Below are 55807 nucleotides of genomic sequence, written 5' to 3'. Positions count from 1 at the left end.
CCGCCTGCGAGTAGCGCCCCAGGTGCCGCTCCATGACGGCGCACAGCACGACGGCCGAGACGCGCGAGGCCGTCCCGTCTCCCGGGCCGGGCATCGCGATCACCTGGTGCAGCAGGTCGCGGCTGGCCCGGAGCCGGCCACAGGAGCCCAGCGCGCGGGCCCGCGTCAGCATCAGCTCGCGACGCCGGCCGGCGTGTTCCGGAGTGTGCGGGAGCTGCCGGAGCACCACCGTGTCTGCCGACCAGTGGTGTCTGTTCCGTGATCATGCCCCGTGCCCCCCGTGGATGGTGCTGGAGAGAATCTTGTCCTACGCCACTGACAATCCCCCACCGTCCCTACCGCCGCCGAGGGGTTTCCTCGCCCCCGCCGCCCCTACCCGTCCCCTCCTCAGGGGCGCTGCCCCTTCGACCCCGGCCAAGGGGGCTGCGCCCCCTGGGCCCCCGTCCCTTTCGGGGCTCCGCCCCGGACCCCGTTTCGGGAGCGGCCCCCGGAGCCCGCTCCTCAAACGCCGGAGGAGCTGAATCTTTCAGCCCGTCCGGCGTTTGAGGACGAGGCCGGCAGGCCGACAAGCGGGGGTCTGGGGGCGCAGCCCCCAGGCATGGGACGGGTAGGGGCGGCGGGGGCGAGGAGAGCGCCGGCCACCGCGGCCGGGCACGTCGGTGGGGCGCAACCTGCCGGAGGCGCCCGGCGGCCTCACCCCTCCGACTCCCGGTACGCCGCCGCCTCCTCCAGGTCCAGTCGGCGCAGCAGGGTCCGGAGCATCTCGTCGTCGATGTACCGGCCGTCCCGCAGCTTCACGAAGACGGCTCGCTCGGCGCCGATCACCTCCCGGGAGAGGCGGCTGTAGGTGTCGTCGACGGTCTCGCCGGTCACCGGGTTCACCGAGCCCAGCCGCTCCCACACCGCGTTGCGGCGCCGTTCCAGGACCGAGCGGAGCCGCTCGGCCAGGGGCGGCGGCAGGGCGTTGCGTTCGTCCGCGAGCAGCTCGTCGAGGCGCTCCTCGGCGATCCGGGACGCCTGCGCCTGGGCGTTGGCCTCGGCGAGGGTCTCGGCCTGGGGATCACGTCCGGGCAGACGCAGGGCGCGGATCAGCGGGGGCAGGGTCAGGCCCTGGACGACGAGGGTTCCGATGACCGTGGTGAAGGTCAGGAAGAGCAGCAGGTTGCGCTCGGGGAAGGGCTCCCCGCCGTGCACGGTCATCGGGATCGAGAAGGCGATGGCCAGCGACACCACGCCCCGCATTCCCGCCCACGCGGTGATGAAGGAGCCCTTCCAGGTGGGGTTGTCCTCCCGCTCCCTGATCCGCCGCGAGAGCAGCCGCGGCAGGAAGGTCGCCGGGTACACCCACAGGAAGCGGGTGACGACCACCACGAGGAAGACGGCGATCGCGTACCAGGCCGCGGCCGTCCCCTGGTACGCCCCGAGCCCTTCGATGACTATCTTCAGTTGCAGTCCGATGAGTGCGAACACCGCCGACTCCAGCAGGAAGCCGACCATCCTCCAGACCGCCTCCTCCTGGAGCCGGGTCGCGAAGTCGACCTGCCAGTTGCGGAACCCCAGGTAGAGGCCGACGACGACCACGGCGAGCACTCCGGAGGCGTGCACCCACTCCGCGAGCCCGTACGCGACGAACGGGATCAGCAAGGAGAGGGTGTTTTGCAGAAGCGCCTCTTTCAGGTGGGTGCGCAGCCAGTGGATCGGCATCATCAGCAACAGCCCCACCGCGATCCCGCCGACCGCCGCCATCGCGAACTCGCCCATCGCGCCGCCCCAGGTCGCCCCCTCGCCGACCGTGGCCGCCAGGGCCACCCGGTACGCGGTGATCGCGGTGGCGTCGTTCACCAGGGACTCGCCCTGCAGGATCGTGGTGATCCGCGACGGCAGCCCCACCCGGCGCGCGACCGCCGTCGCCGCGACGGCGTCCGGCGGCGCCACCACCGCCCCGAGCACGAGTGCCGCGGTCAGGGGCAGCCCGGGCACGAGCAGATAGGCGGCCCAGCCGACCACGAGGGTCGCGAACAGTACGTAGCCGACCGACAACAGCGCCACCGGTCGCAGTTGGGCCCGCAGGTCGAGGTAGGAGCTCTCGGTGGCCGCCGTGTACAGCAGTGGCGGCAGGATCAGCGGCAGCACGATGTCCGGGTCGAGCTCGTACGCGGGCACCCCGGGCACGTACGAGGCGGCCAGGCCCACCGCGACGAGCAGGAGGGGCGCCGGTACCGGCGTACGACGGGCGGCGCCGGCGACGGCGGCACTGCCGGCGACCAGCATCAGCAGTGGCAACACGTGCATGGATCTCGCCCACCCTTGTTTTCCGCGCGGTGTTCCGCGCGGCCGTCGTAACCTGGCAATCATGAAACAGTGCACGCACGTGGACGCGCTGCCGAACCCGGAGCCGGCGCCGCTCAGCGACACCTGCCCCGAGTGCCTTGCCGCCGGTTCACACCCGGTGCAGCTGCGGATGTGTCTGTCGTGCGGCCACGTCGGCTGCTGCGACACGTCGCCGGGCCGGCACGCGACCGAGCACTCCAAGGAGAGCGGCCACCCCATCATGCGGACCTTCGAACCCGGCGAGAAGTGGCGCTGGTGCTTCGTCGACCACGTCCTCGTATGACGCGCGTCCACCGGGCACGCAACCATAGAACAGAAATGCGCATGACACAGGCGACGCGAGCGCGTACTGATGTGACACGGTTCGGCGGTCTGACGTGTGGGTACGTCAATCCGGCGCGCGCTCTTCCTATTTGAGGCCCGCAGACCCCTAGCCACCGAGCGTGTTCATGTGCTTACTATGAGTGACAGCACGGGGCGGGGTCTCCAGGACAGGGACCTTGGGAGCGCGATAGCGTCACCGCTGAACCACATAGCGCGTTACCCCGAGGGGCGACCCTCGGACCCCGAAACAGTTTGTACCACCTTGGAGGTGAGGGTGTCCCAGATCGCAGGCGAGCCCGCGACCCAGGACTTCGTGGAAGTCCGGCTGCCGGCCGCGGGTGCCTACCTGTCGGTGCTGCGTACGGCCACCGCCGGCCTCGCGGCCCGTTTGGACTTCACCCTCGACGAGATCGAGGACCTGCGCATCGCGGTCGACGAGGCCTGCGCGATCCTGCTCCAGCAGGCCGTGCCCGGCTCGGTGCTCAGCTGTGTCTTCCGTCTCGTCGACGACTCGCTCGAGGTGACGGTCTCCGCCCCCACCACGGACGGCCACGCCCCCTCGCGCGACACCTTCGCCTGGACCGTCCTGTCGGCCCTCGCGGGCAAGGTGTCGTCCGCCGTCGACGACGACAAAACCGTTTCGATCAGCCTCTACAAACAGCGCGGCGCGGGACCCGGGCCGGCGTGAGGAACGGGGAAGGGCCGGTGCGGGACGAAGAGCGCGGCACACGGGAACTTCCCGCCGAGGGCACGAACGGCCCGGGCGGGCCGCAGCACTGGGCGGACGGCGTCGACGGCATCCCCGAACAGGCCCGGCCGCATCCGGAGGACGACTCCTCGGCCGCGGCCGGGGCGTCCCAGTGGGCAGAGCCGATCGGCGACGAGGAGCACGGGGAGCTCTCCGACGGGCGACGGGATCCGGAGGGTGCCGTACGGAGCACCACGTCCTCGGAAGGGCGGCGTCGGGTGACGGCGGGCGGGACTATGAGCGAGCACGAGCGGAACGGTGAGCAGAGCGTGCAGGGCACGCAGCACGACCCCCAGGACCGCAGTGGCGCGCGGGCGATGTTCGTCGAGTTGCGCGCGCTGAAGGACGGGAGCGCCGAGTACGCGGAGCTGCGCAACCGGCTCGTCCGGATGCATCTGCCGCTCGTCGAGCATCTCGCGCGCCGCTTCCGCAACCGCGGTGAGCCGCTGGACGACCTCACCCAGGTCGCCACCATCGGCCTGATCAAGTCGGTCGACCGCTTCGACCCGGACCGCGGAGTCGAGTTCTCGACGTACGCCACGCCCACGGTGGTCGGCGAGATCAAGCGTCACTTCCGCGACAAGGGCTGGGCGGTCCGCGTCCCCCGCCGGCTCCAGGAGCTGCGCCTGGCGCTGACCACGGCCACGGCGGAGCTCTCCCAGCAGCACGGCCGCTCCCCCACCGTCCACGAGCTGGCCGAGAAGCTGTCCATCTCGGAGGAGGAGGTCCTGGAGGGCCTGGAGTCGGCGAACGCCTACTCGACCCTCTCCCTGGACGTCCCCGACACGGACGACGAGTCACCCGCGGTGGCGGACACCCTCGGCGCGGAGGACGAGGCGCTGGAGGGCGTGGAGTACCGCGAATCCCTCAAGCCGCTGCTGGAGGACCTCCCCCCGCGGGAGAAGCGCATTCTCCTCCTCCGCTTCTTCGGCAACATGACGCAGTCGCAGATCGCCCAGGAAGTCGGCATCTCCCAGATGCACGTCTCCCGCCTGCTGGCCCGCACCCTGGCCCAGCTCCGGGAGAAGCTCCTGGTCGAGGAGTAGTTCCTCGGGGAGTAGTTCCTCGGGGACTGGATCATCGAGGACTGGTCCGGCGAGGACCAGCTCTTCGCCCTCGCGGCGCCTTCCGCTCCGCGAGGGCACGCCTCACTTCTGGTCCTGCACGTCCCCGGCCCCCGGGCCCCTGATGCCGAGCGCCCGAGTCGTCGCCGGGTTCACGAGGAGCACCAGCGCGGTGACGGCGACGGCCGCGAGGACGATGCCACCCGGGATGGCCACACTGTCGGCCTGGAGCAGGTTGTACGCCACCGGGAGCGCCATGATCTGAGTGATGACCGCCGGCCCCCGGCTCCAGCCGCGCCGCAGGAACAGCCCTCGCGCGGCGAGCAGGGGCAGCAGCGCGAGGACGAGCAGGGTGACGCCACCGGTCACGGCCTGCTGACGGTCGTCCGGGTCGCCCGCCAGTCCCAGTACGAGCATGGCGCCGCCGCCCACGGCAAGGGCCAGCCCTTCCAGCGCGGCCAGCGCGGCGGCGGCTGTCAGCCGTGCGGGGCGGGGGGCTGCGTCGGGGCTCTCGGGGGTGGAGTTCTGCTCAGGGCTCACGCCTGAAGCGTATCCCTCCGGGGTGTGGGGGGCGTCGGTCGCGACTGCCGGGTACATGACGGTGGTCGGCTGCGGGTTCGTTGGTGGTTGCTCGCGCAGTTCCCCGCGCCCCTGAACTGGGCCGAGCGCGCCCGTGCTGGGACACGGGGAACAGCGCGACCAGCCACACACAACCGGACAGCCGCCGACGCACCGGACCACCGGAAGCCATGGGCGCCCAAAACGCCCATGCGCTCTCTTACCCAACCGTTCCTGGACAGTGAGCGAGAGTGAGTCCGCTCACTGGCACGCCCCGAACGGTCTTGGACGCTCCCCCACTGCCTTGAGGGCGTGGGAGGTACCCCCAGGTCGTCCGCTTTCGCATCCCGGGCGGCGACACGGATCCTGTCCGTGGTCCGAGCCGGGCGGGCGGGTCCCTCACGACCTGGTCATGTGGATGCGGCCAGAGGCGACGGGGAGGCCCTGAACCATCTCGCTGGTGGAGCAGGGGCCCCGCACTCCCCCAGCTACCGCTGGGGGTGCCCCCAGGCACCGCACCCGGCGTCCCAGATCGCGCTGCCCGCGCTATCCCGGCCCGCACGAGGCACCGCAAGCCCGAAAGCCGACCATCACACGATCGAGCTAACTCACCCTTATATGCGCTCCCGACGTAGCAGTTGCCAACCCCTACCTCGGACTGGGCCGAGTACCACCCAGTAGGTACCCTGCATCGCATGCGTGCACTTCTCGTGGTCAATCCGGCGGCAACCACCACAAGCGCACGTACGCGCGATGTCCTGATCCATGCGCTGGCGAGCGAGATGAAGCTCGACGCGGTCACGACGGAGTATCGCGGGCACGCGCGTGACCTCGGCCGCCAGGCGGCGGAGAGCGACGAGGTCGACCTGGTCATCACGCTCGGCGGCGACGGCACGATCAACGAGGTCGTGAACGGTCTCCTCCACGAGGGCCCCGACCCCGACCGGCTCCCGCGCCTCGCCGTGGTCCCCGGCGGCTCCACCAACGTCTTCGCCCGCGCCCTGGGCCTCCCCAACGACGCGGTGGAAGCGACCGGCGCTCTGCTGGACGCCCTGCGCGAGGGCAGCGAGCGCACGGTCGGCCTGGGCCTCGCCGCCGGCACACCGGGCAGCGAGGACGAAGGCGTCCCCGCCCGCTGGTTCACCTTCAACGCCGGCCTCGGCTTCGACGCCGGCGTGGTCGGCCGCGTCGAACAGCACCGCGAACGCGGCAAGCGCTCGACCCACTCCCTCTACATGCGGCAGGCGTTCCGCCAGTTCCTCGGAGAGAGCCACCGCCGCCACGGCACCATCACCCTTGAGCGACCCGGCGCCGACCCGGTGACCGATTTGGTGCTGTCCATAGTCTGCAACACCTCTCCGTGGACCTATCTGGGCAATCGCCCGGTGTACGCCTCGCCTAAGGCCTCGTTCGATAAAGGCCTCGACGTACTCGGTCTCAGCCGTATGTCGACGGGCGCGGTTGCCCGGTATGGCACCCAGTTGCTCACTTCGTCCCCCGAGCGGGGACCCCATGGCAAGCATGCGGTGTCCCTGCATGACCTGACCGACTTCACCTTGCATTCGAAGGTGCCGCTCCCGCTTCAGATGGACGGAGACCACCTCGGACTGCGTACGAGCGTGACGTTCACAGGCGTACGCCGTGCACTGCGTGTGATTGTGTGAGCGGAACGGGCAAAAGTCCTTCCACTCGAACGTTTAGGCCAGGATCCACCCCATGGAATTACGGCTGTGACCTAGTCGACACCGAGGAATCAAAAAAAACTTTCCGGAAGGGGTTGTATCCGCCGCTGAGGTTTGCGAGTCTCTACGTGGCGCTCGGGACAGCCCGCAACATCGGCACCACAGAGCGCCGGAACCCCTCCTCAAAATCTCTGGACCACACCAGTCCGCCTGGTGATCGGCCCTTCACTTGTTGAGGGATTCGTGAAAGCGTTCACATTCACAAGCAACGTGCAAGCAACACCAAGAGAGGTAGCAGCCATGGACTGGCGTCACAACGCCGTTTGCCGCGAGGAAGACCCCGAGCTGTTCTTCCCCATCGGCAACACCGGTCCTGCGCTGCTGCAGATCGAGGAAGCCAAGGCTGTCTGCCGTCGCTGCCCGGTGATCGAGCAGTGTCTGCAGTGGGCGCTTGAGTCCGGCCAGGACTCCGGCGTCTGGGGTGGTCTCAGCGAGGACGAGCGCCGCGCCATGAAGCGCCGCGCCGCCCGCAACCGGGCCCGTCAGGCCTCCGCCTGACATCCCACCCAGCAACAGCCTGAGCTTGGCGGCGCGTACAGCGAGTACGCTTCTCCCGCCCCCGAGCCGCAGCGCGCAGTGCCCCCGATGCGCAGAATCGCAAGCATCTGAGCCTCGGACCAGTTCACTTGGTCCGGGGCTCATCGCTTTCTCCGTGACTTCCCCGCCCAGTCCCATCTCTGTTCCATACGTACGCGCGCAGCGTTCGCGTACGCGACGGGTGTGAACGTCTTGTGCAGGTCTGCGGGTCTGCGGGTCTACTTCTGGGCCCGCACCGGCACGTCGAGGATCACCCGCGTCCCCCGCTCCGGCGCCGGCACCATGTCGAACGTGCCGCCCAGCTCCCCCTCCACCAGCGTCCGTACGATCTGCAGGCCGAGGTTGCCCGAGCGGTGCGGGTCGAAGCCCTCCGGGAGGCCGACGCCGTCGTCCTGGACGGTGACGAGAAGGCGCTCCTCCTTGGTCGTACCGCCGCGCACCGCCGAGACCTCCACCGTGCCGGTCTCGCCCTGACGGAAGCCGTGTTCGAGGGCGTTCTGCAGGATTTCCGTGAGGACCATGGAGAGCGGGGTCGCCACCTCCGCGTCCAGGATTCCGAACCGGCCCGTACGCCGGCCCGCGACCTTGCCCGGGGAGATCTCCGCGACCATGGCGAGGACGCGGTCCGCGATCTCGTCGAACTCGACGCGCTCGTCCAGGTTCTGCGACAGCGTCTCGTGCACGATCGCGATGGACCCGACGCGCCGCACGGCCTCTTCGAGGGCTTCACGGCCGCGCTCCGACTCTATGCGCCGGGCCTGGAGGCGCAGGAGCGCCGCGACCGTCTGGAGGTTGTTCTTTACCCGGTGGTGGATCTCCCGGATCGTCGCGTCCTTGGTGATCAACTCGCGCTCGCGGCGGCGCAGTTCCGTGACGTCCCGCAGGAGGACCAGGGAGCCGATGCGGGTGCCCTTGGGCTTGAGCGGGATCGCGCGGACCTGGATGACCCCGTCGTGGGCCTCGATCTCGAACTCACGGGGCGCCCAGCCGCTGGCCACCTTGGCGAGCGCCTCGTCCACCGGGCCCCGGGACGGGGCGAGTTCGGCGGTCGTCCTGCCGAGGTGGTGGCCGACCAGGTCGGCGGCGAGGCCGAGGCGGTGGTACGCGGACAGCGCGTTCGGGGAGGCGTACTGGACGAGGCCGTCGGCGTCGAGCCGGATCAGTCCGTCGCCGACGCGCGGCGAGGCGTCCATGTCGACCTGCTGGTTCGGGAACGGAAAGGCCCCGGCGGCGATCATCTGGGCGAGGTCGGAGGCGCTCTGGAGATACGTCAGCTCCAGGCGGCTCGGGGTGCGCACGGTCAGCAGGTTGGTGTTGCGCGCGATGACGCCGAGGACGCGGCCCTCCCTGCGTACGGGGATGGACTCGACCCGTACGGGCACCTCCTCGCGCCATTCGGGATCGCCCTCGCGCACGATCCGGCCCTCGTCCAGGGCCGCGTCCAGGAGGGGCCTGCGGCCGCGTGGGACGAGGTGGCCGACCATGTCGTCCTGGTACGACGTCGGGCCCGTGTTGGGGCGCATCTGGGCCACCGAGACGTAGCGCGTGCCGTCGCTGGTGGGGACCCACAGGACGAGGTCGGCGAAGGAGAGGTCCGAGAGCAGCTGCCACTCCGACACCAGCAGGTGCAGCCACTCCAGGTCGGAGTCGCTGAGGGCGGTGTGCTGGCGTACGAGCTCGTTCATGGAGGGCACGTGTGCGAGCGTACCTGGCGGTTCGGACACGGCCGGAAACCGCGGGCGCGTCATCGGGTACGGCGCCGCCGCGGCCCTGGAAACACCCGCGGGCCGCGGCGCCTGAGAGGGACCCTCAACCCTCCCGGCACCGCAGCCCGGAGCAACATCGGCCGCGGGGTGTGCGGTCCCGGTCGGCCGAAGGATGAGGAGCCGGAGCAGTCAGGGCAGAGAGCGCCGGTTCCTCGGTCCGCCTTCCTGTGCGGGGAAGACGGAGGCTTGTGGTGGGCATGCTCGGTGGTTCACACGCCCTGTTGGCATTGTGGACTAGACCACATGCGTGTGTCCATGCGTTGACGGATGTCTGCTGTTGTCACATTGTCCAACATCTGCCGACGCGTCACACGCAGAGTAGCCCGCTTCGGTTCACCTGGGGGGCCGGATCGAGACACTCACGAGAAGGCCCTTCTGCTAGATTGGTCTAAACCACATCGTGCCCCTCCGGGTCCCAGTTGAGTCCCTCTCCAGATCGGCAGGCCCAGCGTGGAAGTTGTCATCGTCCCGGACGCGCAGGCGGGCGGCGAACTCATCGCCGAGGCCATGGCCCGGCTGCTCCGGCGCAAGCCCGACGCCCTGCTCGGCGTGGCCACCGGCTCCACCCCGCTGCCCGTCTACCAGGCGCTGGCGGCGCGGGTGGCCTCCGGCGCGGTGGACACGTCACGGGCCCGCATAGCGCAGCTCGACGAGTACGTGGGGCTGCCGGCCGAGCATCCCGAGTCGTACCGCTCCGTGCTCCGGCGTGAGGTTCTCGAACCGCTGGGCTTCGGCATGGACGCGTTCATGGGCCCCGACGGCACCGCCGAGGACGTGCAGGGCGCCTGTGAGGCGTACGACAAGGCCCTGGCCGACGCCGGGGGTGTGGACCTGCAGTTGCTCGGGATCGGGACCGACGGGCACATCGGGTTCAACGAGCCGTGCTCCTCGCTGGCCTCGCGGACGCGGATCAAGACGCTCACCGAGCAGACCCGCATCGACAACGCGCGGTTCTTCGACGGCGACATCGAGCAGGTCCCGCACCACGTCATCACGCAGGGCATCGGGACGATCCTCGACGCGCGGCACCTGGTGCTGCTCGCGACGGGTGAGGGCAAGGCGGACGCGGTGGCGGCGACCGTGGAGGGGCCGCTTGCCGCGGTGTGCCCGGCGTCGGCGCTGCAGCTTCACCGGCACGCGACGGTTGTGGTGGACGAGGGGGCGGCGTCCAAGTTGAAGCTTGGGGACTATTTTCGGCACACGTATGCCAATAAGCCGGGGTGGCAGGGGATCTGAGCGTCTCGGCTCCGCCGGGGTGCCCTTGGCATGCCGGATGGAGCTCGGGACTGAACGCGTGTTGCGGACTGCGGTTTGATCGTGGCTTGTCGCGCAGTTCCCCGCGCCCCTGTCGGGGCGCCCCCAAAGCCGAGAAGCCGAAGGTGCCGGTGCCCCGAGCGGGGGCACCGGCACCTTCGTCCGTTCTGTTCTCCGTCACTCCCCCGCGACGATGACCTCCGCCGCCGCGCGGCCGCAGACGCGGGCCGCGCCATGGGTGGCGATGTGGAGGGCGCCGCGGGGTGGGGACTGGGGGATGCCCATCTCGACGACGATCGTGTCGGGGCGGGCCGCGAGGACGGTGTCGAGGGCCGCGCGCATCCAGGGGTGGCGGTGCTCGTCGCGGACCACGGCCACGATCCGGCGGGGGCCCGCGGAGGCCAGGGCGGACTGACCCGCCTCCTCCCCCGCGAAGCTCGCCGTCCGGGTGCCGGGGCACAGGCGGGCCAGCTCGGCCGCGACTCCCCAGGGGGTCTCGGCCCCTACGGCGATGTTGGCGACCGGGGTGAACGCGGCCACGAAGGGTGGGGCGCTCACGGGTTCGTACGTCGTGGAGCGTGTCACCGTCAGTGCTCGCCGGGCGGCCACGAGGCCCACGTCGTGACGCGTTCCGCCGCCGTGGCCGGGGGCGCGGCCGGAGGTCCAGGCCGCCAGCTCCCGGACCCTGGCCGCCGCGTCGGCCAGACGCTCCTCGGGCAGTTCACCGGAGCGAACGGCCGAGACGATGGCGTCCCGGAGGTGCTGTACCGTCTCGTCGTCCGCGAGGCCGCCGCCGACGCAGATCGCGTCCGCGCCCGCGGCGATGGCGAGGGCGCTGCCGCGTCCGATGCCGTAGGTGGCGGCGATGGCCTGCATCTCGATGCCGTCGGTGACGATCAGGCCCTCGTAGCCGAGGTCCTTGCGCAGGAGGTCCGTCAGGACGCGCGGGGAGAGGGTCGCGGGGTACTCGCCGTCCAGGGCCGGGACCAGGATGTGGGCGCTCATGATCGCTTTGGTGCCCGCGGCGATCGCGGCCCGGAACGGGGCCACGTCCCGGGCCTGAAGGACCGACGGCGCCGCGTCGATGCGGGGCAGCGCGTGGTGGGAGTCCACCGCCGTGTCGCCGTGCCCGGGGAAGTGCTTCGTGCAGGCCGCGACGCCGGCGGCCTGCAGTCCGGAGACGTAGGCGGCCGTGTGCCGGGCCACGAGCTCGGGGTCGGCGCCGAAGGAGCGGACCCCGATGACGGGGTTGGACGGGTTCGCGTTCACGTCGGCCGACGGGGCCCAGTTCAGGTTGACCCCGCACTGCGCGAGGCGGAGGCCCAGCTCGTGGGCCACCTCGCGGGTGAGCTCCACGTCGTCCACCGCGCCGAGGGCGTGGTTGCCGGGGAAGGAGGAACCGTTGCGCACCTCCAAGCGCGTCACGTCACCGCCCTCCTCGTCGATCGCGACCAGGACGTCCTCGCACTCGGCGCGCAACTCGGCTGTCAGCGCGGCGAGTTGCTCGGGGGAGGCGATGTTGCGGCCGAACAGGCCCACGGAGGCCAGGCCCTCGCCGAGGCGGCGCAGCAGCCAGTCGGGGGCGGTCGTGCCCGGGAAGCCGGGCTGGAGGACGGTCAGGGCGTCACGTGTCAGGGTGTCCGCCCCGCTTGCGAGTGTCGTCATGGGCGGAGTCATCCCTTTACTGCGCCGGAGGTCAGGCCCGAGGCCATGTTCTTCTGCACGAACATGAAGAAGACCACGACGGGGATGGCGATGAGCGTGGACGCCGCCATCAGCGCGCCGTAGTCGGTGCCGCGGGACGTGGTGAAGTTCATCAGCCACACGTTGAGCGTGTACTTGTCGTTGTCCTGGAGGACGATGTACGCCAGCAGGTACTCGTTCCACGCGTTGATGAGCGAGAAGATCGAGGCGGCCGCGAGGCCCGGGGCGAGCAGCGGGAGGATCACCCGCCAGAAGGCGCCCATGCGGCCGCATCCGTCCACCATCGCGGACTCCTCCAGCTCCTTGGGGATGTTGACCACGAAGCCGCGGATCATCCAGGTGGCGAAGGGCAGCGTGGAGACCAGGTAGAGGACGATGACGCCCCAGTACTGGTTGAGCCCGCCGAGCTCGTTGAGCTGGATGTAGATGGGGATGAGCATCGCGGTCGGCGGCAGCAGCTGGACCGCCAGCAGCACCATCATGAAGGCCTTGCGGCCGATGAACTGGAAGCGGCCGATGGCGAACGCGGCGATCGTCGCGAGGAGCATGCCGCCGAGCACGGCGGTGCCGCAGATGATCAGGCTCGACTGGATCGCCGACCCGAAGTTCGGCATGTCGACGGCGCGTTGGAAGTTGTCGAGGGTGAAGGAACTGGGCCACAGCGTCTGGTCGTAGCTGCGGATCTCGTTGTTCGGCCGCAGTGCGCTGATGACCAGCCAGTAGACCGGGAAGGCCATGACCACGAAGGCGACCACACCGACGAGGTTGTGGACGTGCCGGCTCCGCCTCCTGCGGTCGGGGCGGTACGCGGGGCTCTTGCCCGAGGGGCGGACCGTGCCGCGGCCGGTTGCGGTGGCGCTCACTCGACCTCTCCGATCTTGAGGAGCTGACGCAGGTAGTAGACGGCCACACCGGACAGCAGCAGGACCGTGATCAGGGAGATGGCGGCGCCCTGGCTGAAGGAGTTCGACTCGAACGCCTTCTCGTAGTAGTACGTGCCGAGGAGGTTGTACTCGGGCTCCGGTTTGTTGCCGCGGATCAGGAAGACCTGGCCGAAGACGTTGAAGTCCCAGATGACGGACAGCGTGGCGATCATCTGGAAGACCGGCTTGATGACCGGCCAGGTGACGAAGCGGAAGACGCCGGCGGCACTGGCCCCGTCGAGGGAGGCCGCCTCCTCCAGCTCCTTGGGCACCTGGGTGAGGGCCGCGTACAGGGTGATGACGACGAACGGGATGGCGCCCCAGACGACGACGGCGCCGATGATGAGGAAGCCCTGCTGGGGGTCGAGCCACCAGTTGTGGCCGCGGAAGTCGAGGCCGAGGTACTTCGTCAGCATCATGTTGAGGACGCCGTAGTCGGAGTCCGCGAACCAGCGGAAGATCGAGGTGGCCACGAGCAGGGGCATGGCCCAGGCGGCGACGAGGGCGCCGGTGAGGGCGAGCCGCACTCCGGTCGCCATGCGCTGCATCGACAGGGCGAGGAACAGTCCGAGGCCCATGGTGGCCACGACGCAGACGGTCATGAACAGGACGGTCCGCCAGACGACGTCCCAGAACTCCCCGTCACCGAAGATGGCGGTGAACTGGTCGAAGCCCACCCAGGGCGCCGCTTCCCCGGTCCACAGCTCGCGCCTGCCGACGTCCTGGAAGGACATGATCACTGTCTTGATCAGCGGCCAGACGAAGACGGCGGCGAGCGCGACGATGGTGGGGGCGATCAGCAGGTACGGCAGCAGGGGGCCCGCCCTGCGCTTCCTGTTCACCCTGGCGGGAGCAGCCGGGCCGCTGTCCGCGGGGCCGGGCGTGCCCGCCGGGGTTCCTGGCTCCGGCTGCCCGGGCTCCGTGGGGACGGGTACCGGAGGATCGGCTGCTTTCATGTCGGCGGCGCTCACTGTGCTGGCCTTCCGTTCGGACCGGTTAACCGGGGGCGGGGCGACGGCCTGTCGCATCGCGGGCGGGGGCGGCGGCCTGTGTCGCGCCGGGTCCGCCGCCCCCGACGGGGCGGTTCAGGTGGTCACTGGTCAGGACTGTCCGTCGACGGGCCGGGTCGGGACGGCCCGTCGACGGATCGGTGACCTGGTCGAGGTCAGGAGGCCTCGTTGATCAGGCTGTCGATCTCCGTGTCGGCGGCCTTGGTGGCCGCCGCGACCGACTTGCCCTTGAGGATGTCGAGCAGCATCAGCTCGAGCGTCTCCTTCTTCTCGACCGCGGCCCAGCCCGGTGCGATGGGGGTGAACCAGGCGTCCGGCACGGCGTTGGCGATCGGCGCCGTCTCGGGCTTGCTCTTGAGCGGCTCCAGCTGCTTGGTGTTGTTGGGCAGGATGTTCTTGGCGGCGAGGGCCGCCTCCGACTTCTCGTTGGTGAACAGCGAGATCCAGTACTCGCCCAGGTCCTGGTTCTTGGACTTGGAGATGGTGGCCAGGTCGGAGCCGCCGATGAACGACGGGAGCGTCTTGCCGTTCGGGCCGGGCATCGCTCCGGTGCCGATCTTGTCCTTCAGCTTCGGGTTGCCGTTGGCCGCCGGGTCGATGACGCTTCCGGACTCCCAGCCGTTGCCGTAGATCAGGGCCGCCTTCTCGTTGGCCATGACGTTGGCGTGGTCCTGCTCGTCCTTCGTCTGGTCGCCGTTGTTGTACTTCTTGACCAGGTCGACGAAGTGCTGGATGCCCTGCTGCGCCTCGGGCGAGGACAGCGTGGCCTTCCACTTCTTGGCCGACTCGTCGTACTCGGCGATCTTGCCGCCGTACGCGGCGACGTAGGACATGGCGGCGTACCAGTAGCGTCCCGGCAGGTAGAGGGGCGAGAAGGCCTTGTCCTTCTTGCCGTACTTCTTCTGCAGCTTGTCGAGCGCTTTGGTCAGGGCCGTCTCGGTCTCGGGAAGCGCGTCGCTGCCCGTCGCGCCCTTGAACATGGACTTGTTGTAGATCGCCACCCGCGCACCGGCGTAGTACGGCACGCAGTAGAGCTTGCCCTCGTAGCTGCAGGTGTCCTTGAGGCCCGCGATCCAGGTGTCGGAGTTGTCGTACTTCTTGGCGTCGATCTCACCGAGCGCGCCGTTGAGGATGTAGGTCATCGTCTCGGTGTTGCCGAGCTCGACGACATCGGGGAACGAGTCGCCGGCGAGGGCCGCGTCCAGCTTCTTGGTCTTGTCGCTCCACTGCTGGTACTGGACCTTGACCTTGACGCCCGGGTACTTCTTGTTGAACTCGGTGTTGGCCTGCTTGACCAGCTCCGGCCAGGTGCTCTGGGCGTCCGTCATGAGCCAGACGGTGAGATCGCCCTTGCGGTCCTTCGGATCCTTGGCCGACTCGCTGTCGCCGCCCCCACACGCCGCGACGGAGAACATCATGCCCGCGATACCGATCGCGGCTACCAGCTTGCGCTTCACGCCACCCTCCTCAGGGATGCCACGAACCCCCCTGCCCACCGCGGTGACATACGACGAAGTACTGCCCGTGGGGCCGGGACACTGGACCAATGGTGTAGACCAGTGCGCAGAGCTTGGCCCAGACCAAATGGCCTGTCAAGGGTGTTCGAGGGCGCTCTCACCAGCCGTTATGCGACCTACATATGCAGGAACCTTTAAGTAAGAAACCGGCGAAATCCCAGGGCCGCACCCGCACACTTCAGGTAGACCACTTCGGCGCGGTGGACTAGACCAGCGAGAGGCGCGAAGGTATACAGAGGGGATCACGGGGCGCGCGAGGGACACCCGCGCGGAAAGCCGTGCCACGATGTGAGCCGTGACCGAGATCCGTCGGTCGCGTCGGCATACGGAGCCGGGAAGGCGGAGCATGAGCACCGACGTCAGCAGTGCGGAGAACGAGAACGGAACGACCGTCCGTACCGCGCGCGTGCCCAAGTACTACCGCCTGAAGAAGCATCTCCTGGATATGACGGAGACGCTGCCGCCGGGCACGCCGGTGCCGCCGGAGCGCACGCTGGCCGCCGAGTTCGACACCTCGCGCACCACTGTGCGGCAGGCCCTGCAGGAACTGGTCGTGGAGGGGCGGCTGGAGCGCATCCAGGGCAAGGGCACCTTCGTCGCCAAGCCGAAGGTCTCCCAGGCCCTCCAGCTCACCTCGTACACCGAGGACATGCGCGCCCAGGGCCTCGAACCCACCTCCCAGCTCCTCGACATCGGCTACATCACCGCCGACGACACGCTCGCGGGGCTGCTCGACATCACCACCGGCGGCCGGGTGCTGCGCATCGAGCGGCTGCGCATGGCCAACGGCGAGCCCATGGCGATCGAGACGACCCATCTGTCCGCCAAGCGCTTCCCCGCGCTGCGCCGGTCCCTGGTCAAGTACACGTCCCTCTACACGGCGTTGGCCGAGGTGTACGACGTGCGCCTCGCCGAGGCCGAGGAGACCATCGAGACGTCCCTGGCCACACCCCGCGAGGCCGGCCTCCTCGGCACGGACGTCGGCCTGCCGATGTTGATGCTCTCCCGCCACTCCCTGGACGAGGAGGGCAAGCCGGTGGAGTGGGTGCGGTCGGTCTACCGGGGTGACCGGTACAAGTTCGTGGCCAGGCTCAAGCGGCCGCAGGACTGAGGCAACTGAGGCAACTGAGGCAACTGAGGCAGTCGAGGCGGCACACGCGGTGTGGCGCGACCGCTGCGCCTGCCTGCCGTCCGGCCACGCCACTGCTCGCTCGCACGGCGTCGTACGCACACAACCTCCGCATCCGATATCCGGACGAGGGGTTCCGTACGGCGTGAACGTCCCTTACATTTCCTGCGCGTTGAACAGGCGATCAGTGAGGGGACGGAGCCGCCACATGTCAGATGCGCCGGAAGTCAAACCACCGGTGGTGACGCCGGTGCGCGTCGTCATCGCCGTGTGCCTGCTCGCCCCGTTCGTGGCGATGCTCTGGGTCGGCTCGTACGCGAAGACGGACCCGGCGTTCATCGGCATCCCGTTCTTCTACTGGTACCAGATGGCCTGGGTGCTCATCTCCACGGCCCTCACCGCGACCGCGTACAAGCTGTGGCAGCGTGACCAGCGCGCCCGCCACGCGTCGAAGGGCGGTGCGGACGCATGAACGACGGTGTGAACGGCGTCGCGCTCGCCGTCTTCGTCTTCTTCTTCCTGGCCGTCACGGTCATGGGCTTCCTCGCCGCCCGCTGGCGCAGGGCCGAGAACGAGCACAGCCTCGACGAATGGGGCCTGGGCGGACGGTCGTTCGGCACGTGGATCACCTGGTTCCTGCTCGGCGGCGACCTGTACACGGCCTACACCTTCGTGGCGGTCCCGGCGGCGATCTACGCGGCGGGGGCGGCCGGCTTCTTCGCCGTGCCGTACACGATCCTGATCTACCCGCTGATCTTCACGTTCCTGCCCCGCCTGTGGTCGGTGTCCCACAAGCACGGGTACGTGACCACGTCGGACTTCGTGCGCGGCCGCTTCGGCTCCAAGGGTCTGTCGCTGGCGGTGGCCCTCACCGGCATCCTGGCGACGATGCCGTACATCGCGCTCCAGCTGGTGGGCATCCAGGCCGTGCTGGACGTGATGGGTGTCGGCGGCGGCGAGAACACCAACTGGTTCATCAAGGACCTTCCGCTGCTGATCGCCTTCGGCGTGCTGGCCGCGTACACGTACTCCTCGGGTCTGCGGGCGCCCGCGCTGATCGCGTTCGTCAAGGACACCCTGATCTACATCGTCATCGCCGTGGCGATCATCTACATCCCGATCAAGCTGGGCGGCTTCGACGACGTCTTCGCCAAGGCCGGGGACGCGTTCGCGCAGGTCAACCCGGCGACGGACAAGCCGCGCGGTGCGCTGGTCCCGGCCGAGGCGAGCCAGTGGACGTACGCGACGCTGGCTCTCGGCTCGGCGCTCGCGTTGTTCATGTACCCGCACTCGATCACGGCGACGCTGTCCTCGAAGAGCCGTGAGGTGATCCGCCGCAACACCACGATCCTTCCGCTGTACTCCCTGATGCTGGGCCTGCTCGCCCTGCTGGGGTTCATGGCGATCGCGGCCGGGATCAAGGTCACCAACGGGCAGCTGGCCATCCCGCAGCTGTTCGAGGACATGTTCCCGGCCTGGTTCGCGGGCGTGGCTTTCGCGGCGATCGGCATCGGCGCGCTCGTTCCGGCGGCCATCATGTCCATCGCGGCCGCGAACCTGTTCACCCGCAACATCTACAAGGACTTCATCAAGCCGGACGCGACGGCCGCGCAGGAGACCAAGGTCTCGAAGATCGTGTCCCTGCTGGTGAAGGTGGGCGCGCTGGCCTTCGTCCTGACGATGGACAAGACGGTGGCGATCAACTTCCAGCTGCTGGGCGGCATCTGGATCCTGCAGACCTTCCCGGCGCTGGTCGGCGGCCTGTTCACGCGCTGGTTCCACCGCTGGGCGCTGCTCGCGGGCTGGGCGGTCGGCATGGTGTACGGCACGGTGGCCGCCTACGGGGTCGCCTCCCCGACCCAGAAGCACTTCGGCGGCTCCAACGCGGAGATCCCGGGGCTCGGCGAGATCGGCTACATCGGTCTGACGGCGTTCGTGCTGAACGTGGTCGTCACGGTCGTCCTCACCTTCGTCCTGAAGGCGGTCAAGGCGCCCGACGGGGTCGACGAGACGAAGCCGGAGGACTACACGGCGGACGCGGGCGACCCGGGGGTGGCGGTGGAGCTGCCTCCGGCGACGGCGGGGTCGGCGCACTAGCCGCGGGGCGCTGGGGCGGCGGGGGTTTCTCGCCCCCGCCGCCCCTACCCGTCCCATCACTGGGGCTGCGCCCCAGACCCCGCGGGGGTTTCTGGGGAGCGTGGGTCGTGTGCCGGCGGGTGGGGGCTGGTCGCGCAGTTCCCCGCGCCCCTGACAGCCGCGCCGTTCCCCGTGCGCATTCAGCCCCTCCGGCGTTCGAGGAGCGGGGTCCGGGGCGGAGCCGCGGGGCGGGGTCGGGTAGGGGCGGCGGGGGCGAAAACCCTCCGTGGGGGCCCGATTGACACAAGCGTTCGCAGGGGCTGGGCTGGCAGGAGAGACCCCGCCCCCACCGGAGGTGCCCCCGTGACGCCCCGCCCCCCGATCGTCCTCGACAGTGACCCCGGAATCGACGACGCCCTGGCCCTGCAGTACCTGCTGGGCACGGGCCGGTGGGACCTGAAGGCCTACACCTCCGTGGGCGGCAACCTCCCCGCCGAGCAGACGTACAGCAACGCCCGCGCCCTCACCAGAGCCTTCGGCGTCGACGCCGACCTACCGGTCCACCGCGGCGCGGGCCGCCCCCTGACCCGCCTCCCGTACACCGCCGCGTCCGCCTTCCACGGTCCGGCGGGCCTCGGCAACGAGGTGCTGCCCGACTCGACGGCCGCCCACCTGCCGGAGTCCTCCGCGCAGGCCCTCCTGCGGCTCTCCCGGGAGTACGAGGGAGAGCTCACCGTGTGCGCCACGGGCCCGCTCACCAACGTGGCGATCGCGCTCCTGGAGGACCCGGGCTTCGCCCGGCGCGTCCGGAAGTTCGTCTTCATGGGCGGCGCCGCGCAGGTGCCCGGCAACATCACGCCGGTCGCCGAGTTCAACATCTGGGCCGACCCGGACGCCGCCGAGGTGGTCCTGTCCTCCGGCATTCCGTTCACCATGGTCGACCTGGACGCCTCCCACCACTGCCTCTTCGGTCCCGCCGACCTGGCCGCCCTGGAGGCGGCGGGCCCGGGCACGGCGCTTGCCGTCCGCCTGCTGAGGGTTTACATGGACGCCTACCGCCGCCACGGCGGGGGCGACGCCTGCCCGCTGCACGACCCGCTCGCCGTGGGCGCGTGCGCGGACGAGTCGTTCCTCACCGTCGCGGAGGGCGCCGTCATCGTCGAGTCGGCCAGCGAACTCACCCGCGGGAAGACCGTGTTCGTGCCCGCGGCCGCCCAGCGCGCCTACTACACCGAGTCCTCCGCCCTCTCCGCCCGCATGACCCTCACGGGCCGCGTCGCCCTCGGCCCGGGCCCCCGCGACTTCAGCAAGGACTTCGTGGCGACCCTGCCCCAGTGGCCGGGAGTGGCCTGAGCCCTCCACAGCCGTGGAATCCGTGAGCCGACCTCGCACCCGTCCGGCACACTCCCCACCATGGACATCACGATCAGACAGGCACGGCCCGACGAGTACGACACCCTCGGTGAGCTCACCGCGCAGGCGTACCTGGGCGACGGCCTCCTCGACTTCGGAGCGGCCGACGCGTACCTCGGTGAGCTGCGGGACGTCGCCAAGCGGGCCGCCGCGGCCGAGGTGCTCGTCGCCGCCGAGGACGGCCGCGTGCTCGGCGGGGTGACCTTCGTGCCGGCCGGCGGGCCCATGGCCGACATCGCGGGGCCCGGCGAGGCGGAGATACGGATGCTCGCGGTGGCCGCCGAGGCCCGCGGGCGGGGCGTCGGCGAGGCACTCGTCCGTACGTGCGTCGAACGCGCGCGGTCCACGCCCGGCTGCGCCCGCATGGTCCTGTCCACCCAGCGCTCCATGCACGCGGCCCACCGGATCTACGAACGTCTCGGCTTCACCCGCACTCCCGACCGCGACTGGAACCCGCTTCCGCACCTCGACGACATCACTCTCCTCACCTACGAGTTGACGCTCTGACACCAGCGCGACACACCATCACGCCACAACATATGGGGCCGCTTCCACGGCGCGGCACAAGATGTATGCTCATGCTCGCTGTCGCCGCAGGGGAATCCGGCGCGAATCCGGAACTGTCCCGCAACGGTGTACTTGCGTGTGTACATACCCATGTCCGCACGCATGGTCAGTCCGAGGACCTGCCGACAGCGCACCCGGCCGACCGGTCCGGGTGCCTGACGTCCGGGCCTCGCGGAATGGGCCGGTGGACGCGACGCCGTGTGCGTTCGTGCGCTGCCCCCTGCCCTCCGCAAGGCCCCGTGCCGAGCGAGGGAGAGCCCACACGTGACCATCGCGCCAGCCGATCCGGTTTCAGCGGGGACCGGGCAGGAAGCAGGGCCCGAGCAGGAACACGACGGTCCCGGAACCGCGTTGTTGCGGACCCTGACCGAGCTGACCGCCGACCTTCCCGACGCCGACCCCGGACGGGTCGCCGCAGCCGCGCTGCGCGGCCGTTCCGCGCACGCCGACGAGACGGAGCTGCGGGAACTGGCCACCGAGGCGGCGGCCGGTCTCATCTCGGAGGACCCGGCCTACTCACGGCTGGCCGCCCGGCTGCTCACGATCGGCATTACGGCAGAGGCCGCCTCGCAGGGCGTCACGTCCTTCTCCGAGTCCGTGGCCGTGGGCCACCGCGAAGGCCTCATCGCCGACCGCACCGCCGAGTTCGTACGGCTGCACGCGGCCCGCCTCGACGCGTTGATCGACACGGCCGCCGACGACCGCTTCGGCTACTTCGGGCTCCGCACGCTGCACAGCCGGTACCTGCTGCGGCATCCGATCACCCGCAAGGTCGTCGAGACGCCCCAGCACTTCATGCTGCGGGTGGCGTCCGGGCTCGCCAAGGACACTGCGCTCGATTCAGAGACGGGCGCACAGTCCGTGGACGAGGTCGCCGCGCTCTACGGGCTCATGAGCCGCCTCGACTACCTGCCCTCCTCCCCCACCCTGTTCAACTCCGGTACGCGGCACGCCCAGATGTCGTCCTGCTACCTCCTCGACTCCCCGAAGGACGAGCTGGACTCGATCTACGAGCGCTACCAGCAGGTGGCCAGGCTGTCGAAGCACGCGGGCGGCATCGGCATCGCGTACTCCCGCATCCGCTCCCGCGGTTCGCTGATCCGCGGCACGAACGGGCACTCAGGCGGCATCGTCCCGTTCCTGAAGACCCTCGACGCCTCGGTCGCCGCCGTGAACCAGGGCGGCCGGCGCAAGGGCGCGGCCGCCGTCTACCTGGAGACCTGGCACTCCGACATCGAGGAGTTCCTGGAGCTGCGCGACAACACCGGTGAGGACGCCCGCCGTACGCACAACCTGAACCTCGCGCACTGGATCCCGGACGAGTTCATGCGCCGGGTCGACGAGGACCGTGTCTGGTCCCTCTTCTCCCCCGCCGACGTGCCGGAGCTCGCCGACCTGTGGGGCGAGGAGTTCGACGCGGCCTACCGCAGGGCGGAAGCCGAGGGCCTCGCCCGGAAGACCATCCCGGCCCGCGACCTGTACGGGCGCATGATGCGCACCCTCGCCCAGACCGGCAACGGCTGGATGACCTTCAAGGACGCGGCCAACCGCACGGCCAACCAGACGGCCGAGCCGGGCCACGTCGTCCACTCCTCGAACCTGTGCACCGAGATCCTGGAGGTCACGGACGACGGCGAGACGGCGGTGTGCAACCTGGGGTCCGTGAATCTGGGTGCCTTTGTCGACATGGAGACCGGCGACCTCGACTGGGAGCGGCTCGACGCCACCGTCCGCACCGCCGTCACCTTCCTCGACCGCGTCGTCGACATCAACTACTACCCGACCGAGCAGGCAGCCCGCTCGAACGCCAGGTGGCGGCCCGTCGGCCTGGGTGCCATGGGACTCCAGGACGTCTTCTTCAAGCTGCGGCTCCCCTTCGACTCCCCCGCGGCCCGCGCACTGTCCACCCGTATCGCCGAGCGGATCATGCTCGCCGCGTACGAGGCGTCGGCCGACCTAGCCGAGCGCTGCGGCCCGCTGCCCGCCTGGGAGAAGACCCGTACGGCCCGCGGCGTCCTGCACCCCGACCACTACGACGTGCGGCCGACCTGGCCGGAGCGCTGGTCGGCGCTGCGCGAGCGGATCGCGGCGACGGGTCTGCGCAACTCCCTGCTCCTCGCGATCGCCCCCACCGCCACCATCGCCTCGATCGCGGGCGTGTACGAGTGCATCGAGCCGCAGGTCTCCAACCTGTTCAAGCGCGAGACCCTGTCCGGCGAGTTCCTCCAGGTCAACGCGTACCTGGTGAACGACCTGAAGCGGCTCGGCGTGTGGGACGCCCGCACCCGCGAGGCGCTGCGCGAGTCGAACGGGTCGGTGCAGGGCTTCGGCTGGATCCCGGACGACGTGCGCGCTCTGTACCGCACGGCCTGGGAGATCCCGCAGCGCGGCCTGATCGACATGGCGGCCGCCCGCACCCCGTTCCTGGACCAGTCCCAGTCCCTGAACCTGTTCCTGGAGACGCCGACCATCGGCAAGCTCTCCTCGATGTACGCGTACGCGTGGAAGCAGGGCCTGAAGACTACGTACTACCTGCGCTCGCGCCCGGCGACCCGCATCGCCCGCGCGGCACAGGCACGAGCCACCGTCCCCGTTCAGCAGCCGGCGCCGGAAGACGCCGTCGCCTGCTCCCTGGAAAACCCCGAGTCCTGCGAGGCATGCCAGTAATGACCGCTCGTCACGCCCATCTCCTCGACCCCGGCTTCGAGCTGACCCTGCGCCCCATGCGCTACCCGGACTTCTACGAGCGCTACCGGGACGCCATCAAGAACACGTGGACCGTGGAGGAGGTCGACCTCCACTCGGACGTGGCCGACCTCGCGAAGCTCACGCCCGCCGAGCAGCACCTGATCGGCCGGCTGGTGGCCTTCTTCGCGACGGGCGACTCGATCGTCGCGAACAACCTGGTCCTGACGCTGTACAAGCACATCAACTCCCCCGAGGCGCGCCTGTACTTGAGCCGCCAGCTCTTCGAGGAGGCCGTGCACGTCCAGTTCTACCTGACGCTGCTGGACACCTACCTGCCCGACCCGGAGGACAGGGCGGCGGCCTTCGCGGCCGTCGAGAACATCCCCTCCATCCGCGAGAAGGCCGAGTTCTGTTTCCGGTGGATGGACTCGGTCGAGAAGCTCGACCGGCTGGAGAGCAAGGCCGACCGCCGCCGGTTCCTGCTCAACCTGATCTGTTTCGCCGCGTGCATCGAGGGCCTGTTCTTCTACGGGGCCTTCGCGTACGTCTACTGGTTCCGCAGCCGTGGCCTGCTGCACGGCCTCGCGACCGGCACCAACTGGGTGTTCCGCGACGAGACGATGCACATGTCCTTCGCCTTCGACGTCGTGGACACCGTCCGCAAGGAGGAACCGGACCTCTTCGACGACGAGCTCCGGCAGCAGGTGACGGACATGCTGCGGGAGGCCGTCGAGGCCGAGCTGCAGTTCGCACGCGACCTGTGCGGTGACGGCCTCCCGGGGATGAACACCGACTCGATGCGGCAGTACCTGGAGTGCGTGGCCGACCAGCGTCTGACGCGGCTCGGCTTCGCCCCGGTGTACGGCTCCGGGAACCCCTTCTCCTTCATGGAGCTTCAGGGAGTCCAGGAGCTGACCAACTTCTTCGAGCGGCGGCCGTCGGCGTACCAGGTCGCCGTGGAGGGCTCGGTCGGCTTCGACGAGGACTTCTGATTCCCGTACTCCTCACGGGCCTCCTGGGCCTCCCTGATCCGGCGGTCGATGCGCCGGTCGCGCACGATCCCGATCACTGACGGGAGGACCAGGAGGACGAGGATTCCGAGGACGGTGAGCATTCCGGTGAGGGCTTCCATGCGTGTCGTATCCATGGACACCACTGTGGCGCCGAATGCTCCTTACCGTGAGTGGCAGGACTGCCGTAGGGCCTCGAATTCCTGCCACATCTGCGGCACACTGTCGGCATGCTGAAGAACGTGGCCGCCGTCCTGCTCGACGGAGTGCATCCCTTCGAACTCGGAGTCGTCAGCGAGGTGTTCGGCCTCGACCGCAGTGACGAGGGGCTGCCGGTGTACGACTTCGCGGTGGCCTCGGCGGAGGGCCCGGTGCTCAGCACCCACGCCGGTTTCACGGTCGGCACCTCGCACGGCCTGGAACGGCTGGAGGAGGCCGACCTGATCGCCGTTCCGGCCGGGGACGGCTATGTGCACCGGACCTATCCGGAGGAGCTGCTCGACGCGCTGCGCCGGGCCGCGGACCGCGGCAGCCGGGTGCTGAGCGTGTGCTCCGGGGTCTTCCTGCTGGGCGCGGCGGGGCTGCTGGACGGGCGGCGCTGCGCGGTGCACTGGCGGCACGCGGAGGAGCTGGCCCGGCAGTACCCGAAGGCGATCGTCGAACCCGACGTGCTGTACGTGGACGCGGACCCGGTGATCACCTCGGCCGGCACCGCCGCCGGGATCGACGCCTGCCTCCACCTGGTCCGCAAGGAGCAGGGCCCGCAGGTCGCCAACGCCATCGCCCGCCGCATGGTGGTGCCCCCGCACCGGGACGGCGGCCAGGCCCAGTACGTCGATCGGCCGCTGCCGCGGTCGCGGTGCGACACGGTCGGCGAGGTGCTGGTGTGGATGGAGGAGCACCTCGACGAGGAGGTGACCGTGGAGCAGCTCGCCGCCCGCGCCCACATGTCCCCGCGCACCTTCGCACGCCGCTTCCAGCAGGAGACCGGCACCACGCCGTACCGCTGGATCCTGCGCCAACGCGTGCTGCTGGCCCAGCGGTTGCTGGAGGCGACGGACGAGACGATGGACGCGATCGCGGGCCGCGCCGGCTTCGGCACGGCGGCCGCGCTGCGCCATCAGTTCGTACGGTCAGTGGGGACGACCCCGCAGGCGTACCGCCGCGCGTTCAGGGGACCGGAGGCCGCCTGACCAGGGTGTCTCAGTCGTTCGGGACGACCGGGTACCGCGGCTCGTTCTCCGCCATCTGCCGCAGCGCGTCCTTGCGCTCCCGCTTGGAGAGCCGGTCGATGTACAGGTAGCCGTACAGGTGGTCCGTCTCGTGCTGCAGGCAGCGGGCGAAGTAGCCCGTGCCGCGCACCTTGATCGGGTTGCCCTTCTCGTCCTGTCCGGTGACCTCGGCGTAGTCGGGGCGCGCGAGCGGCGCGTAGGCGGTCGGCACGGACAGGCAGCCCTCGTTGCTGTCGTCCAGCCGGCGCTTGTCGGCGGGCAGGTCGACGAGCCTGGGGTTGCAGACCACGCCGACGTGCCGGGCGCCCTCGTCGTCCATGCAGTCGTACACGAAGACCTTCAGGTCGACGCCGATCTGGTTGGCGGCCAGGCCCACACCCTCGGCGGTGCGCTGGCTGGCGAACATGTCGTCGACCAGCTTCGCGAGCTCGTCGTCGAACTCGGTGACGTCCTTGCACTCCTTGTGCAGCACCGGGTTCCCGACGACGGTGATCGGACGCGAGGTGCCGCGCTCGCGGTACGCCTGCTCGCGCTCCTCGCAGTCCTCCGTGTCGATGACGAAACCCTCGTCGTCCACGGGAAGCACGCCCGCGTGCTGCTGATCGGTGTCCTGCTGCGCCATGACCGACGTATGCCTTCCTGGGTTCTGAAGAAAAGATGCTGGTACAGCGTACGGGGGATCGCGCCCCGTCAGGGGCGCGATCCCCCGTAGGGGCGCGGGGAACTGCGCGAGCATCCACACACAGCCCGCGCTCGAAAACCGATCGAAGTCACCACGGCGCTCGCAGGCCGCACCTAGCAGACCTCTTCGAGATCCCGCCAGTCCCGGGAGTCAGGACTGTCGGCCACCCACCCGTCCAGCAACCCCCGAACCAGCGAAGCCGGCGCAGCGATCCCGCACTCACGCTCAGGCGCCCACAGCTGCCCGTCCGTACGGTGACCCAGCGGGCCCGGGTGCCCCGGCTCACTGTGATCGTGCGGGTCCAGATGGTCACCGTCCCCCTCGTCCGCCGGCATCCGCGACTCCGAGCACAGCCGGCACAGCAGCCGCACGGAGGACGACCAGTCCTCCGCGGCGAAACCGGCGTCGGCGGCGAGCTGCTCCAGGGCGTCCCGGTCGGCCTCGGTCGCGGCCTCCAGGAGCACCACCCAGGTGGGCACCGGCGAGGGCGCCCACAGCTCGATCTCGTCGAACACCGGGTACGCGTGCCCGGCGGCCGTGGTGCGCTCGCCGTGCGGCACCCCGTCGTGCAGGACGACCTCGCCCCAGCGGCGGCCGGAGGACGGCAGCGGAATGGAGAGCACCTCGATCCGGGCGGGGTCCAGGCGGCGCCCCCACACGACCTCGGCCTCGCCCTCGGGCGACAGCCGCACGGCGGCGCTGCCCAGGTCCATGCCCACCGGCTCCCCGGAGGCGCCGGGACCACCGGGCACCCGGAGCCCGTACGCCTGCCAGGCACGCCGGGCCAGGGGCCAGTCCTGCAGGGCGGTGGCCGCGATCCCGACGTTCCACCAGTCGGGCGCCCCGGTCTCCCGGTCGAGCAGCGCGACGGCCCTCAGGCCCGCGGCCCGTGCCTGCTCCCAGTCGTGCCGGAACTTGTGCAGCAGCGCGAGGTTGAACCAGGACTCGGACAGCCAGGGCTCCAGGTCCGCGGCACGTGTCAGCAGCGCGCCCGCGTCCTCGTACCGCCCGTCGCCGATCAGCGTGAACGCGCGGTCGGTGGCCTGCCGCCAGGAGGCGGAGGGCCGGTGCCGTCCCTTGCCGAAGATCCTCACGATTCCCGCCTGCCAGTTCCGTCCCGTTCGGTGGAGTGGGCTGGCCTCTGCGCCCCCCGGACACCCTCTCCCTCGCATCCAACCACGTACGGCTGGAAGGGCGCTCATTACCCATGGGTTACCCAGCCTTGGCCCGGGTCAGACCGCTCATAGGTTGCCCTCCCCACCCTCGCACGAAGCACACCGTGAGCTAAGTGACCCACGGAACCGCCATCGCGCCGACCCGCTGGTCGAGAAGGACCCGGGCAAGCGACTCGACCACCTCGGGCTGGTAGTCGCGGGCGGTCGCCAGCCGCAGTTCCTCCAGCGCGCGCAGCGGCCCGCCCGGCCCGGCGTCGCGCGCCTTCTCCTCGTAGGCGTTCACGACCCGTACGATCCGCGCGCTGAGCGGCTGGTCCCGGTACGGGTCCGCCTGGCGCTCGACGACCACCGCGACCTCGGCGTCCACCCCGGTCTGCCGGACGACGGCACCGCCGAGCAGGGCGATCCGCCGCTGTTCCTCGGCGGGCAGGACGGCGGTGGCGCCGGCGGGCACGGGGTCGACCAGGGAGAGCTGCCCGATGTCGTGCATCAGGGCCGCGTACTCCAGCACGGTCAGTTCCGGCCCGGACAGCCCCAGCTCCCGCCCCACAGCCCGGCTGAGCGCGGCCACGCGCCGGGCGTGCCCCGCGGGGGTGTACCCGGCGATCTCGGTGGCCCGCGCGAGGGAGGCGATGGTCTGGTGGTAGGTGGCGCGCACGGCCGCGTACCGGCGGAAGGAGAGCTGGGTGAGCAGCAGCGGCAGCGAGAACACGGGCAGCGCCCACAGCCCGACGACGGACACCGCGAGCGACATCACCACCCCGGTGGCGCACACCGCCGACCCGATGCCGAGCAGGGCCCGCAGCTCGTCCCGCAGCAGCGGGCTCAGCGGCCAGCCGGTCCGGGAACGGGCCAGCCCCGCGGCGAGCACCGCGTCGCACAGCACGGTGAGGACCAGCAGCGCGACGAGGAGCAGCACGTACGCGGACCCGCGCCACTCCCGCAACGCGCCCCGGCCGCACAGGGGCTGGAAGCATACGGCGGCGAAGGCGACCGTGAGGACGCGCCGGGCGAGGTGGTCGGAGGTGGCCCCGTGCCCTCCGGCCACGTGCGGCACGCACCCGGCGAGCGCGGCCGCGCCGACCACGGCGACGACCTGGGCCACGCCGTGCCGTGTGGGCTCCCCGCCGTTCGCCCCGAGCAGCGCGTACGCGAGCGCCCCGGCGGTCCCGAGCGGCGCCCGTTCCCGTCCCTCGGCGCCGCGCCACCGGGAGAGCTCGCCCACGGCCACGAGCAGTCCGAAGGCGAGGGCCGTCCCGGGTTCGGCGAGGCCGTACCAGAGGGTGTGGCCGAGGCCGCCGGCGGCGACGAGGGCGGCGGACCCGTGGACGAGGGTGACGAACGGGTGGGTCATGAGCCGGCCTCCGCACGCTGGGGCGCGCCCTGTGGCGGGACGTTTCCGCGCTGCTCGTCGCCGTCCGCGGTGACCGCGGGATGCCAGCCGTGCCTGCCGAGCGCGCGCACGAGCGCCTCGACCATCCGGGGGTCGAACTGCGTCCCCGCGCAGCGCTCGAGCTCCCCCAGCGCGGCCGCGACCGGGCGTGCCCGCCGGTAGCACCGCGTCGACGTCATCGCGTCGAAGGCGTCGGCGACGGCCACCACCCGTGCGCACTCGGGGATCTGAGTGCCCGCCAGTCCGTACGGGTACCCGCTGCCGTCCAGCCGCTCGTGGTGGTGCAGGATCGCCGCGCGGGCCTCCCCGAGGAACCCGATCCCGCGCACCATCTCGTGCCCGTACTCGGGGTGCAGTTCGATGATCCGCCGCTCCTCGGGGGTCAGCGGCCCGTTCTTGCGCAACAGCCGGGTGGGGACACCGAGTTTGCCCACGTCGTGCAGGATTCCCGCGAAGCGGAGCACCTCGACGCGCGTGTCGTCCAGGCCCAGTTCACGAGCGATCATCATGGAGGCCTGGCCGACCCGTTCGCTGTGCCCGCGCGTGTAGCCGTCCTTGATGTCGACGGCCTGGACCAGGGCGCGGATGGTGGCCTGGTGGGCGGCGCGCTCCCGGTGGTACTGCGTGAACACCCAGCAGGAGACGTACATCGGCAGCAGGACGAGCAGCGCGGCGACCGGCCCGTGGTGGCTGCGCCACAGCACCGCCATCATCAGTCCCGCGAGTCCGTGCACGGCGGCGGCAGCCAGGGACCGCGGGAAGAGCCCCCGCCAGGCGTTCCGGACCGGCACCCGCTCGGCCAGCGCCAGGATTCCGCCGTCGAGAGCGGTCAGGACCGCGCAGAAGGCCAGGACGGCGGCGACCGCCGGCGCCAGCGCTTCGGGGAAGTCGGGCTCGGCGACGGCGTCCCGGCCGCCCAGCGCCCGGTGCACCCAGGACGCCGCCCACACGGCGAGCCCGAGCCGGGCCGCCCGCCACGCGCGCCGCAGCCGTCGCGGCCGCTGCTCCACCCGTGCGAGGAGCGCACCCGGAACCGCCACGAGCGCGGCGGCCTGAGGCGGCAGGAGAAAGGCCCCCGCCAGGAGGACGGGGAAGAACGTGCCCATGCCCCTGGGCGCGTGGCGCCCGAGGAGACGGCACCGGGTGACCTGCTCGCACCCGGCGTACAGCACCGCGAGCAGCCCCACCGCCCACCACGGAACGTGGACGCCGGGCACGGGGGCGAGGCAGACCAGAGCAGCCGCGACGACACAGGCGACGTACACACGTGCCCATGCCGGAACCGACCCCATCGTGCTCCTCCCTTTTTTCCGGCTCCGGAGCCTAGGGCGGGGCGGGGCACGTCGGGGAGGCTATGGACGGAATCCGCGGTCACACACGGGGCTGAATACCCCGTCCGGGTGATCGAACGGTCCGATGCTCGTACGTCCGTCCGGTCCCGGTACGGCCGTTCAGTGCGCCACGTCGGAGGCGAGCACCTTGTTCAGCTGTTCCACCGTGGCGGGTGACTCGCGCTGGAACGCCGCGAGGTCGAGGCCGTCGTCGCCCTTGACGGTGAGCAGGGCGCGGTCACCGACCGCCACGACGATGACGTGACCCGAGCCGCAGCGGGCGACCACCTCGCGGAGCGCTCCGACGCCCGTGGTGTCGGCCATGCGGCGGCCGACACCGAGGGTCGCGGCCGCGAGGGCGGCGACGGACTCCGGGTGGACTGTGTCGGCGTCCGCGACGACGAGGAGGCCGTCCACGGTGGACAGGACGCTCTCGGAGACCCCCATCACCCGTTCACGCAGCGAGGTCAGAATGCCGGTCAGGGAATCGGGCGGTGGGCTTTCGGTCATGTGTCGTGCTCCTTGTTCCGGGCATATGCCGGTACTGGTAGGGTCCGAACGGCCTCACGGAGTCAGTCGGACTCCGGGAGAGCCCGCAGCGCTTCGCGGACACGCCGCAGGGTTTCGATCGACGGCTGATCGGCGGCGAGGTCCTCGGCCGTCAGCATCGAAAAGAGAGCGGGCGGGAGTACGGGCGCCGCCGCAGGCGGGGTCCCGGCCTCCTGCCGGGGACTCCCGGGTGTCGGTATCGCACCGCGTCGGGGCAGCGGCCGGCGTACCGGTAACGCTGTGCGCGCGGCTGACGAACCAGGGTGGGCGTCCGGCGTGGGGCGTGCGTCCTTCGTCGGTTCTTCTCGGTCCTGTTGCTTGGTTGTTGTTTCCGGTTGTTTGGTTGTTGTTTCCGGGATCTGCGGGGCTTCGGCGACGTCCGGGCCCTTGCGGTCCTTCGCGTCCTTCGCGTCCTTCGGGGCCGTCGGGTCCGTGGCTGCCGTGGCCTCTTGGCGTCTGCTCGTAGGGGCTCGCTGGGAACGGGCGCCCGTGGCCCGCTGCCGGGCCTTCGCCGCCCGGTCGTCGTCTGGAGTCAACTCCCACCCCTCTGTCCGGCGTCATGCCCGGGGAATCCGCTTCCGGGTCTACGCTTCGGCAGGGGCACCACCTTCGGTGGCGCCGCGCCGGTGGACGTGTCGGTGGGCGCGACGGTGGACGTGCCGGTCCGCGGTGCGCGGGGTGCGGTGCTCGGCCGGCTGTCGGAGGGGGCCTTGGTGTCCCACTGGACGAGGCTGAGCGCCTGGAGGCGGATGAGGTCCAGCACGACCGCGTACAGTCCGCGCCCCAGCGCGAAGGCGATGTCACGCGGTGTACGGCGCCCGTTGACGCAGTCGAGGACGTCCTGGTGCCGGCGGGCGAGCCCGTCGGACCGGCGGGGGCCCGAACCCGGTACAGCCGCGGGACGGACACGAGTCAGTTCACCCGGAGCGCCCCATAACCGGGCCAGCAGCGCCATCCGCCGGGAGGTCTCCTCGGTCAGCTGTCGCGGCTCCACGCCGGGCTCGGCGACGAGCGCGGGCTCGCGGTCGGACAGCTCCCAGCTGCCCGGGGGGCTCATCGCCATGGCGAACGCGCCGTCGAACACGGCCGCGGCGCAGACGACCTCCAGTTCGGCGGCACCGATCAGCCCGGCGGCCACGAGGTGCCCGCCCAGCCGGTCCGCGTCGGGCTCCGCGGCGCACGCGGCCAGCCAGGCCTCGTCACCGATCCGGCCCGAGGTGAGCAGCGCCGACGTGACGGTCGGCGCGCCCGGGGTCTCGATCGCACCCACCAGCCCGCCGCGCAGGTGGATCGTGCCTCCCGGGTGCCCGGAGACACGCACGGTCCCGCTGAAGCCCTCTTCGCGGAGCCCCAGCAGGAGTGCGGGCACGTTGCGTGCTGTGGGCGCCTTCACGCCAGCACCTCGCCGGCCCGGTCACCCAGACTCCGCAGGGCCAGCGCCATGTTGGCCCGGTCCCGATCGAGTCCCGCCGTCAGCAGCAGAGGGTCACCCTCCGGCCGTACGACGGTGAAGAGCACCTGGTGGCGCCTCGTGCTGGTCGTGACCACGCTCTCCAGCTCCCCCTCGGCCCCCGCCGCACCCAGCCGTTCGGCGATGAGGGCGGCGAGTTCGGAGGCCTCCGCCCCGTCCCCCGCCTCGGCGGTGTCTCCCGCGACGCCGTAGGTCAGGCCGGTGACCGCGTCGACGAGAGCGACGCCGGTGACCCCGGGGGAGTCGAGAAGCCGGTCCAGGGAGGCCTGAAGAGCCGTCGTCATTTCCCCCATTCCCCCTCCCTCTCGCTACGTCGCACAGTACGTTGAGCGTCAACTTCCACAACACACAACAAAGTTGACGCTTTCTGACCCCTGGGTCACACAGGTTCGATCGTAGTTGGCCGAACAGTGACCGGTCAGCAGCACTGAGGAATTGGGGCAGCAGCATGAGCATCGAGACCGCGCTCAAGGAAGCCATGTCCATCGAGGGCGCGATCGGCGTCGCCCTCGTCGACTACGAGAGCGGCATGTCGCTCGGGGCGCTCGGTGGCGGCCAGGGCCTCGATCTGGAACTCGCGGCGGCGGGGAACACGGAAGTCGTGCGCTCCAAGATGCGCACGCTGGCCTCGCTGGACATGAACGACGTGATCGAGGACATCCTGATCACGCTCGGCAAGCAGTACCACCTGATCCGGCCGCTCGCCGGCAGCAAGGGCTCGCTCTTCCTGTACCTGGCGCTCGACCGGGGCCGCAGCAATCTCGCCCTGGCCCGGCACGGCCTGAAGCGGATCGAGGCCGGACTGGACGTGTGAAGCGGACTGGACGTGTGAAGCGGCCGCGGGAAAGCAGCAGGCCCGGAGCCCGGAAGACCAGGACTCCGGGCCGTGCGTTCACGACTCCTGCGGCGTCGCCGTCACGTCGTGCTCGGGCACGGTCTGCCCGGAACGGATCATCTCGATGCGCCCCATGACCTTGTCGCGCAGGTCGGTCGGCACGTCGTCATGCCCGCAGCACCGCTTGACCAGCTTCTTCACGGCCTGCTCGAGCCCGTACTTCTCCAGGCACGGCGAGCACTCCTCGAAGTGGACCTCGAACTTGGTGCAGTCCGCGTCCGGCATCTCACGGTCCAGGAACTCGTAGAGATGATCGAGGATTTCGCCACAATCCGTCTCGTGCGGCTCTCCGCAGCTCATGAGCCCGAGCCTTTCGCTTCGTTCGACTCTCCGGCGCCGGCCGGGACCAGCCCACGGTCACGGGCGTAGTCCTCCAGCATGCCGCGCAGTTGACGGCGGCCCCGGTGGAGGCGGGACATCACGGTACCGATGGGTGTCCCCATGATGTCCGCGATCTCCTTGTACGCAAAGCCCTCAACGTCCGCGAGATAGACGGCGATGCGGAATTCCTCGGGGATCGCCTGCAGCGCTTCCTTGACGTCCGAGTCGGGCAGGTGGTCGAGCGCCTGCGACTCGGCGGAGCGCAGGCCCGTCGACATGTGCGACTCGGCGCGCGCCAGCTGCCAGTCCTCGATCTCCTCGGCCGCGCTGCGCTGCGGTTCGCGCTGCTTCTTGCGGTACGAGTTGATGAAGGTGTTGGTGAGGATCCGGTACAGCCACGCCTTCAGGTTGGTGCCCTCACGGAACTGGTGGAAGGACGCGTACGCCTTCGCGTACGTCTCCTGCACCAGGTCCTCGGCGTCGGCCGGATTGCGCGTCATGCGCAGCGCGGCCGAGTACATCTGGTCCAGGAATTCGAGCGCGTCCCGCTCGAAGCGCGCACTGCGCTCGGCGGTCGTCTCCGTGCCGCCACCCCGGCCCTCGGGCTGCTCCGCCTGGCCGTGTTCGGTCCCTGCGTCGGTCCCAGTGACCGGACCCACCTCCTCCAGAGTCTGGGCAGGACCGAAACCGGTCCCACTCGAATCGGAGGATAGACGAACATCGTGTCCACCCGCCGCCCGAATAGGGGCGCTCTTGGCCGCGTGCAGCACCGTCCAGTCCAGGTCACGGGCGCTGCTGCGGGCCGGGCAGATGGTCGAACCCATGCGGCGGACTTCCTCTCATACGAACGGTTCAGCGCGTTCCCGCGCTGTCTGATCCGCACAACAGTCGTCCGGGACCCCGCATTCCCGGCCCGCCTCCCCGCCTTCACCCGAGTGACGTACTCCACTGTGTGACGCCGTCCGTGACGATCTCCAGCGCCCGGTCCTGATCGAGCGGCGCCCGCTTCGGCACGGCGAAGCCGTGATCGCCGTACGGCACCTCCACGAGCTCGTGGTCGCCCGGCGGGAACTCCTCCGGCCGGCCGAACGGGTCATTGCCGCCCTGCACGACGAGGGTGGGCACCCCGGCGCCGAGCAGTTCCCCGGCGCGGGACTTCTCGGGCCTGCCCGGCGGGTGCAGCGGGAAGCTCAGGGCGAGGACGGCCGTGGCGCCCAGTTCCGCAGCCGTGCGGCAGGCCACCCGGGCGCCCGCGCTCCGGCCGCCCGCGATCACGGGAAGTCCCGGCCCGGCCAGCGCGGGCCACAGGCTCCGCCAGCCCGCGTCCAACGTCTTCGGCGCGGGAGCGACCTTCTTGCCCGCCACCCTCCAGGGCTGCTCCACGAGGGCGACGGTCACGCCGTGCGGGGGCAGCGTCGCGGCGAGGGCCTGGAGATCACGCGCCTCGATGCCGCCGCCGGCGCCGTGGCTGACGGCGAGGACGAGCCGGGCCTTCTCCGCCCTGCGCCAGGTGATCCGGGCCGTCCCGGCGTCCGTCTCGATCGTCTCGATGATCTCCGTCACATCAGAAGTCACCTTGGGCGTCACCTTGGAAGTCGCGTGGGAAGTCACGTCAGAAAAGTGTGCCCTCCTCGGGCCCTTCCAGCTCCTTCAGCAGCTCCGGCCCGTTGTTGCGGACATTGCTGACGGCGGTGGTCACGGGGTACGCCCGCATCAGTCCGGCGGGCGGCGGGGCGAGCAGGCCCCGGAGGTCGTCGAGGTCCGTGCGGGCGGGGTCCAGCCAGGCGTCCCAGCGGTCCGGGGTGAGCATCAGCGGCATCCGCGGGTGGATGTCGGCCAGACTGCGCGGGCCGTCGGCCGGGGCGACGGCGAGCGGGGTGCTCTCCGCCTCGGTCGTGATGACCGAACAGGTGACCCACCAGGCCTGCGGATGCTCGTCCGGGAGCGTCTTGTCCCGCCAGAACTCGTAGAGGCCCGCCATCGCGAACACCGAGCCGTCGGCGGGCAGCACGAAGTACGGCTGCTTGCGGGGCCGCTTCTTCTTGCCCTCGACCTCCAGATCCCGCTCCTGCGTGCCGGTGACCCACTCGTAGTAGCCGTCGGCGGGCAGGATGCAGCGCCGGGTGGCGAAGGCACGGCGGTACGAGGGCTTCTCGTGGACGGTCTCGGCGCGTGCGTTGATCATGCGGGCGCCGCCCTCCGGCGTCTTGGACCAGGAGGGGACGAGGCCCCATTTCAGCCTGCGGAGCTGACGAACCGGCCGTTTGTCGTCGACGTCCTTAAGGGGACGGTCGAGGACCGCGTAGACCTCCTTGGTGGGAGCCACGTTGTAGTCGGGCGCCAACGTCTCCTCGGGTTCCCACTTCTCGACCTCAAAGATTCCTGCGAGATCCTCTGGCCCACGACTCGCTGAATACCGTCCGCACATACGTGCCACACTGCCAGACTCCGTGAGAACAAGGGAGCCAAGCACCACATGGACACCACCTCGCTGGCCGACCTCTGGGACGAGGTGTTCGGCAGCCAGCCCGACCCCGACCTCTGGGTCGTGATCGCCACGGCTGTCGCCGCACTCGCCGCGGTCGTCCCCCAGGGCATCTGGCGGCTCTCGCGCAACGCCATCACCATCGCCCACGAGGGCGGCCACGGCCTGGTCGCCCTGCTCACCGGGCGCACCCTCACGGGCATACGTCTGCACTCGGACACCAGTGGCCTCACGGTCAGCCGGGGCAAGCCGACCGGCCTCGGCATGATCCTCACGGCGGCCGCGGGCTACACCGCTCCCCCGCTGCTCGGCCTCGGCGGTGCCGCCCTGCTCGCCGCCGGACACATCACCGCGCTGCTGTGGCTGGCCACCGTGCTGCTCGTGGCGATGCTGGTGATGATCCGCAACGCGTACGGGGCGGTCACGGTGCTGCTGACCGGCGGCACGTTCGTGGTGGTCTCCTGGCTGGCCGGCCCCCAGGTGCAGGCGGCCTTCGCGTACGTGGTGGTGTGGTTCCTGCTGCTGGGCGGCGTACGCCCGGCCTTCGAACTCCAGGCCAAGCGGCGCCGGGGAGGCGCGGGCGACTCGGACGCGGACCAGCTGGCCCGCCTGACCCACGCCCCGGCCGGGATGTGGCTGTTCCTGTTCCACGCGGTGTCGCTGTGCTCTCTGGTGGGCGGGGGACGGTGGCTGCTGGAGGTATGACGCGCCCCTGAAAGGGCGCGGGGCTGTGTCGATGTGCGGCTCCGCCGCGATGGGGGTCCCCCCGCTCATGGGGGTCCCCCGCTCGAGCGAAGCCGAGAGTGGGGGAGAAGCCGAGAGTGGGGGAGCGACCAGGCGCCACCGGCCCGCGGCCGCCCACGGCGATCACGAGGCACCCCATCCAGCGAACCCCCACTAAAGTGGGGCCCATGGCCCCGAACACCGCACACACCGCCCTCTGGCCCGCCCCGCACGCGAGCGGAGCCGTCGACGCGACGGTCCACGTGCCCGGGTCCAAGTCGGTCACCAACCGAGCCCTCGTGCTGGCCGCCCTCGCCTCCGAACCGGGCTGGCTGCGCCGCCCGCTGCGCTCCCGCGACACCCTGCTGATGGCGGGCGCGCTGCGCGCCATGGGCGTGGAGATCGAGGAGGGGATGGGCCCCGAGGGCACCGGCGAGGCATGGCGCGTGCTCCCCACGGACCTGCGCGGCCCCGCCACGGTCGACGTCGGCAACGCCGGCACGGTGATGCGCTTCCTGCCCCCCGTGGCCGCCCTCGCCGACGGCCCCATCCGCTTCGACGGCGACCCCCGCTCGTACGAGCGTCCTTTGAACGGCGTGATCGACGCCCTGCGCGTCCTCGGCGCCCGTATCGACGACGACGGCCGGGGAGCGCTCCCGCTGACGGTCCACGGTGGCGGCGCGCTGGACGGCGGCACCGTCGAGATCGACGCGTCGTCGTCCTCCCAGTTCGTGTCGGCCCTACTCCTGTCCGGCCCGCGCTTCAACCAGGGCGTCGAGGTGCGGCACACCGGCTCGACGCTGCCCTCCATGCCCCACATCCGTATGACGGTCGACATGCTGCGCGCGGTCGGCGCCCAGGTGGACACCCCCGAGTCCGGCGGCGAGCCGAACGTCTGGCGGGTGACGCCCGGCGCGCTGCTGGGCCGTGACCTGACGATCGAACCGGACCTCTCGAACGCCCAGCCGTTCCTGGCGGCGGCCCTGGTGACCGGCGGCAAGGTCCTCATCCCGGACTGGCCGGCCCGCACCACCCAGCCCGGTGACCGACTGCGCGAGATCTTCACCGAGATGGGCGGGTCCTGCGGACTGACCGAGTACGGGCTGGAGTTCACCGGCTCGGGCGCCATCCACGGCATCGACGTGGACCTGGGCGAGGTCGGCGAGCTGACGCCGGGCATCGCGGCGGTCGCGGCCCTCGCCGACTCCCCCTCGACCCTGCGCGGCGTGGCCCATCTGCGCCTGCACGAGACGGACCGGCTGGCCGCGCTCACCAAGGAGATCAACGAGCTCGGCGGTGACGTCACGGAGACCGCCGACGGCCTGCACATCCGCCCGCGCCCGCTGCACGGCGGCGTCTTCCACACGTACGACGACCACCGCATGGCCACCGCGGGCGCGATCATCGGCCTCGCGGTGAAGGACGTGCGGATCGAGAACGTGGCGACGACGGCCAAGACCCTCCCGGACTTCCCCGACCTGTGGACCGGGATGCTCGGGGACTGACGGGCGGACTTGGATCATGCGCCGTTACGGCAAGCACACCGACGAGGACGACGTCCGGGTCCGCCCCAACCGCAAGGGCAACCGTCCCCGTACGAACATCCGCCCCAAGCACGAGGACGCGGCCGACGGCATGGTCCTGACCGTCGACCGCGGCCGGCTCACCTGTCTCGTCGGGGACCGCGTGATCATGGCGATGAAGGCGCGCGAACTGGGCCGCAAGGCCGCGGTGGTCGGCGACCGCGTGGCCCTCGTCGGCGACCTCTCCGGCCAGAAGGACACGCTCGCCCGCATCGTCCGCATCGCCGAGCGCACCTCGGTGCTGCGGCGCACGGCCGACGACGACGATCCCTACGAGCGCGTCGTCGTCGCCAACGCCGACCAGCTCGCCATCGTCACCGCCCTCGCCGACCCCGAGCCCCGCCCGCGCCTCATCGACCGCTGCCTGGTCGCGGCGTACGACGGCGGACTGGACCCGCTGCTGGTGCTGACGAAGTCGGACCTGGCCCCGCCCGACAAGCTCCTGGAGCTGTACGGCGACCTGGACATCCCCCATGTCGTCACCAGCCGGGAGGAGTTGGAGAACGGTGACGCGGCGGACCGCGTACGGGAACATCTCGACGGCAAGATCACGGCGTTCGTCGGCCACTCGGGCGTGGGCAAGACGACGCTGGTCAACGCGCTCGTGCCGCAGGAGCGTCGCCGTTCGACGGGACACGTCAACGCGGTGACGGGCCGCGGCCGCCACACGACGACCTCGGCGCTGGCGCTGCCGCTCGGGGACACGGACGGCTGGGTGGTCGACACCCCGGGCGTACGGTCCTTCGGGCTGGCGCACATCAATCCCTCCCGCGTGATCCACGCATTCCCCGACCTGGAACCGGGAACCGAGGGCTGCCCGCGTGCGTGCAGTCATGACGAACCGGACTGCGCGCTGGACGAGTGGGTGGCGTCAGGCCACGCGGACCCGGCAAGGCTGTACTCCCTGCGCCGGCTGCTGGCGACGCGGGAGCGGCGCGAGGGCGACTGACGGGAGAGCCGCAGGGAGCGGCGGGAGGCCGACAGCGAGAGGGCCTGGGGCGAGAGGGCCTGAGGCGGGAAGGCCTGAGGCGGGAAGGCCTGAGGCGGGAAGGCTGCTGACCTCCGCGTTGTTTGCTTTTGTACCTGGCCGGTAAGTGCATAATCGCACCGAGCCGATCCAAGCCAGACGAAGCGGTCACGGAACATGGGAACGCGGGAGGACGAGACATGGCGTGGCTGCTGGTCATCGTTGCGGGACTACTGGAGACCGGCTTCGCCGTCTGCCTGAAGCTCTCGCACGGCTTCACCAGACTGTGGCCGACCGTCGCGTTCTGTGTCTTCGCCCTCGGCAGCTTCGGGCTGTTGACCCTCTCGCTGAAGAAGCTCGACGTGGGCCCTGCGTACGCGGTCTGGACGGGCATCGGGGCGGCCGGCACCGCGATCTACGGCATGATCTTCCTCGGCGACATCGTGTCCACTCTGAAGATCGTCTCGATCACGCTGGTGATCGTGGGGGTCGTGGGGCTCCAACTGTCGGGCTCGGCACACTAGTTGCGGGACGCGAGACGATCGAGCGAGTTCAACCCACCCGTATCGGCTGCCGTTGCAGGACGGTGCGCACCAGGTCGGTGACGCCGCCCTCACCCGGGGGCGCGGACACGCAGGACAGAGCGAGGCGGACGACGAGCTCGCAGGAACGGGCCAGTTCCGCCGTGTCGGTCCTCGGAATTCCGGGAGCGGAGAGGAAGGCGACGGCCCGGTCGCGGGCCATGGCGACGAACTCGGCGGGCGAGGGCAAGGGCCCGTCGGCGCGGCGCTGTGCGGGCACGGCGGACGACGACGGCACCGCGGTGAGCGTCGGCGCGGGCAGGCGTTCGCTCCAGCAGCCGGTGAGCATGGCCTTGATGAGAGCGTTGCCCCGGGCGGCCGAGACCGTCCACTCGGCGGCGGCGGCCAGGCGTTCATGGACGTCCGCGTGCAGGGCCAGCGCCCGGTCGACGCCGGCGAGATAGGCGTCGGCCTCCCGGCGCACCAGGGCACGCGCGAGCCCCTCCTTGCTGCCGAACTCGTTGTAGAGCGTCTGCCGGGACACTCCGGCCATGGCAGCGACGTCGACCATGCGCACGGTGGCCCACGGACGGCGTGCGAGCGCCGTGTGGGCGGCGTCCAACAGGGATTCCCGCGCTCCAGGCATCATCGCCTCCCTCTGCCGAGCGGCAGCATCGGACCTCAGGTTTGACGCGCGCTGAGGCACTGTCAAGGGTTCTCGGCGGCGTCGAGGGGCGTGTGTTCGGCCAATATGCGCGGGGGTGCAGGGGGTGGTCGCGGGTGGTGCGTGACGCCGTCCGCGACGGTGTGGAGCAGCAGCTGGGGAGCCGTCTCGGTGGGTTCGGTGGGCTCGGTGGGCTCGGTGGGCTCGGTGGGCTCGGGCAAGTGGCACGGCCCCCGGGTGCTCTGAGCGACGTCCGTCAAACGGACGTGGAGCCCTCCCTCTCCCACCAGCACCATCGGCCTCACCAAAGCTCCCGCACTCCCGCGCTGCTCTCGCCAAGGTCCCTCAGTGACCCCCCGGGGGCCGTGTGGCCGGATCGATGACCCGCCGGATACGGTTCGCTCATGCCCGACTATCTCGATGACCTGCGGTTCGCCCATGTCCTCGCGGACGCCGCCGACGCCGCGACCATGGACCGGTTCAAGGCGCTCGACCTCAAGGTCGAGACGAAGCCGGACATGACGCCGGTGAGCGAGGCCGACAAGGCCGCCGAGGAGCTGATCCGCGGCCAGCTCCAGCGCGCCCGGCCACGCGACGCGGTCCTCGGCGAGGAGTACGGCATCGAGGGCACGGGCCCGCGCCGCTGGGTCGTCGACCCGATCGACGGCACCAAGAACTACGTCCGCGGCGTCCCGGTGTGGGCGACCCTGATCTCCCTGATGGAAGCGGGTGAGGGCGGCTACCAGCCGGTCGTCGGCGTCGTCTCCGCCCCGGCGCTCGGCCGCCGCTGGTGGGCCGCGAAGGGCCACGGCGCGTTCACCGGCCGTAGCCTCTCCTCGGCCTCCCGCCTCCATGTCTCGCGCGTCGCGGAGCTGTCCGACGCCTCCTTCGCGTACTCCTCCCTGAGCGGCTGGGAGGAGCAGGGCCGGCTGGACGGCTTCCTGGACCTCACCCGCGAGGTGTGGCGCACGCGTGCGTACGGCGACTTCTGGCCGTACATGATGGTGGCCGAGGGCTCCGTGGACATCTGCGCCGAACCCGAGCTGTCCCTGTGGGACATGGCGGCCAACGCGATCGTCGTCACCGAGGCGGGCGGCACCTTCACGGGCCTCGACGGCCGCCCCGGCCCGCACAGCGGCAACGCGGCGGCCTCGAACGGTCTGCTCCACGACGAGTTGCTGGGCTACCTCAACCAGCGGTACTGACGGAGTCGTTACCGGACACCCGAGCGATCCGGGAGTGCCCCGTGAGCGCCCCGAACTCGCGACGCACGCCCTCTTGTTGACCTCCTCTTTGCCTGCCACATTGAGAGTCCCCCCACTTGTGAACTTGTGAATCCCTGAACAAACCCTCACCGGGATTCCATAGGAGGTGGCTCAACCCCATGCTGGTCCGCGACGCCATGAGCTCGGTGGTGCTCACCATCGGCCCCAACCACACCCTCCGCCAGTCCGCCACCCTGATGTCCGCCCGCAGGGTCGGCGCGGCCGTGGTGTTCGACCCGGACGCAGGCGGTCTCGGCATCCTGACCGAGCGCGACATACTCAACTCGCTCGGCCTGGGCCAGAACCCCGACACCGAGCGGGCACACGCCCACACCACCACCGACGTCGTGTTCGCCACGCCGTCCTGGACCCTGGAGGACGCCGCCCGAGCCATGGCCCACGGCGGCTTCCGCCACCTTGTCGTACTCGACGGCGACGGCCCCGTCGGCATCGTCTCTGTCCGCGACATCATCCGCTGCTGGGCCCCGGCGCGGCAGCCGTCACCGGCCTGACCGCCCAGACCCCCGCACGTCAACGGACCGGGATCCAGATCAGGACGCGGAGTCCTCGATAGACAACGTCTAAGTCGAGGGGAACTCCAAAATCACACCTGTTCGGATTCTGGTCCTCTTGCTGTTACGCTGGTCGTATGAGTGACCTTCTGGAGCGGCTGCGCGGACGCGGATGGCGAATGACCGCGCAGCGGCGTGTCGTGGCCGAGGTCCTCGACGGCGATCACGTCCATCTGACGGCCGACGAGGTGCACGCCAGGGCTGTCACCAAGCTGCCCGAGATCTCCCGGGCGACCGTCTACAACACACTGGGCGAGCTCGTCTCCCTCGGCGAGGTCCTCGAGGTCGCCACGGACCAGCGCGCGAAGCGGTACGACCCGAACGCGCACCGTCCGCACCACCACCTGATCTGCGCCCAGTGCGGCGCGATCCGCGACGTCCACCCGACGGGCAACCCCCTCGCCGACCTCCCCGACTCGGAGCGGTTCGGCTTCACGGTGTCGGACGTAGAGGTGACATACCGGGGCGTGTGCCCCAACTGCGCCGCAGCGTAGAAGCGTTGCCTGCGCCGTCTCGCCTCTGAGCCCCTGATTACTCTGCTCGGCCTTGCGCGCTGACCGTCGACTACAAATCGACATATCGACTCGCGGCCGCCCACACAACACCGAGGGGCCGGAACCCTTACAGGCTCCGACCCCTCGGGATCAGTAGCGGGGACAGGATTTGAACCTGCGACCTCTGGGTTATGAGCCCAGCGAGCTACCGAGCTGCTCCACCCCGCGTCGGTGAACGCAACATTACGTCAGCACCGCGGACCCGTGCAAATCACTTACGCCCCGGCCCAGCCGACGCCATACCAGCCCGTCCGGCGTTCGAGGACGAGGCCGAGGCCGAAGGTCGGTGCGGGGGTGCGGGGGTGCGGGGGTCTGGGGGCGCAGCCCCCAGGGATGGGACGGGTAGGGGCGGCGGGGGCGACCAACCCCTCGCGGGCACCCCCACCGGACAGCAGGCGAGCCAACGACAGGTGCAGAGCCCGAGGCGGAGCCCGGGCCAAGGGCAAGGGCAGCAACCCTACGCCGACAACTCCTCCCGCAGAGCGTCCCGCAACTTCGCCGCCCGCTCCGCGACCTCCACCGGCCCGAGCGACACCGCCCGATCCGCCCACCGCTGCCCTTCCGCCAGCTCACCCCGACGCGCGTAGACGAGGGCAAGCCGCAACGCGGCCCGCCCGTGCCCGGCGTCAGCCGCCCGTGTCCACCACAGCGCGGCCTCCGGCTCACTCCCCTCCCGGGCCAGCAGCAACCCGAGGTTGAACGCCCCGTTCCGGGACCCGGCCTCCGCGGCCTCCCGGTACCACCGCGCCGCCTCGACGACGTCCCCACGGGCCGCCGCGAGCATGCCGACCCGCACCTGGGCCCGCCGGTGCCCCTGCGACGCGGCCCGCTCGTACCACTCCTCGCACTCGCTCTTCTCCCGCGCGGGCTCGCCCAGCTCGTGCGCGGGCGCCGGCGGGCGCCGGGCGTCCAGCACGGCGGCGAGCCGGTACGCGGCCTCGGCACTGCCGCCGCCCGCCGCCTGCCGGAGATGCCGCTCGGCCGCCGGCTCGTCGCCCTCGCGGAGCCGCGCGATGGCGACCTGGAGCGCGGCCTCGGTGTGTCCGGCGGCGGCCGCCCGCTCGTACCAGACCAGCGCGTCCTCGTCGTCGCCACGCCCCGCGTACAGGATCCCCAGGTTGAAGGCGGCGTCCACACTGCCCGCCTCGGCGGCCTTGGAGAACCACGGCTCGGCCCCGGACGCGTCGCCGACCTGCAGCAGCAGGATCGCGAGCGCGTTGGCGGCCTCGCGGTGCCCGGCGTACGCGGCCCGCCGGTACCACTGCTCGGCCTGCGCGGTCCGGCCCTGCTCGGCGCAGAGCAGCCCCAGGTTGTACGCGCCGTTCACGTCGCCGGCGTCCATGGCCGCCCGGTACCACCGCTCGGCCGTCTGCGTCTCTCCGCGCTCGGCGTGCAGCGCGCCCAGCGCGTTCGCCGCGTTGCCGTCGCCGTCCTGGGCGGCCCGCAGCCACCACACGGCCGCGCTCTCGGTGTCCCCGGCGTCCCGCAGCAGGAAGCCGAGCGCGCACGCGGCGCGCGGCTCACCGTCCTTCGCCGAGGTCAGGTACCAGCGCCCCGCCTCCTTGAGCTCCCCGCGCCGCTCCAGGATCGCGCCGAGGTGCAGCGCGGCTCTCCGGTGGCCGCGCGCCGCTGCCTGCCGGTACCACTGCTCCGCCTCCTCGGCGGCGGACGACGCGACACCGTTGTCAGTGCCAGGCTCCCCCTCGCGTACGACCTCGTCGTCGCCGCGCGAGGCCGTACCCGAGGCCGGGAGCGAGGCTGGGCCGTCTCCACCCAACCGGGAGGCCTCCCGCACGGCCAGGCACTCGTCGGTCCCGGCCGTCGACCGCCGGTCGAGCGTCCGCGCCAGCCGGTACGCGGCCTCCCGGTGCCCGCGCTCGGCGGCGGCCCGCATCCACCGCTCGGCCGCGGGATCGCTGCGGTGCTCCAGCAGGTCGGCGAGGGCGTACGCGCCCAGAGTGTGTCCCTGCTCGGCGGACTGCCGCAGCCAGTACTCGGCGGCCGGCTCGTCGCCGCGCTCACGGTGGTGCCGCCCGAGCGCGTGCGCGGCGGCCGCGGAGCCGGCGACGGCGGCGATCCGCCACCAGCCGGCGGCCTCGTCGGCGTACCCGCGCTGGTGCAGGAGGACACCCAGGTTGTTGGCGGCGGCACGGTCGCCCGCGGCGGTGGCAGCGCGCAGCTGAGGCTCGGCTCCGTCGAGGTCACCGCGGCGCAGCAGCATGGCGCCGAGGACGCTCATCGCCTCGACGTCGCCGGCCTCGGCGGCGAGCCGCTGGCGCGCCTCCTCGACGGCCTCACCGGTCTCGTCCCGGTCCGTCGACTGCGGAATATCCGCAGTCTGCGCAAACCGCCCGTCCTCCAACAGAGTTGCCTTGTCCCCCATAACGTCCATCGTCGCACCACCTGCAACCTGGGTACACCTGGTATACCGCAGTCAGTGAGGTCACTTCAGCGTTTTGTCGACATGCCCACAGAGAGACAAGTGAAACACAGTTTCCCCAACTCCGGTCGTATGGTGCAGTACTTCCCGCGAGTCGTCGCCTCAGTGATCAGGACGCGCGACAGCCGCTCGGTGGATCCCGCCCTGGTCACCGGATGTTCAGGGAAGGCGCGCGTCCCGGAAGCGGCGACAGTCGGCGCACACGTCGAAGGCCCGGATCCTGGAGGATCCGGGCCTTCGACTTCAGTAGCGGGGACAGGATTTGAACCTGCGACCTCTGGGTTATGAGCCCAGCGAGCTACCGAGCTGCTCCACCCCGCGCCGTTGTTCGGCAACCGTATCACGGCGCGGGACGGAGCCTCGAATCAGCCGCTTGCAGAACTCGCGTCGCTGTTCGCGCCGCCGTTCTTGTCGCTGTCCTGACTGCTGTTCTGATCGCTGTTCTGTCCGCCGCTGGTCCCGTCGGCCTTGGACTGGGCCTCCTCGGCCCGCTTCAGCGCGTCCTCCAGGTCCTGCTGCGCCCGGCCGTACGCCTCCCAGTCCCCGTTCTTGAGGGCTTCCTGTCCCTCGTCGAAGGCCTTCTGGGCGTCGTTCAGGGCTTCTTGGACCGTCGGGTCGCTCGACGTGGGCGGCTCGGTGGTGCTGTCGCCCTCGTCCTGGTCCGGTGGCGGAGTCGTACCCTCCACACCGAACACCTTGTTGAAGGCCTCCTCGAGGGTGTCCTCGAAGGCGGTCGTGCCTCCGTACGACACCGCGACCTTCTTCAGCAGCGGGTACTCGGCGTTGCTGCCCTGGACGTAGATCGGTTCGACATAGAGGAATCCGTTGTCCATGGGCACCGCCAGCAGATTGCCGAAGATCATGTTCGACTTCGACGTCTCCGCGTTCCGCGTGAACTCCTGGACCGCGGGGATCGAGCTCAACTTGCTCTGCCACTGCACCGGTCCGTCGACCTCGGACTCGCCCGTGACTCTGAGCAGCCGCATCGTGCCGTACTCGTCGCTGGTCGCATCGGCGTCCACCGCCATGTACGCGGACAGGTTGGGCCGTCCGCTCGGTGTGAACGTGGTCGTCAGCGAGAACCGCTGCTGATCGTCGCCAGGCATCTTCAGCGACAGGTAGTACGGCGGTACGGCGACGCGGTCCCGGCTCGTCGGGTCGTTCGGCACCTGCCACACGTCACTCGCGTTGTAGAACTGGTCGGCGTTGGTGACGTGGTAGACGCCCAGTTGCTCACGCTGCACCTTGAACAGGTCCTGCGGGTACCGCAGATGCTCCCTCAGCTCGGACGGGATGTCGGCCTTCGGCTTCACCGTGCCCGGGAAGGCCTTCTTCCACGTCTTGAGAACCGGGTCCTTCTCGTCCCACGTGTACAGGGTGACCGTGCCGTCGTACGCGTCGACGGTCGCCTTCACCGAGTTGCGGATGTAGTTGACCTGGTTCTGCTGGGCGACCACCGTGCGCTGGCTGTCCTCGTCGGAGAGCGCGTCCGTGGTGGTGTCGCCGAGCGTCGTGCGCGATGCGTACGGATAGCCGTTGGTGGTGGTGTACGCGTCGACCACCCACACGACCCGCTTGCCGATCACGGTCGGATAGGCGTCCCCGTCGATGGTCAGCCAGGGCGCGACCGCCTCGACGCGGTCCTTGGGCGTGCGGTTGTAGAGGATCTTCGATCCCTCGCCGATGGCACCGGAGTACAGCATCTGCGGCTCGCTGAAGACGGTCGCGTACGCGGCGCGGTTGAGCGGGTTCGACAGGTCGATGCCGCCCTTGCCCTGGTACGTGTACGTCTTCTGGCCACCCGCCTCCTCGTAGTCGAGCTCCTTCTGGGGGCCGCCCACGATCGAGTACTGGGTGGTCTTCTCGCCGAAGTAGATGCGCTGCTGGTAACCCTTGTTGAAGGTGCCGGTGGTGGGCAGGCCCTGCTCGGTGAAGGCCGGCGAACCGTCGGAACCCTGCTGGATCTCGGTTCCCTTGGCCGCGATGGCACCGTACCCGTGCGTGTAGATGAAGTGCTGGTTGATCCAGTTCTTCTTGTCGACACGGTCCAGGTTCAGCTCGCGCAGACCGATGATCGTGTCCTGGCCCTTGTACCGGTCGATGTCCAGCGTGGTCGGGAACTGGTAGTACTTCCGCTCCTGCTCCAGCTGCTGGAACGTCGGCGAGACCACGTTCGGGTCGTTCAGCCGGTAGCTCGCGGCCGATGCGGCCCGGTCCCGCTGCTGCTCGGCGTTGCCGTTGTCGCCAGTACCCGAGATCTCGTCGATCTTCACGCCGTCTATGCCGTACGCCTTGCGCGTCGCCTCGATGTTCTTCTCGATGTACGGCGTCTCCTTGGCCTGCTCGTTCGGCTTGACCTGGAACTGCTGCACGATCGCCGGGTACAGCCCGCCGATCAGCACCGCCGAGAGCACCAGCAGACCGAAGCCGATCAGCGGCAGCTGCCAGGTACGCCGCCACAGGGTGGCGAAGAACAGCAGGGCGCAGATGACGGCGATGCAGAACAGGATCGTCTTCGCCGGCAGGTAGGCGTTCGCGTCGACGTACCTGAGACCCGTCCAGTTGCCCGTCGCCTTGAAGTCACTCGACTTCACCGCGAGCCCGTACCGGTCGAGCCAGTACGCGACCGCCTTCAGGGCGACGAAGATCCCGAGCAGCACCGACAGGTGCCCCGTGGCCGCTGCCGTGGCCCGCGCGCCCGGAGAAGTGATCCTCAGACCGCCGTACAGGTAGTGCGTGAGCGCGGCGGCGATCAGCGAGAGGATCGCGGCGGCGAAGCCGAAGCCGAGCAGGAAGCGGTACCACGGCAGGTCGAAGGCGTAGAAGGAGACGTCCAGGTGGAACTGGGGGTCCTTCTGCCCGAAGGAGACGCCGTTCACCCACATCAGCCACGTGCGCCACTGGCCCGAGGCGGAGGCGCCCGCGATCAGGCCGACCAGGGAGGTTATGCCCAGGAGCAGCCACTTCTTGTAGGGCGCGATGCCCATGCGGTACCGGTCGAGGCTCTGCTGCTCCATCGACATGGCGCTCAGCGGCGGGCGCAGCCGGTGGGCCAGCCAGATGTTGAGGCCGACCGCGGCCGCCATCAGCAGCCCGAAGACGAAGAAGAGTCCGATCTTGGTCCACAGAGTGGTGGTGAAGACCGAGGAGTACTTCACGGACCGGTACCAGAGCCAGTCCGTCCAGAACCCCGCGAACATGACGAAGGCCATGAGCAGCACGGCCAGAACGCCCAGTGTCATGAGCAGGGTCCGGACGCGTCGGGACGGTCGGCCCACTCTGATCCGTGGCCCCGTCGGGCCTCCGCCGCGGTCCGGCATCTGGAAAGCCAAGGTGCGCACCTCGAAGTCGCTGTTGATCCGTCAGGCCCCCGTGATCGCGGACCATCTTGCAGGCCCGCGATCGTCGAGATCGTAGGGGCCTCACCTATGCAACTTACTCACGCTTTACTCGGTTCCCGCTTCGGGTAACGAACGAGGCAGGATTGTGACCATGTCCAACACACCCATGGCAGCGAGTCCCCTCACGCGGGCCGTCCTCGAAATCGACGAGTACGCCTCCGGCCTCGGCTGGGACCAGCCCGCTCGCCTCTTCGCCCTGGTCGACACCGCACGACTGCGGGCCGAACAGCCCTCGCTCGCGGACCGGCTGGGCCTGCGGGACGAGTCCGACAGCTCGGGTCTCACCCCGATCGAGCAGGACGAGATCCCCGCGGGCAAGCCGCTGGACGAGTTCCTCGGCACGATCGCCTGGCCCGACGCGGTGGCCGGCTGCGCGCTCACCGTGGAGCGGCTGATGCTGCCTCCGTCCGCGGAGGCGTCCGTCCCGGAGCGTCTCGACGATGCCCGCCTCGCCAAGTGGGTCGCCGAGCACCCGGACCGGCAGGAGGTCCGCATGACGGTCGCGGTCCTCAGGGACGGTGCGCGCGAGTCGGCGCTGCGGCTGCGGGAGAAGGACTCGCCGACGGAGGTCCTGACCGGGTCCGACCTGGTGCCGGGCCTGGCGGAGGCGCTGGCGGCGACGTTCGCGGACTGACTTCTCGGTTCACGCCGACGGGGGTGCCCCCGTCGGCGTGGTCCATGCTGCGGGCGGTTCGGTGCCGTCAGCTCTTGGTGGAGCACTTCGGCAGGTCGGCGGTGTCGCCGGAGCGGATGTCCTTGAGGGCGTCGAGCGCGTCACCGATCGTGTCGACCTTGACGAGCGTGAGTCCCTCGGGGATGTCCCTGGCGGCGGTCGCGCAGTTGTCCTTGGGCGTCAGGAAGTACTTGGCACCCTTGTCGCGCGCCCCCACGGTCTTCATCTCGATGCCGCCGATGGGCCCGACCTTCCCCTCGTCGTCGATGGTGCCGGTACCGGCCACGAACGTGCCGCCGGTGAGGTCGCCCGGGGTCAGCTTGTCGTAGATGCCGAGCGCGAACATCAGACCCGCGCTGGGGCCGCCGACGTCGGCGAGCTTGATGTCGATGGTGAACGGGAAGGTGTGGTCCGTCCCGGCCGAGATCCCGACGATCGCGCGGTCCTCGCCCTGGTCGTCGGACTTCGCCGTGGTGATCGTGACGTTCTGCGTCCCGGTCGCCGTCTTGTTCTCCTTCTCGGCGGCGGCCTGCGCCTTGGCGGGGACGATCGTGAACGTGACCTTCTCCCCGGGCTTGTGCTTGGTGACCAGCTTCGCGACGTCCTCGGGCGCCTTGACTTCCGTACCGTCGACCGACTTGATCACGTCGCCCGCGTGCAGCCTGCCCTCGGACGGCGAGTCCTTGAGGACGGTGGAGACGATCACCCACGACTTCACAGGGATGTCCAGCTCCTTCAGCGCCGCCACCTTGGCGCTCTCCTGTGACTGGCTGAACTCCTCCGCGTTCTCCTGGGTCGACTCCTCCTCCGTCTTGCCGTCCGGGTAGAGCGTGTCGTGCGGGACGATCTTGTTGTCGTGTGCCAGCCACCCGTACACGGCCTCGACGAGGTTCATCTTGTAGTCGGCGCTGGTGACCCGGACCGTGGTCATGTTGAGGTGCCCGGAGGCCGGGTAGGTCTTGTGTCCCGAGATCTGCAGCACCGGCTCGCCTCCGTGCTCCCCGAGCGTGTTCACCGTCGGCCCCGGTGACATCTCCGAGTAGGGCACGGGAATGAACACTCCCGCGCACAGGAGCGCGATCAGCATCAGGGTGGAGGCGAGCATCGTCGCGGTGCGGCGTGGCATGGAACGACAGTACGGGACGGGTCTGTCAGCGCACTGTCGGGGCCGCCCCGTGCGGGGCCGCCCCGAGGCCTCAGTTGCGCGAGGACTTCTCCATCGCCTCGCGGAAGCGGGTGTAGCCCGCGAGCTCGGTGCCGTCCTCGATGCTCTTGCGGTTCCGGCCGGCCCAACTGCCCCACACCCCGGCACCGACAGCGGCCAACAGCGGAATCAGCAACCAGACGAGCGCCGCCATGCCAACCTCCCAACCCCGTGAGCGACCGCGACTGACTGATCAGCAGATTAACCATCCGCTCCGTCAACGCTCACGCCAGGGGTGGGGTTACGCAACCGGAAACAGGGCCGGTGGATCCGCGGTCTCGATCCCCCTTCTCAGCAGGCGCCGACCCATTCCTCTGTACCGTCGGAGAACCGCTGGTGCTTCCAGATGGGCACCTCGTGCTTCAGGTCGTCGATGAGTTTGCGGCAGGCCTCGAAGGCCTCACCGCGATGCGGACAGGACACCGCGACGACTACAGCCAGGTCCCCGACCTTCAGGTCCCCCACCCGGTGCACCGCGGCCAGGGCCCGCACCGGGAAGTCGGCGACGACCTTCTCGGCGATCCGCCGCATCTCCGCCTCGGCGCTGGGATGGCACGAGTACCCCAGCTCGTCGACGTCGGCGCCCCCGTCGTGGTTGCGCACGGTGCCCACGAACAACGCGGTCCCGCCTGCCGCGTCGTCCCCGACGGCCCGGAAGACCTCGTCCAAGGACAGCGGGGTCTCCCGTATGCCGATCAACTTGACCGGGTCCTGCGCCGCCTGCTCACCGGGGTGATCGTTGTTGGGTGCCATGTCCTCCATCGTGCCCCACACCAATGCCAACGCGGAACAGACGCTGTCGTGTACACGTGGGATCAGCGTCGCCGCGCCTTCCGGGCCCGGCGTACCAGCGCGGCCGTCCCCAGCAGCGCCACTGTCGCACCGGCGGCGCCCGCCGCCGTCGCGTCCTTGCGGCCGAGCCGCCGTCCGGCCACGGTGTGCCGTCCGGAGACCTCCTCCAGGAGCTCGGCGAGGACCTCCTCGTTGGTCCACTGGGGCCGCCAGCCGGCGTCGTGGAGGCGGCTGCCGCTGACCACCCAGGGGTACATGGTGTACGCCAGGTCGCCCGCCGGGGACGGTGTCAGGCCGATGCGGTGCAGCCGCGCCGCGGCGCCCAGTGCCACCGCGGACGGCAGCTCCATCCGGCGGATCCCGCTGAGTTCCTCGACCTCTTCCTGCTCCAGCCACCCGTCGCACCCGACGGCCAGCTCGCCCTCGGCCTTCTCCAGGACCGCGTACTCCAGAGCACCGCACAGGTCCTCGACGTGACAGAACTGCCAGGCGGGGCGCGACCCCGCCACCACGAGCAGGCGGGGAGACTCGAAGTACCTGGTCAGCGCGGTGTCGGTGCCTCCGACGAGCACCGCGGGGCGCACGACGGTGACGTTGAGGCCCGGATGGGCGCGCGGCGCCCGGCGCGCGAGCCGCTCGATCTCCAGCAGGTCCCCGACCCCGGTGGCCTCCGCGGTCGCCCGCAGCTCGGCGTCCTCGGAGAGCGGCAGCTCATTGTCCGGCAGCGCCCCGTACACCATCGCGGACGTGCACAGCACGACCCGGTGGACCCCTGCGGCGGCCGCGGCCGTCAGCACGGTCTGCGTCCCCCGCACGTTGTAGGCGGTGCGTGCCGCCGCGTCGGTGCCGAGGTCCAGGTCGACCGCCAGGTGCACGACGACGTCGGCTCCGCGCAGCTTGTCGGCGATCGCCGGGTCCCTTACGTCCAGGACGTGCCACTGGGCAGCCGCGCACTCACCGCGCCGCTCGTCGATGGCGATGACCTGCTTGATCGCGTCGGACGCGACGAGCCGCTCGGTGAGCAGCGCGCCCACCCCGGACGCGGCTCCGGTGACCGCGACGACTGGCCCGCGCACGGCCGGGCTGGTTGAGTGGTTTCGCGTTGCGCGAACCTGCGGATCTGGGGAACTCACCGGGCGTCTCCAGCGGTTGTCTTCAGTACGTACGCGGGTGACGGGTACGTACCAGGTGGCACCCATCCTGCCGCAGGCCGGCTCTCGGCGAAGCATCGAGGCCCGAACCGGCCGTGGTGTCTACGCTGGGTGGTGTTGTCGGGCAGCCGCGCCGTCGGAAAGAACCGGCGGCCTTACCAGCCGAGGAATCCCGTGAGTGACACCCCATTCGGATTCGGCCTTCCGCCGGAGGAGCCGGACGACGGCGACGAGGGCAAGAAGAAGGACCAGCAGAGCGGTGGTGGTCAGGGACCGGCCAACCCGTTCGGTTTCGGGCTGCCCGGTGCCGGAGGACCTGGCGCCGACAATCCGCTCGCCGCGATGTTCGGTTCCATGAACCCCACCGACCTGGGCGCCGCCTTCCAGCAGCTGGGCCAGATGCTCTCGTACGAGGGCGGCCCGGTGAACTGGGACATGGCCAAGCAGATCGCCCGCCAGACGGTGTCCCAGGGCACCGCTGACGGCACGAAGGACTTCAGCGTCGGTCCGGCCGAGCGCTCCGCGGTCGAGGAGGCCGTGCGTCTGGCCGACCTGTGGCTGGACGACGCGACGTCCCTGCCGTCGGGCGCGGGCTCCGCCGTGGCGTGGAGCCGCGCGGAGTGGGTCGAGGCGACGCTGCCGGTGTGGCAGGAGCTCGTCGACCCGGTCGCCGAGCGCGTCGGCGCGGCCATGGGCGACGTCCTGCCCGAGGAGATGCAGGCCATGGCAGGCCCGCTCATCGGCATGATGCGCTCCATGGGCGGCGCCATGTTCGGTACGCAGATCGGGCAGGCCGTCGGCGTGCTCGCGGGCGAGGTCGTCGGTTCCACCGACATCGGACTGCCGCTCGGCCCGGCCGGCCGGGCCGCGCTGCTGCCGGTGAACGTGGACGCGTTCGGCAAGGACCTGGGCGTGCCGAGGGACGAGGTGCGGCTGTACCTGGCCCTGCGCGAGGCGGCCCACCAGCGTCTCTTCGCGCACGTGCCGTGGCTGCGCTCGCACCTGTTCGGCGCGGTCGAGGGCTACGCGCGCGGGATCAAGGTCGACACGGCCAAGCTGGAGGACGTGGTCGGCCAGTTCGACCCGCAGAACCCCGAGGAGCTCCAGCAGGCACTCCAGCAGGGCATGTTCCAGCCCGAGGACACCCCGGAGCAGAAGGCGGCCCTCGCCCGCCTGGAGACCGCTCTGGCACTCGTCGAGGGCTGGGTGGACGCGGTCGTCCACGCCGCCGCGAAGCCGCGCCTGTCGTCCGCGGACGCGCTCCGCGAGATGCTGCGCCGCCGCCGCGCCACGGGCGGCCCCGCCGAGCAGACGTTCGCCACGCTGATCGGTCTCGAGCTGCGCCCGCGCCGGCTGCGCGACGCCTCCCGTCTGTGGGCCTCGCTCACCGACGCGCGCGGTGTCGACGGCCGGGACGCCCTGTGGGCCCACCCGGACATGCTGCCGAACGCGTCGGACCTGGACGACCCGGACGGTTTCGTGCACCGCGAGCAGCTGGACTTCTCCGAGCTGGACAAGATGCTCGGCGAGGCGGCGGACGGCGGTTCCGCGGAGCGGCCGGACCTGAAGAAGGACCAGGACGACAAGAACGACGACGACAAGGGCGACAGCACCGAGTGAGCCTCTACGACGACGCGGTCCTCGTCCTGAAGGGGTACGAGGACCAGGAGGAACTGCGCCAGGCGTATCTCGACCATCTCGACGCGCACCCGGACGGCATGTGGAAGCCGTGCCACGCCGGGCACATCACCGCGAGCGCCCTGGTGGTCGACCCCGAGCAGGGCAGGGTCCTCCTCACACTGCACAAGAAGCTGCGCATGTGGCTCCAGATGGGCGGCCACTGCGAACCGGAGGACGCCACGCTTGCGGCGGTGGCCCTGCGCGAGGCCACGGAGGAGTCGGGCATCAGCGGGCTGACGCTCCTCCCGGGTGGCCCGGTGCGCCTGGATCGCCACCCGATCCCGCCTCCGTGTCACTGGCACTTCGACGTCCAGTACGCGGTGCTGGCCCCCTCGGGCGCGGTGCAGGAGATCAGCGACGAGTCACTCGACCTGCGCTGGTTCCGGTACGACGAGGTGCCGGGCGTGGCCGACGAGTCGGTGATGCGGCTGCTGGAGACGACGCTCACCAGGCTCTGAGCCGGCAGGAACGGGCAAGCGAGAGACGTGTGAGCAGGGACCTGTAAGGGACGGCCACCAGTGTGGCCGCCCCTTACGTTTACTCTCTGGGACGTCAGCTCCAGACGTTGCCCTGGTTCTGCCCGCGGGCCCCCTGCTGGCCCATGCCGTACTGGGCGGCCAGCCCCGAGCCGATCTGCGCGTTCTGCGGCGGCAGCAGTTCGCTGGGCTGGACGAGGATGAAGCCCTGGCCCATGAAGCTGAGCTCCCAGCCCTCACCGGTGTTGCCGCGGCGCCGCCACACGCCGGAGGAGTGCGTCTGGGCCTGCATCTGGACACGCAGCGAGGTGGACCAGGCCACGATGGCGTCGGCGTCGCAGTTGACGTACTTGTCCGGCGTGACGGGCATCATCAGGGGCGCGCCGGAGGTCATCAGGGCGACCTTGCCCCGGCCCGTGATGTTGAGCTGGTACTTCCCGGAACCGGAGATGCCGTACAGGCTGTCCACGGCGATCACCTCGTGGTGCAGCGAGGAGTCCATGGCCAGGACGTAGCCGCTGTCGACGGTCAGACCCTCGTGGTCCACGTCCATCACGTGCACGTGCTGGGCGAGATTGGCGAAGTAGACCGTCCCCTGGCCGTGGCAGCGCATGAGGTCGAGGCCCTCGCCGGTGCGTGCCCGGGAGCGCCGCTGGTTGTTGCTCTGGTACTCGGCGTCGAACTCGACCAGCCCCTGGTAGGCGACCATCGTGCCCTTGCGCGCGAGGATGTCGTCGTGACCCTCCAGGGCTACGCGCAGCATCTGCTGGTTCTGCAGGCTCCAGCGCTCCTGGGTCTGCTGCTCGTTGTAGCCGAAAATCGGACTCTGCATGGTGTCGCTCCCCCCTCAGCCCCGGACTCGGAGGCGGTCGGTGCTGTCCTCACTGGGCTGGACCACGACGATGCCCTGCCCGGAGAACGCCATCTGGTACGCCTCGCCGCTGCCGCGTCCGATCAGCGACTGCGCCTTGAAGCTGCGCTTGCCCTTGACCTTGAGGTTCGGGGACCAGGCGACCAGCGCGTCCGGGTCGACGTACGTCTCGTCCTCACCGCCGCCGCAGTCGACGACGATCGGCTTGCCGCGGGAGGTCAGCGCGACCCAGCCCTGTCCGGAGATCTTCGTGTTCCACAGGCCCTGCCCGGCGAACTTGGCGAGTCCCTTGACGCGCTCGACGCCCCACGTCAGGTGCGCGTCGAAGGCGAGCAGGTTCGTGGCGTTGACGGAGATCGCGTCCCCGTTGAGGTT

55 protein-coding genes, 2 tRNA genes and 1 riboswitch (2 of these 58 cut by a window edge) are annotated in these 55807 nt (G+C 70.4%); of the genes, 25 read left to right on the top strand and 32 right to left on the bottom strand.

Annotated elements, in window-relative coordinates:
- Both ACZ49J_RS22955 and ACZ49J_RS22950 read right to left on the bottom strand, forming a co-directional pair.
- Positions 1-229: the beginning of a hypothetical protein gene (locus tag ACZ49J_RS22955; RefSeq protein ID WP_467450882.1), read on the bottom strand. 320 nt of this gene lie to the left of the window's left edge; only the first 229 of its 549 coding nucleotides appear in the window; its start codon is at positions 227-229; its stop codon lies off the left edge, out of view.
- Between the two features lie 464 nt (positions 230-693).
- A complete protein-coding gene (locus ACZ49J_RS22950; RefSeq protein WP_467450883.1) occupies positions 694-2292 on the bottom strand; it encodes a Na+/H+ antiporter in 1599 nt (532 codons plus the stop codon).
- A 61-nt stretch (positions 2293-2353) separates the two neighbouring features.
- Here ACZ49J_RS22950 and ACZ49J_RS22945 point away from each other — a divergent pair, with 61 nt between their 5' ends.
- The 3 genes from ACZ49J_RS22945 to ACZ49J_RS22935 all read left to right on the top strand — a co-directional run bounded on the left by ACZ49J_RS22945 (position 2354) and on the right by ACZ49J_RS22935 (position 4449).
- Positions 2354-2614, top strand: a complete 261-nt coding sequence (locus tag ACZ49J_RS22945) for a UBP-type zinc finger domain-containing protein (RefSeq protein WP_467450885.1) — start codon at positions 2354-2356, stop codon at positions 2612-2614.
- 315 nt (positions 2615-2929) lie between these two features.
- Positions 2930-3343: an ATP-binding protein gene (locus ACZ49J_RS22940; RefSeq protein WP_015657891.1), complete on the top strand. Its 414-nt coding sequence runs from the start codon at positions 2930-2932 to the stop codon at positions 3341-3343.
- Positions 3340-4449: an RNA polymerase sigma factor SigF gene (locus ACZ49J_RS22935; protein WP_467450887.1), complete on the top strand. Its 1110-nt coding sequence runs from the start codon at positions 3340-3342 to the stop codon at positions 4447-4449. Before ACZ49J_RS22940 ends, ACZ49J_RS22935 begins: the two co-directional genes overlap by 4 nt.
- A gap of 102 nt (positions 4450-4551) precedes the next feature.
- Here ACZ49J_RS22935 and ACZ49J_RS22930 read toward each other — a convergent pair whose 3' ends face one another.
- The gene (locus ACZ49J_RS22930) at positions 4552-5007 is read right to left on the bottom strand and encodes a hypothetical protein (RefSeq protein ID WP_467450888.1); all 456 of its coding nucleotides are present in this window, start codon (positions 5005-5007) and stop codon (positions 4552-4554) included.
- A gap of 713 nt (positions 5008-5720) precedes the next feature.
- Here ACZ49J_RS22930 and ACZ49J_RS22925 point away from each other — a divergent pair.
- A complete protein-coding gene (locus tag ACZ49J_RS22925; RefSeq protein ID WP_467450889.1) occupies positions 5721-6689 on the top strand; it encodes a diacylglycerol/lipid kinase family protein in 969 nt (322 codons plus the stop codon).
- A gap of 318 nt (positions 6690-7007) precedes the next feature.
- The gene (locus tag ACZ49J_RS22920) at positions 7008-7265 is read left to right on the top strand and encodes a WhiB family transcriptional regulator (protein ID WP_003992873.1); all 258 of its coding nucleotides are present in this window, start codon (positions 7008-7010) and stop codon (positions 7263-7265) included.
- Between the two features lie 257 nt (positions 7266-7522).
- On the opposite strand, the gene ACZ49J_RS22915 is transcribed toward ACZ49J_RS22920, so the two are convergent.
- Positions 7523-8998, bottom strand: a complete 1476-nt coding sequence (locus tag ACZ49J_RS22915; protein ID WP_467450891.1) for a sensor histidine kinase — start codon at positions 8996-8998, stop codon at positions 7523-7525.
- Between the two features lie 522 nt (positions 8999-9520).
- Here ACZ49J_RS22915 and nagB point away from each other — a divergent pair.
- Positions 9521-10306, top strand: a complete 786-nt coding sequence (gene nagB, locus ACZ49J_RS22910; protein ID WP_467450892.1) for a glucosamine-6-phosphate deaminase — start codon at positions 9521-9523, stop codon at positions 10304-10306.
- A gap of 195 nt (positions 10307-10501) precedes the next feature.
- Here the strand turns inward: nagB and ACZ49J_RS22905 are convergent, their stop codons facing one another.
- The 4 genes from ACZ49J_RS22905 to ACZ49J_RS22890 all read right to left on the bottom strand — a co-directional run bounded on the left by ACZ49J_RS22905 (position 10502) and on the right by ACZ49J_RS22890 (position 15418).
- Positions 10502-11989, bottom strand: coding sequence for a glycoside hydrolase family 3 protein (locus tag ACZ49J_RS22905; protein WP_467450893.1), 1488 nt, complete (start codon positions 11987-11989; stop codon positions 10502-10504).
- 8 nt (positions 11990-11997) lie between these two features.
- Positions 11998-12891, bottom strand: a complete 894-nt coding sequence (locus tag ACZ49J_RS22900) for a carbohydrate ABC transporter permease (protein ID WP_467450894.1) — start codon at positions 12889-12891, stop codon at positions 11998-12000.
- A complete protein-coding gene (locus tag ACZ49J_RS22895; RefSeq protein WP_467450895.1) occupies positions 12888-13922 on the bottom strand; it encodes a carbohydrate ABC transporter permease in 1035 nt (344 codons plus the stop codon). Before ACZ49J_RS22895 ends, ACZ49J_RS22900 begins: the two co-directional genes overlap by 4 nt.
- Positions 13923-14116: 194 nt before the next feature.
- Positions 14117-15418 (bottom strand): sugar ABC transporter substrate-binding protein, encoded by a 1302-nt coding sequence (locus ACZ49J_RS22890; RefSeq protein WP_467450896.1) that lies wholly within the window; start codon positions 15416-15418, stop codon positions 14117-14119.
- 406 nt (positions 15419-15824) lie between these two features.
- Between ACZ49J_RS22890 and ACZ49J_RS22885 the strand changes: the two genes are divergently transcribed.
- The 7 genes from ACZ49J_RS22885 to ACZ49J_RS22855 all read left to right on the top strand — a co-directional run bounded on the left by ACZ49J_RS22885 (position 15825) and on the right by ACZ49J_RS22855 (position 24343).
- Positions 15825-16589 carry a GntR family transcriptional regulator gene (locus ACZ49J_RS22885; RefSeq protein WP_467450897.1) on the top strand — a complete coding sequence of 255 codons (765 nt, stop codon included), beginning with the start codon at positions 15825-15827 and terminating at the stop codon, positions 16587-16589.
- A 226-nt stretch (positions 16590-16815) separates the two neighbouring features.
- A complete protein-coding gene (locus ACZ49J_RS22880) occupies positions 16816-17079 on the top strand; it encodes a DUF3311 domain-containing protein (protein WP_467450898.1) in 264 nt (87 codons plus the stop codon).
- Positions 17076-18704 (top strand): monocarboxylate uptake permease MctP, encoded by a 1629-nt coding sequence (gene mctP / locus ACZ49J_RS22875; RefSeq protein WP_467450899.1) that lies wholly within the window; start codon positions 17076-17078, stop codon positions 18702-18704. Before ACZ49J_RS22880 ends, mctP begins: the two co-directional genes overlap by 4 nt.
- A 342-nt stretch (positions 18705-19046) precedes the next feature.
- A complete protein-coding gene (locus ACZ49J_RS22870; protein ID WP_467450900.1) occupies positions 19047-20036 on the top strand; it encodes a nucleoside hydrolase in 990 nt (329 codons plus the stop codon).
- A gap of 60 nt (positions 20037-20096) precedes the next feature.
- Positions 20097-20603, top strand: coding sequence for a GNAT family N-acetyltransferase (locus ACZ49J_RS22865; protein WP_467450901.1), 507 nt, complete (start codon positions 20097-20099; stop codon positions 20601-20603).
- 30 nt (positions 20604-20633) lie between these two features.
- Positions 20634-20804, top strand: a riboswitch (cobalamin riboswitch).
- Positions 20805-20927: 123 nt separating this feature from the next.
- A complete protein-coding gene (locus tag ACZ49J_RS22860; RefSeq protein ID WP_467450903.1) occupies positions 20928-23330 on the top strand; it encodes a ribonucleoside-diphosphate reductase subunit alpha in 2403 nt (800 codons plus the stop codon).
- Positions 23330-24343, top strand: a complete 1014-nt coding sequence (locus ACZ49J_RS22855; protein ID WP_467450904.1) for a ribonucleotide-diphosphate reductase subunit beta — start codon at positions 23330-23332, stop codon at positions 24341-24343. The genes ACZ49J_RS22860 and ACZ49J_RS22855 overlap by 1 nt, the downstream gene beginning before the upstream one ends.
- Here the strand turns inward: ACZ49J_RS22855 and ACZ49J_RS22850 are convergent.
- Entirely contained in the window at positions 24247-24498 is a 252-nt protein-coding gene (locus ACZ49J_RS22850; protein WP_467450906.1) for a hypothetical protein, read from the bottom strand. The genes ACZ49J_RS22855 and ACZ49J_RS22850 overlap by 97 nt on opposite strands.
- A gap of 93 nt (positions 24499-24591) precedes the next feature.
- On the opposite strand from ACZ49J_RS22850, the gene ACZ49J_RS22845 reads away from it, so the two are divergent.
- Entirely contained in the window at positions 24592-25554 is a 963-nt protein-coding gene (locus ACZ49J_RS22845; RefSeq protein WP_467450907.1) for a GlxA family transcriptional regulator, read from the top strand.
- Positions 25555-25564: 10 nt separating this feature from the next.
- Here the strand turns inward: ACZ49J_RS22845 and def are convergent, their stop codons facing one another.
- The 7 genes from def to ACZ49J_RS22810 all read right to left on the bottom strand — a co-directional run bounded on the left by def (position 25565) and on the right by ACZ49J_RS22810 (position 32478).
- Entirely contained in the window at positions 25565-26215 is a 651-nt protein-coding gene (gene def, locus ACZ49J_RS22840; protein WP_467450908.1) for a peptide deformylase, read from the bottom strand.
- A gap of 173 nt (positions 26216-26388) precedes the next feature.
- Complete coding sequence (locus ACZ49J_RS22835; RefSeq protein ID WP_467450910.1) at positions 26389-27369, bottom strand: tetratricopeptide repeat protein; 981 nt, start codon at positions 27367-27369, stop codon at positions 26389-26391.
- Positions 27370-27559: 190 nt separating this feature from the next.
- Positions 27560-28804 (bottom strand): HD-GYP domain-containing protein, encoded by a 1245-nt coding sequence (locus tag ACZ49J_RS22830; RefSeq protein WP_467450911.1) that lies wholly within the window; start codon positions 28802-28804, stop codon positions 27560-27562.
- A complete protein-coding gene (locus tag ACZ49J_RS22825) occupies positions 28801-30135 on the bottom strand; it encodes an HD-GYP domain-containing protein (protein WP_467450912.1) in 1335 nt (444 codons plus the stop codon). Before ACZ49J_RS22825 ends, ACZ49J_RS22830 begins: the two co-directional genes overlap by 4 nt.
- Before the next feature lie 159 nt (positions 30136-30294).
- On the bottom strand, positions 30295-30684 hold the full coding sequence (locus tag ACZ49J_RS22820) for a roadblock/LC7 domain-containing protein (RefSeq protein WP_467450914.1): 390 nt from the start codon (positions 30682-30684) through the stop codon (positions 30295-30297).
- Positions 30685-31255: 571 nt separating this feature from the next.
- Positions 31256-32116, bottom strand: coding sequence for a hypothetical protein (locus ACZ49J_RS22815; protein ID WP_467450915.1), 861 nt, complete (start codon positions 32114-32116; stop codon positions 31256-31258).
- Positions 32113-32478 carry a hypothetical protein gene (locus ACZ49J_RS22810; RefSeq protein WP_467450916.1) on the bottom strand — a complete coding sequence of 122 codons (366 nt, stop codon included), beginning with the start codon at positions 32476-32478 and terminating at the stop codon, positions 32113-32115. The genes ACZ49J_RS22815 and ACZ49J_RS22810 overlap by 4 nt, the downstream gene beginning before the upstream one ends.
- Positions 32479-32642: 164 nt before the next feature.
- Here ACZ49J_RS22810 and ACZ49J_RS22805 point away from each other — a divergent pair, with 164 nt between their 5' ends.
- Positions 32643-33008, top strand: coding sequence for a hypothetical protein (locus tag ACZ49J_RS22805; RefSeq protein ID WP_467450917.1), 366 nt, complete (start codon positions 32643-32645; stop codon positions 33006-33008).
- 78 nt (positions 33009-33086) lie between these two features.
- Here ACZ49J_RS22805 and rsrA read toward each other — a convergent pair whose 3' ends face one another.
- From rsrA to ACZ49J_RS22785, 4 genes are all read right to left on the bottom strand, one after another.
- A complete protein-coding gene (gene rsrA / locus ACZ49J_RS22800; protein ID WP_467450918.1) occupies positions 33087-33389 on the bottom strand; it encodes a mycothiol system anti-sigma-R factor in 303 nt (100 codons plus the stop codon).
- The gene (gene sigR, locus ACZ49J_RS22795; RefSeq protein WP_467450919.1) at positions 33386-34069 is read right to left on the bottom strand and encodes an RNA polymerase sigma factor SigR; all 684 of its coding nucleotides are present in this window, start codon (positions 34067-34069) and stop codon (positions 33386-33388) included. Before sigR ends, rsrA begins: the two co-directional genes overlap by 4 nt.
- 268 nt (positions 34070-34337) lie before the next feature.
- A complete protein-coding gene (locus tag ACZ49J_RS22790) occupies positions 34338-34964 on the bottom strand; it encodes an alpha/beta hydrolase family protein (RefSeq protein ID WP_467450982.1) in 627 nt (208 codons plus the stop codon).
- 58 nt (positions 34965-35022) lie between these two features.
- A complete protein-coding gene (locus ACZ49J_RS22785) occupies positions 35023-35838 on the bottom strand; it encodes an SOS response-associated peptidase (RefSeq protein WP_467450920.1) in 816 nt (271 codons plus the stop codon).
- Between the two features lie 48 nt (positions 35839-35886).
- On the opposite strand from ACZ49J_RS22785, the gene ACZ49J_RS22780 reads away from it, so the two are divergent.
- The 4 genes from ACZ49J_RS22780 (at position 35887) to ACZ49J_RS22765 (ending at position 39692) form a co-directional block, all read left to right on the top strand.
- Positions 35887-36600: a M50 family metallopeptidase gene (locus tag ACZ49J_RS22780; RefSeq protein WP_467450921.1), complete on the top strand. Its 714-nt coding sequence runs from the start codon at positions 35887-35889 to the stop codon at positions 36598-36600.
- Positions 36601-36806: 206 nt separating this feature from the next.
- Positions 36807-38123: a 3-phosphoshikimate 1-carboxyvinyltransferase gene (aroA, locus tag ACZ49J_RS22775; RefSeq protein ID WP_467450922.1), complete on the top strand. Its 1317-nt coding sequence runs from the start codon at positions 36807-36809 to the stop codon at positions 38121-38123.
- 16 nt (positions 38124-38139) lie between these two features.
- A complete protein-coding gene (rsgA, locus tag ACZ49J_RS22770; protein WP_467450923.1) occupies positions 38140-39150 on the top strand; it encodes a ribosome small subunit-dependent GTPase A in 1011 nt (336 codons plus the stop codon).
- A 218-nt stretch (positions 39151-39368) separates the two neighbouring features.
- Complete coding sequence (locus ACZ49J_RS22765) at positions 39369-39692, top strand: DMT family transporter (protein WP_467450924.1); 324 nt, start codon at positions 39369-39371, stop codon at positions 39690-39692.
- A gap of 28 nt (positions 39693-39720) precedes the next feature.
- Here the strand turns inward: ACZ49J_RS22765 and ACZ49J_RS22760 are convergent, their stop codons facing one another.
- Both ACZ49J_RS22760 and ACZ49J_RS22755 read right to left on the bottom strand, forming a co-directional pair.
- On the bottom strand, positions 39721-40338 hold the full coding sequence (locus ACZ49J_RS22760; protein ID WP_467450926.1) for a TetR/AcrR family transcriptional regulator: 618 nt from the start codon (positions 40336-40338) through the stop codon (positions 39721-39723).
- 59 nt (positions 40339-40397) lie between these two features.
- Positions 40398-40574: a hypothetical protein gene (locus ACZ49J_RS22755; protein ID WP_467450927.1), complete on the bottom strand. Its 177-nt coding sequence runs from the start codon at positions 40572-40574 to the stop codon at positions 40398-40400.
- 183 nt (positions 40575-40757) lie between these two features.
- Between ACZ49J_RS22755 and hisN the strand changes: the two genes are divergently transcribed.
- The 3 genes from hisN (at position 40758) to ACZ49J_RS22740 (ending at position 42684) form a co-directional block, all read left to right on the top strand.
- Entirely contained in the window at positions 40758-41558 is an 801-nt protein-coding gene (gene hisN / locus ACZ49J_RS22750) for a histidinol-phosphatase (RefSeq protein ID WP_467450928.1), read from the top strand.
- Between the two features lie 179 nt (positions 41559-41737).
- Positions 41738-42130 carry a CBS domain-containing protein gene (locus ACZ49J_RS22745; protein ID WP_467450930.1) on the top strand — a complete coding sequence of 131 codons (393 nt, stop codon included), beginning with the start codon at positions 41738-41740 and terminating at the stop codon, positions 42128-42130.
- Positions 42131-42267: 137 nt separating this feature from the next.
- On the top strand, positions 42268-42684 hold the full coding sequence (locus ACZ49J_RS22740; RefSeq protein ID WP_467450931.1) for a Fur family transcriptional regulator: 417 nt from the start codon (positions 42268-42270) through the stop codon (positions 42682-42684).
- A gap of 154 nt (positions 42685-42838) precedes the next feature.
- On the opposite strand, the gene ACZ49J_RS22735 is transcribed toward ACZ49J_RS22740, so the two are convergent.
- The 4 genes from ACZ49J_RS22735 to ACZ49J_RS22720 all read right to left on the bottom strand — a co-directional run bounded on the left by ACZ49J_RS22735 (position 42839) and on the right by ACZ49J_RS22720 (position 48504).
- Positions 42839-42912 (bottom strand) — tRNA-Met (locus ACZ49J_RS22735).
- A gap of 289 nt (positions 42913-43201) precedes the next feature.
- Entirely contained in the window at positions 43202-45136 is a 1935-nt protein-coding gene (locus ACZ49J_RS22730) for a tetratricopeptide repeat protein (protein WP_467450932.1), read from the bottom strand.
- Positions 45137-45431: 295 nt separating this feature from the next.
- Positions 45432-45505 (bottom strand) — tRNA-Met (locus ACZ49J_RS22725).
- Positions 45506-45549: 44 nt separating this feature from the next.
- The gene (locus tag ACZ49J_RS22720) at positions 45550-48504 is read right to left on the bottom strand and encodes a UPF0182 family membrane protein (protein WP_467450983.1); all 2955 of its coding nucleotides are present in this window, start codon (positions 48502-48504) and stop codon (positions 45550-45552) included.
- Between the two features lie 172 nt (positions 48505-48676).
- On the opposite strand from ACZ49J_RS22720, the gene ACZ49J_RS22715 reads away from it, so the two are divergent.
- A complete protein-coding gene (locus ACZ49J_RS22715) occupies positions 48677-49219 on the top strand; it encodes a PPA1309 family protein (protein WP_467450934.1) in 543 nt (180 codons plus the stop codon).
- 67 nt (positions 49220-49286) lie between these two features.
- On the opposite strand, the gene ACZ49J_RS22710 is transcribed toward ACZ49J_RS22715, so the two are convergent.
- From ACZ49J_RS22710 to ACZ49J_RS22695, 4 genes are all read right to left on the bottom strand, one after another.
- A complete protein-coding gene (locus ACZ49J_RS22710; protein ID WP_467450935.1) occupies positions 49287-50384 on the bottom strand; it encodes a YlbL family protein in 1098 nt (365 codons plus the stop codon).
- 70 nt (positions 50385-50454) lie between these two features.
- Positions 50455-50616: a hypothetical protein gene (locus tag ACZ49J_RS22705; RefSeq protein ID WP_467450936.1), complete on the bottom strand. Its 162-nt coding sequence runs from the start codon at positions 50614-50616 to the stop codon at positions 50455-50457.
- Positions 50617-50753: 137 nt separating this feature from the next.
- Positions 50754-51215 carry a molybdenum cofactor biosynthesis protein MoaE gene (locus tag ACZ49J_RS22700; protein WP_467450937.1) on the bottom strand — a complete coding sequence of 154 codons (462 nt, stop codon included), beginning with the start codon at positions 51213-51215 and terminating at the stop codon, positions 50754-50756.
- Positions 51216-51277: 62 nt separating this feature from the next.
- A complete protein-coding gene (locus ACZ49J_RS22695) occupies positions 51278-52387 on the bottom strand; it encodes an SDR family oxidoreductase (RefSeq protein WP_467450938.1) in 1110 nt (369 codons plus the stop codon).
- A gap of 192 nt (positions 52388-52579) precedes the next feature.
- On the opposite strand from ACZ49J_RS22695, the gene ACZ49J_RS22690 reads away from it, so the two are divergent.
- Positions 52580-54025 carry a zinc-dependent metalloprotease gene (locus tag ACZ49J_RS22690; protein ID WP_467450940.1) on the top strand — a complete coding sequence of 482 codons (1446 nt, stop codon included), beginning with the start codon at positions 52580-52582 and terminating at the stop codon, positions 54023-54025.
- On the top strand, positions 54022-54543 hold the full coding sequence (locus ACZ49J_RS22685) for an NUDIX hydrolase (RefSeq protein WP_467450941.1): 522 nt from the start codon (positions 54022-54024) through the stop codon (positions 54541-54543). Before ACZ49J_RS22690 ends, ACZ49J_RS22685 begins: the two co-directional genes overlap by 4 nt.
- Positions 54544-54637: 94 nt before the next feature.
- On the opposite strand, the gene ACZ49J_RS22680 is transcribed toward ACZ49J_RS22685, so the two are convergent.
- Both ACZ49J_RS22680 and ACZ49J_RS22675 read right to left on the bottom strand, forming a co-directional pair.
- Complete coding sequence (locus ACZ49J_RS22680; RefSeq protein WP_467450943.1) at positions 54638-55393, bottom strand: AIM24 family protein; 756 nt, start codon at positions 55391-55393, stop codon at positions 54638-54640.
- A gap of 15 nt (positions 55394-55408) precedes the next feature.
- Positions 55409-55807, bottom strand: partial view of an AIM24 family protein gene (locus tag ACZ49J_RS22675; protein ID WP_467450944.1) — the 3' portion only. 282 nt of this gene lie beyond the right edge of the window; only the last 399 of its 681 coding nucleotides appear in the window; its start codon lies beyond the right edge, outside the window; the stop codon is at positions 55409-55411.

The organism is Streptomyces sp. NPDC030840 (assembly GCF_055572015.1).
This window is presented reverse-complemented; position numbering and strand designations above follow the sequence as displayed.

Excerpts from the sequence above, each read along its gene's own strand:
- ACZ49J_RS22950 (WP_467450883.1), bottom strand. The coding sequence starts at position 2,292 with ATGCACGTGTTGCCACTGCTGATGCTGGTCGCCGGCAGTGCCGCCGTC.
- ACZ49J_RS22945 (WP_467450885.1), top strand. The coding sequence starts at position 2,354 with ATGAAACAGTGCACGCACGTGGACGCGCTGCCGAACCCGGAGCCGGCG.
- ACZ49J_RS22925 (WP_467450889.1), top strand. The coding sequence starts at position 5,721 with ATGCGTGCACTTCTCGTGGTCAATCCGGCGGCAACCACCACAAGCGCA.
- ACZ49J_RS22920 (WP_003992873.1), top strand. The coding sequence starts at position 7,008 with ATGGACTGGCGTCACAACGCCGTTTGCCGCGAGGAAGACCCCGAGCTG.
- ACZ49J_RS22905 (WP_467450893.1), bottom strand. The coding sequence starts at position 11,989 with ATGACGACACTCGCAAGCGGGGCGGACACCCTGACACGTGACGCCCTG.
- ACZ49J_RS22885 (WP_467450897.1), top strand. The coding sequence starts at position 15,825 with ATGAGCACCGACGTCAGCAGTGCGGAGAACGAGAACGGAACGACCGTC.
- ACZ49J_RS22880 (WP_467450898.1), top strand. The coding sequence starts at position 16,816 with ATGTCAGATGCGCCGGAAGTCAAACCACCGGTGGTGACGCCGGTGCGC.
- mctP (WP_467450899.1), top strand. The coding sequence starts at position 17,076 with ATGAACGACGGTGTGAACGGCGTCGCGCTCGCCGTCTTCGTCTTCTTC.
- ACZ49J_RS22865 (WP_467450901.1), top strand. The coding sequence starts at position 20,097 with ATGGACATCACGATCAGACAGGCACGGCCCGACGAGTACGACACCCTC.
- ACZ49J_RS22855 (WP_467450904.1), top strand. The coding sequence starts at position 23,330 with ATGACCGCTCGTCACGCCCATCTCCTCGACCCCGGCTTCGAGCTGACC.
- ACZ49J_RS22850 (WP_467450906.1), bottom strand. The coding sequence starts at position 24,498 with ATGGATACGACACGCATGGAAGCCCTCACCGGAATGCTCACCGTCCTC.
- ACZ49J_RS22845 (WP_467450907.1), top strand. The coding sequence starts at position 24,592 with ATGCTGAAGAACGTGGCCGCCGTCCTGCTCGACGGAGTGCATCCCTTC.
- def (WP_467450908.1), bottom strand. The coding sequence starts at position 26,215 with ATGGCGCAGCAGGACACCGATCAGCAGCACGCGGGCGTGCTTCCCGTG.
- ACZ49J_RS22830 (WP_467450911.1), bottom strand. The coding sequence starts at position 28,804 with ATGACCCACCCGTTCGTCACCCTCGTCCACGGGTCCGCCGCCCTCGTC.
- ACZ49J_RS22825 (WP_467450912.1), bottom strand. The coding sequence starts at position 30,135 with ATGGGGTCGGTTCCGGCATGGGCACGTGTGTACGTCGCCTGTGTCGTC.
- ACZ49J_RS22820 (WP_467450914.1), bottom strand. The coding sequence starts at position 30,684 with ATGACCGAAAGCCCACCGCCCGATTCCCTGACCGGCATTCTGACCTCG.
- ACZ49J_RS22810 (WP_467450916.1), bottom strand. The coding sequence starts at position 32,478 with ATGACGACGGCTCTTCAGGCCTCCCTGGACCGGCTTCTCGACTCCCCC.
- ACZ49J_RS22805 (WP_467450917.1), top strand. The coding sequence starts at position 32,643 with ATGAGCATCGAGACCGCGCTCAAGGAAGCCATGTCCATCGAGGGCGCG.
- rsrA (WP_467450918.1), bottom strand. The coding sequence starts at position 33,389 with ATGAGCTGCGGAGAGCCGCACGAGACGGATTGTGGCGAAATCCTCGAT.
- ACZ49J_RS22785 (WP_467450920.1), bottom strand. The coding sequence starts at position 35,838 with ATGTGCGGACGGTATTCAGCGAGTCGTGGGCCAGAGGATCTCGCAGGA.
- ACZ49J_RS22780 (WP_467450921.1), top strand. The coding sequence starts at position 35,887 with ATGGACACCACCTCGCTGGCCGACCTCTGGGACGAGGTGTTCGGCAGC.
- aroA (WP_467450922.1), top strand. The coding sequence starts at position 36,807 with ATGGCCCCGAACACCGCACACACCGCCCTCTGGCCCGCCCCGCACGCG.
- rsgA (WP_467450923.1), top strand. The coding sequence starts at position 38,140 with ATGCGCCGTTACGGCAAGCACACCGACGAGGACGACGTCCGGGTCCGC.
- ACZ49J_RS22765 (WP_467450924.1), top strand. The coding sequence starts at position 39,369 with ATGGCGTGGCTGCTGGTCATCGTTGCGGGACTACTGGAGACCGGCTTC.
- ACZ49J_RS22760 (WP_467450926.1), bottom strand. The coding sequence starts at position 40,338 with ATGATGCCTGGAGCGCGGGAATCCCTGTTGGACGCCGCCCACACGGCG.
- hisN (WP_467450928.1), top strand. The coding sequence starts at position 40,758 with ATGCCCGACTATCTCGATGACCTGCGGTTCGCCCATGTCCTCGCGGAC.
- ACZ49J_RS22745 (WP_467450930.1), top strand. The coding sequence starts at position 41,738 with ATGCTGGTCCGCGACGCCATGAGCTCGGTGGTGCTCACCATCGGCCCC.
- ACZ49J_RS22740 (WP_467450931.1), top strand. The coding sequence starts at position 42,268 with ATGAGTGACCTTCTGGAGCGGCTGCGCGGACGCGGATGGCGAATGACC.
- ACZ49J_RS22730 (WP_467450932.1), bottom strand. The coding sequence starts at position 45,136 with ATGGACGTTATGGGGGACAAGGCAACTCTGTTGGAGGACGGGCGGTTT.
- ACZ49J_RS22720 (WP_467450983.1), bottom strand. The coding sequence starts at position 48,504 with ATGCCGGACCGCGGCGGAGGCCCGACGGGGCCACGGATCAGAGTGGGC.
- ACZ49J_RS22715 (WP_467450934.1), top strand. The coding sequence starts at position 48,677 with ATGTCCAACACACCCATGGCAGCGAGTCCCCTCACGCGGGCCGTCCTC.
- ACZ49J_RS22710 (WP_467450935.1), bottom strand. The coding sequence starts at position 50,384 with ATGCCACGCCGCACCGCGACGATGCTCGCCTCCACCCTGATGCTGATC.
- ACZ49J_RS22705 (WP_467450936.1), bottom strand. The coding sequence starts at position 50,616 with ATGGCGGCGCTCGTCTGGTTGCTGATTCCGCTGTTGGCCGCTGTCGGT.
- ACZ49J_RS22700 (WP_467450937.1), bottom strand. The coding sequence starts at position 51,215 with ATGGCACCCAACAACGATCACCCCGGTGAGCAGGCGGCGCAGGACCCG.
- ACZ49J_RS22680 (WP_467450943.1), bottom strand. The coding sequence starts at position 55,393 with ATGCAGAGTCCGATTTTCGGCTACAACGAGCAGCAGACCCAGGAGCGC.